The organism is Variovorax sp. TLI9-5A (assembly GCF_056867935.1).
Genome location: NZ_CP200310.1, coordinates 946,199 through 1,001,454 on the forward strand (window position 1 = coordinate 946,199; position 55,256 = coordinate 1,001,454).

The 55,256-nt window shown below is 68.1% G+C and carries 52 protein-coding genes (2 of these 52 running past the window's edge); 34 read left to right on the forward strand and 18 right to left on the reverse strand.

Going from position 1 to position 55,256, the window contains the following annotated elements; genetic code table 11:
• The 14 genes from AC1VNX_RS04655 to AC1VNX_RS04720 all read left to right on the forward strand — a co-directional run.
• A protein-coding gene (locus AC1VNX_RS04655) for a Glu/Leu/Phe/Val family dehydrogenase (RefSeq protein WP_483155670.1) crosses the window boundary here: on the forward strand, positions 1–807 show its 3' portion. The gene continues 468 nt to the left of window position 1, outside the view; the window shows 807 of its 1,275 coding nt (coding positions 469–1,275); the start codon falls outside the window, past its left edge; the stop codon is at positions 805–807.
• Positions 808–843: 36 nt separating this feature from the next.
• Positions 844–1,506, forward strand: a complete 663-nt coding sequence (locus tag AC1VNX_RS04660; RefSeq protein ID WP_483155671.1) for a nucleoside/nucleotide kinase family protein — start codon at positions 844–846, stop codon at positions 1,504–1,506.
• A 95-nt stretch (positions 1,507–1,601) separates the two neighbouring features.
• Positions 1,602–2,330 carry a DUF2242 domain-containing protein gene (locus tag AC1VNX_RS04665; protein ID WP_483155672.1) on the forward strand — a complete coding sequence of 243 codons (729 nt, stop codon included), beginning with the start codon at positions 1,602–1,604 and terminating at the stop codon, positions 2,328–2,330.
• Positions 2,331–2,373: 43 nt separating this feature from the next.
• Positions 2,374–2,844, forward strand: a complete 471-nt coding sequence (locus tag AC1VNX_RS04670) for a MarR family winged helix-turn-helix transcriptional regulator (RefSeq protein ID WP_483155673.1) — start codon at positions 2,374–2,376, stop codon at positions 2,842–2,844.
• A complete protein-coding gene (locus AC1VNX_RS04675) occupies positions 2,841–3,842 on the forward strand; it encodes an FUSC family protein (RefSeq protein ID WP_483155674.1) in 1,002 nt (333 codons plus the stop codon). The genes AC1VNX_RS04670 and AC1VNX_RS04675 overlap by 4 nt, the downstream gene beginning before the upstream one ends.
• A 72-nt stretch (positions 3,843–3,914) precedes the next feature.
• Positions 3,915–4,433, forward strand: coding sequence for an RDD family protein (locus AC1VNX_RS04680; RefSeq protein WP_483155675.1), 519 nt, complete (start codon positions 3,915–3,917; stop codon positions 4,431–4,433).
• A 16-nt stretch (positions 4,434–4,449) separates the two neighbouring features.
• A complete protein-coding gene (locus AC1VNX_RS04685; protein ID WP_301507924.1) occupies positions 4,450–5,181 on the forward strand; it encodes an RDD family protein in 732 nt (243 codons plus the stop codon).
• Positions 5,178–6,167, forward strand: a complete 990-nt coding sequence (locus AC1VNX_RS04690) for a stage II sporulation protein M (RefSeq protein WP_483155676.1) — start codon at positions 5,178–5,180, stop codon at positions 6,165–6,167. The genes AC1VNX_RS04685 and AC1VNX_RS04690 overlap by 4 nt, the downstream gene beginning before the upstream one ends.
• Positions 6,157–6,888: a hypothetical protein gene (locus AC1VNX_RS04695; protein WP_483155677.1), complete on the forward strand. Its 732-nt coding sequence runs from the start codon at positions 6,157–6,159 to the stop codon at positions 6,886–6,888. The genes AC1VNX_RS04690 and AC1VNX_RS04695 overlap by 11 nt, the downstream gene beginning before the upstream one ends.
• Positions 6,875–7,669 carry a DUF4129 domain-containing protein gene (locus AC1VNX_RS04700; protein WP_483155678.1) on the forward strand — a complete coding sequence of 265 codons (795 nt, stop codon included), beginning with the start codon at positions 6,875–6,877 and terminating at the stop codon, positions 7,667–7,669. The genes AC1VNX_RS04695 and AC1VNX_RS04700 overlap by 14 nt, the downstream gene beginning before the upstream one ends.
• Complete coding sequence (locus AC1VNX_RS04705) at positions 7,666–8,925, forward strand: DUF4350 domain-containing protein (protein ID WP_483155679.1); 1,260 nt, start codon at positions 7,666–7,668, stop codon at positions 8,923–8,925. Before AC1VNX_RS04700 ends, AC1VNX_RS04705 begins: the two co-directional genes overlap by 4 nt.
• 14 nt (positions 8,926–8,939) lie before the next feature.
• Complete coding sequence (locus tag AC1VNX_RS04710) at positions 8,940–9,935, forward strand: AAA family ATPase (protein ID WP_483155680.1); 996 nt, start codon at positions 8,940–8,942, stop codon at positions 9,933–9,935.
• 11 nt (positions 9,936–9,946) lie between these two features.
• Complete coding sequence (locus AC1VNX_RS04715; protein WP_483155681.1) at positions 9,947–11,317, forward strand: DUF58 domain-containing protein; 1,371 nt, start codon at positions 9,947–9,949, stop codon at positions 11,315–11,317.
• Positions 11,318–11,367: 50 nt separating this feature from the next.
• On the forward strand, positions 11,368–11,931 hold the full coding sequence (locus tag AC1VNX_RS04720; protein WP_126025798.1) for a DUF805 domain-containing protein: 564 nt from the start codon (positions 11,368–11,370) through the stop codon (positions 11,929–11,931).
• Positions 11,932–12,061: 130 nt separating this feature from the next.
• On the opposite strand, the gene rocF is transcribed toward AC1VNX_RS04720, so the two are convergent.
• Both rocF and AC1VNX_RS04730 read right to left on the reverse strand, forming a co-directional pair.
• The gene (gene rocF, locus AC1VNX_RS04725; RefSeq protein ID WP_483155682.1) at positions 12,062–12,982 is read right to left on the reverse strand and encodes an arginase; all 921 of its coding nucleotides are present in this window, start codon (positions 12,980–12,982) and stop codon (positions 12,062–12,064) included.
• 1 nt (position 12,983) lies between these two features.
• Positions 12,984–15,053 carry a prolyl oligopeptidase family serine peptidase gene (locus AC1VNX_RS04730; protein ID WP_483155683.1) on the reverse strand — a complete coding sequence of 690 codons (2,070 nt, stop codon included), beginning with the start codon at positions 15,051–15,053 and terminating at the stop codon, positions 12,984–12,986.
• 225 nt (positions 15,054–15,278) lie between these two features.
• Between AC1VNX_RS04730 and AC1VNX_RS04735 the strand changes: the two genes are divergently transcribed.
• From AC1VNX_RS04735 to AC1VNX_RS04755, 5 genes are all read left to right on the forward strand, one after another.
• Positions 15,279–16,985 (forward strand): WS/DGAT/MGAT family O-acyltransferase, encoded by a 1,707-nt coding sequence (locus tag AC1VNX_RS04735; protein ID WP_483155684.1) that lies wholly within the window; start codon positions 15,279–15,281, stop codon positions 16,983–16,985.
• A gap of 165 nt (positions 16,986–17,150) precedes the next feature.
• On the forward strand, positions 17,151–17,708 hold the full coding sequence (locus AC1VNX_RS04740; protein WP_483155685.1) for a hypothetical protein: 558 nt from the start codon (positions 17,151–17,153) through the stop codon (positions 17,706–17,708).
• A gap of 153 nt (positions 17,709–17,861) precedes the next feature.
• Positions 17,862–18,200 carry a phasin family protein gene (locus tag AC1VNX_RS04745; RefSeq protein ID WP_483155686.1) on the forward strand — a complete coding sequence of 113 codons (339 nt, stop codon included), beginning with the start codon at positions 17,862–17,864 and terminating at the stop codon, positions 18,198–18,200.
• Positions 18,201–18,229: 29 nt separating this feature from the next.
• A complete protein-coding gene (locus AC1VNX_RS04750) occupies positions 18,230–18,865 on the forward strand; it encodes a TetR/AcrR family transcriptional regulator (protein ID WP_483155687.1) in 636 nt (211 codons plus the stop codon).
• A gap of 88 nt (positions 18,866–18,953) precedes the next feature.
• The gene (locus AC1VNX_RS04755) at positions 18,954–19,733 is read left to right on the forward strand and encodes an esterase/lipase family protein (protein ID WP_483155688.1); all 780 of its coding nucleotides are present in this window, start codon (positions 18,954–18,956) and stop codon (positions 19,731–19,733) included.
• Between the two features lie 32 nt (positions 19,734–19,765).
• Here AC1VNX_RS04755 and AC1VNX_RS04760 read toward each other — a convergent pair whose 3' ends face one another.
• The 5 genes from AC1VNX_RS04760 to AC1VNX_RS04780 are packed head-to-tail and all read right to left on the reverse strand — an operon-like array spanning position 19,766 to position 25,346.
• Positions 19,766–20,296 (reverse strand): pentapeptide repeat-containing protein, encoded by a 531-nt coding sequence (locus AC1VNX_RS04760; protein WP_483155689.1) that lies wholly within the window; start codon positions 20,294–20,296, stop codon positions 19,766–19,768.
• Between the two features lie 2 nt (positions 20,297–20,298).
• Positions 20,299–21,543, reverse strand: coding sequence for a hypothetical protein (locus AC1VNX_RS04765; protein ID WP_483155690.1), 1,245 nt, complete (start codon positions 21,541–21,543; stop codon positions 20,299–20,301).
• On the reverse strand, positions 21,543–21,890 hold the full coding sequence (locus AC1VNX_RS04770) for a PAAR-like domain-containing protein (protein ID WP_301507907.1): 348 nt from the start codon (positions 21,888–21,890) through the stop codon (positions 21,543–21,545). Before AC1VNX_RS04770 ends, AC1VNX_RS04765 begins: the two co-directional genes overlap by 1 nt.
• Positions 21,887–23,059, reverse strand: a complete 1,173-nt coding sequence (locus tag AC1VNX_RS04775; protein ID WP_483155691.1) for a DUF2169 family type VI secretion system accessory protein — start codon at positions 23,057–23,059, stop codon at positions 21,887–21,889. Before AC1VNX_RS04775 ends, AC1VNX_RS04770 begins: the two co-directional genes overlap by 4 nt.
• The gene (locus AC1VNX_RS04780; RefSeq protein ID WP_483155692.1) at positions 23,052–25,346 is read right to left on the reverse strand and encodes a type VI secretion system Vgr family protein; all 2,295 of its coding nucleotides are present in this window, start codon (positions 25,344–25,346) and stop codon (positions 23,052–23,054) included. The genes AC1VNX_RS04775 and AC1VNX_RS04780 overlap by 8 nt, the downstream gene beginning before the upstream one ends.
• A 189-nt stretch (positions 25,347–25,535) precedes the next feature.
• On the opposite strand from AC1VNX_RS04780, the gene AC1VNX_RS04785 reads away from it, so the two are divergent.
• Positions 25,536–26,180, forward strand: coding sequence for a DUF1444 domain-containing protein (locus tag AC1VNX_RS04785; RefSeq protein WP_483155693.1), 645 nt, complete (start codon positions 25,536–25,538; stop codon positions 26,178–26,180).
• Between the two features lie 15 nt (positions 26,181–26,195).
• Here AC1VNX_RS04785 and AC1VNX_RS04790 read toward each other — a convergent pair whose 3' ends face one another.
• The 5 genes from AC1VNX_RS04790 to AC1VNX_RS04810 all read right to left on the reverse strand — a co-directional run bounded on the left by AC1VNX_RS04790 (position 26,196) and on the right by AC1VNX_RS04810 (position 33,352).
• Entirely contained in the window at positions 26,196–29,414 is a 3,219-nt protein-coding gene (locus AC1VNX_RS04790; protein WP_483155694.1) for a bifunctional cytochrome P450/NADPH--P450 reductase, read from the reverse strand.
• 130 nt (positions 29,415–29,544) lie between these two features.
• Positions 29,545–30,210, reverse strand: a complete 666-nt coding sequence (locus tag AC1VNX_RS04795; protein ID WP_483155695.1) for a DUF4276 family protein — start codon at positions 30,208–30,210, stop codon at positions 29,545–29,547.
• Positions 30,210–31,361 (reverse strand): AAA family ATPase, encoded by a 1,152-nt coding sequence (locus AC1VNX_RS04800; RefSeq protein WP_483155696.1) that lies wholly within the window; start codon positions 31,359–31,361, stop codon positions 30,210–30,212. Before AC1VNX_RS04800 ends, AC1VNX_RS04795 begins: the two co-directional genes overlap by 1 nt.
• 3 nt (positions 31,362–31,364) lie before the next feature.
• Positions 31,365–32,621 carry a branched-chain amino acid ABC transporter substrate-binding protein gene (locus AC1VNX_RS04805; RefSeq protein ID WP_483155697.1) on the reverse strand — a complete coding sequence of 419 codons (1,257 nt, stop codon included), beginning with the start codon at positions 32,619–32,621 and terminating at the stop codon, positions 31,365–31,367.
• A 35-nt stretch (positions 32,622–32,656) separates the two neighbouring features.
• Entirely contained in the window at positions 32,657–33,352 is a 696-nt protein-coding gene (locus AC1VNX_RS04810) for a TetR/AcrR family transcriptional regulator (protein ID WP_483155698.1), read from the reverse strand.
• 85 nt (positions 33,353–33,437) lie between these two features.
• On the opposite strand from AC1VNX_RS04810, the gene AC1VNX_RS04815 reads away from it, so the two are divergent.
• The 4 genes from AC1VNX_RS04815 (at position 33,438) to AC1VNX_RS04830 (ending at position 40,284) form a co-directional block, all read left to right on the forward strand.
• Entirely contained in the window at positions 33,438–35,051 is a 1,614-nt protein-coding gene (locus AC1VNX_RS04815; protein ID WP_483155699.1) for an AMP-binding protein, read from the forward strand.
• 13 nt (positions 35,052–35,064) lie between these two features.
• Complete coding sequence (locus AC1VNX_RS04820; RefSeq protein ID WP_483161876.1) at positions 35,065–38,361, forward strand: carboxyl transferase domain-containing protein; 3,297 nt, start codon at positions 35,065–35,067, stop codon at positions 38,359–38,361.
• A gap of 65 nt (positions 38,362–38,426) precedes the next feature.
• Complete coding sequence (locus AC1VNX_RS04825) at positions 38,427–39,746, forward strand: GDSL-type esterase/lipase family protein (RefSeq protein ID WP_483155700.1); 1,320 nt, start codon at positions 38,427–38,429, stop codon at positions 39,744–39,746.
• 163 nt (positions 39,747–39,909) lie between these two features.
• Positions 39,910–40,284 carry a YXWGXW repeat-containing protein gene (locus tag AC1VNX_RS04830; protein ID WP_483155701.1) on the forward strand — a complete coding sequence of 125 codons (375 nt, stop codon included), beginning with the start codon at positions 39,910–39,912 and terminating at the stop codon, positions 40,282–40,284.
• Positions 40,285–40,353: 69 nt separating this feature from the next.
• Here the strand turns inward: AC1VNX_RS04830 and purU are convergent, their stop codons facing one another.
• Positions 40,354–41,220, reverse strand: a complete 867-nt coding sequence (purU, locus tag AC1VNX_RS04835; protein WP_301507895.1) for a formyltetrahydrofolate deformylase — start codon at positions 41,218–41,220, stop codon at positions 40,354–40,356.
• Positions 41,221–41,293: 73 nt separating this feature from the next.
• Here purU and aptA point away from each other — a divergent pair, with 73 nt between their 5' ends.
• From aptA to AC1VNX_RS04850, 3 genes are all read left to right on the forward strand, one after another.
• Positions 41,294–42,628 carry an omega-aminotransferase AptA gene (gene aptA / locus AC1VNX_RS04840; protein WP_483155702.1) on the forward strand — a complete coding sequence of 445 codons (1,335 nt, stop codon included), beginning with the start codon at positions 41,294–41,296 and terminating at the stop codon, positions 42,626–42,628.
• A gap of 126 nt (positions 42,629–42,754) precedes the next feature.
• Positions 42,755–42,964, forward strand: a complete 210-nt coding sequence (locus AC1VNX_RS04845) for a hypothetical protein (protein ID WP_483162064.1) — start codon at positions 42,755–42,757, stop codon at positions 42,962–42,964.
• Positions 42,891–43,226 carry a hypothetical protein gene (locus AC1VNX_RS04850; RefSeq protein ID WP_483161877.1) on the forward strand — a complete coding sequence of 112 codons (336 nt, stop codon included), beginning with the start codon at positions 42,891–42,893 and terminating at the stop codon, positions 43,224–43,226. Before AC1VNX_RS04845 ends, AC1VNX_RS04850 begins: the two co-directional genes overlap by 74 nt.
• On the opposite strand, the gene AC1VNX_RS04855 is transcribed toward AC1VNX_RS04850, so the two are convergent.
• Positions 43,174–44,070: a ChaN family lipoprotein gene (locus AC1VNX_RS04855; RefSeq protein ID WP_483155703.1), complete on the reverse strand. Its 897-nt coding sequence runs from the start codon at positions 44,068–44,070 to the stop codon at positions 43,174–43,176. The two genes, AC1VNX_RS04850 and AC1VNX_RS04855, sit on opposite strands and share 53 nt — an antisense overlap.
• Positions 44,071–44,148: 78 nt before the next feature.
• Between AC1VNX_RS04855 and AC1VNX_RS04860 the strand changes: the two genes are divergently transcribed.
• The gene (locus AC1VNX_RS04860) at positions 44,149–45,231 is read left to right on the forward strand and encodes an AbrB family transcriptional regulator (RefSeq protein ID WP_483155704.1); all 1,083 of its coding nucleotides are present in this window, start codon (positions 44,149–44,151) and stop codon (positions 45,229–45,231) included.
• A gap of 63 nt (positions 45,232–45,294) precedes the next feature.
• Here the strand turns inward: AC1VNX_RS04860 and AC1VNX_RS04865 are convergent, their stop codons facing one another.
• Together AC1VNX_RS04865 and AC1VNX_RS04870 are read right to left on the reverse strand one after the other, a co-directional pair.
• A complete protein-coding gene (locus AC1VNX_RS04865; RefSeq protein ID WP_301507889.1) occupies positions 45,295–45,606 on the reverse strand; it encodes a BTH_I0359 family protein in 312 nt (103 codons plus the stop codon).
• Between the two features lie 114 nt (positions 45,607–45,720).
• On the reverse strand, positions 45,721–46,911 hold the full coding sequence (locus tag AC1VNX_RS04870) for a DUF3108 domain-containing protein (RefSeq protein WP_483155705.1): 1,191 nt from the start codon (positions 46,909–46,911) through the stop codon (positions 45,721–45,723).
• A gap of 140 nt (positions 46,912–47,051) precedes the next feature.
• On the opposite strand from AC1VNX_RS04870, the gene AC1VNX_RS04875 reads away from it, so the two are divergent.
• The 3 genes from AC1VNX_RS04875 (at position 47,052) to AC1VNX_RS04885 (ending at position 50,142) form a co-directional block, all read left to right on the forward strand.
• Positions 47,052–48,155: a fumarylacetoacetate hydrolase family protein gene (locus tag AC1VNX_RS04875; protein WP_483155706.1), complete on the forward strand. Its 1,104-nt coding sequence runs from the start codon at positions 47,052–47,054 to the stop codon at positions 48,153–48,155.
• A gap of 275 nt (positions 48,156–48,430) precedes the next feature.
• The gene (locus AC1VNX_RS04880; protein WP_483155707.1) at positions 48,431–49,090 is read left to right on the forward strand and encodes a DUF6088 family protein; all 660 of its coding nucleotides are present in this window, start codon (positions 48,431–48,433) and stop codon (positions 49,088–49,090) included.
• A complete protein-coding gene (locus tag AC1VNX_RS04885) occupies positions 49,087–50,142 on the forward strand; it encodes a nucleotidyl transferase AbiEii/AbiGii toxin family protein (RefSeq protein WP_483155708.1) in 1,056 nt (351 codons plus the stop codon). The genes AC1VNX_RS04880 and AC1VNX_RS04885 overlap by 4 nt, the downstream gene beginning before the upstream one ends.
• 78 nt (positions 50,143–50,220) lie before the next feature.
• Here the strand turns inward: AC1VNX_RS04885 and AC1VNX_RS04890 are convergent, their stop codons facing one another.
• A complete protein-coding gene (locus AC1VNX_RS04890; protein WP_483155709.1) occupies positions 50,221–51,003 on the reverse strand; it encodes a helix-turn-helix transcriptional regulator in 783 nt (260 codons plus the stop codon).
• A gap of 98 nt (positions 51,004–51,101) precedes the next feature.
• Here AC1VNX_RS04890 and AC1VNX_RS04895 point away from each other — a divergent pair, with 98 nt between their 5' ends.
• The 3 genes from AC1VNX_RS04895 to AC1VNX_RS04905 are packed head-to-tail and all read left to right on the forward strand — an operon-like array spanning position 51,102 to position 54,092.
• Positions 51,102–52,853: an FAD-dependent monooxygenase gene (locus AC1VNX_RS04895; protein WP_483155710.1), complete on the forward strand. Its 1,752-nt coding sequence runs from the start codon at positions 51,102–51,104 to the stop codon at positions 52,851–52,853.
• Positions 52,850–53,071 (forward strand): hypothetical protein, encoded by a 222-nt coding sequence (locus tag AC1VNX_RS04900; RefSeq protein WP_483155711.1) that lies wholly within the window; start codon positions 52,850–52,852, stop codon positions 53,069–53,071. The genes AC1VNX_RS04895 and AC1VNX_RS04900 overlap by 4 nt, the downstream gene beginning before the upstream one ends.
• 46 nt (positions 53,072–53,117) lie before the next feature.
• Positions 53,118–54,092: a Bug family tripartite tricarboxylate transporter substrate binding protein gene (locus AC1VNX_RS04905; RefSeq protein ID WP_483155712.1), complete on the forward strand. Its 975-nt coding sequence runs from the start codon at positions 53,118–53,120 to the stop codon at positions 54,090–54,092.
• Between the two features lie 118 nt (positions 54,093–54,210).
• Here the strand turns inward: AC1VNX_RS04905 and AC1VNX_RS04910 are convergent, their stop codons facing one another.
• On the reverse strand, positions 54,211–55,256 hold the 3' portion of the coding sequence (locus tag AC1VNX_RS04910) for a toxin-antitoxin system YwqK family antitoxin (protein WP_483155713.1). It continues 127 nt past the right edge of the window; only the last 1,046 of its 1,173 coding nucleotides appear in the window; its start codon lies beyond the right edge, outside the window — the gene reads right to left on this strand; its stop codon occupies positions 54,211–54,213.

A 55,256-nucleotide genomic window follows, 5' to 3' on the forward strand; every position in this document is an offset into this window, starting at 1 on the left:
ACCAACGCGCAGATCATGGCGTGGATGATGGACACCTACTCGATGAACGTCGGCGGCACCGCCACCGGCGTCGTCACCGGCAAGCCCCTGCACCTGGGCGGCTCGCTGGGCCGCGTGAAGGCCACCGGCCGGGGCGTGTTCGTCACCGGCCGCGAAGCCGCGCGCCGCCTCGGCATGGACCTGCGCGGCGCGCGCATCGCCGTGCAGGGCTTCGGCAACGTGGGCTCCGTCGCTGCCGAACTCTTTGCCGAAGCCGGCGCCAAGATCGTCGCCGTGCAGGACCACACCGGCACCATCGTCAACAGCAACGGCCTCGACCTCGCCAAGCTCGTGCCCATCTCGCGCACCGACGGCGTCATCGGCTTCAAGGCCGGCGGCGACATCGTGCCGAACGAGGACTTCTGGAACACGCCCTGCGACATCCTGATCCCGGCCGCCCTCGAAGGCCAGCTCACCGCCGAGCGCGCGCAGAAGACCACCGCCAAGCTGGTGCTCGAAGGCGCCAACGGCCCCACCGTGCCGCAGGCCGACGACATCCTCGCCGAGCGCGGCGTGCTGGTGGTGCCCGACGTGATCTGCAACGCCGGCGGCGTGACGGTCAGCTACTTCGAATGGGTGCAGGACTTCTCGTCCTTCTTCTGGGACGAGGACGAGATCAACGTGCGCCTCGACCGCATCATGATGAACGCGCTCAACCACATCTGGGACACGGCCGACAAGCACAAGATTCCGCTGCGCACGGCAACGTACGCGGTGGCCTGCGAGCGCATCCTGATGGCCCGCCAGGAACGCGGTCTGTATCCCTGATGCTTTTTTGACGGAAGGAAAAGCTACGCTCGGGGGATGACCACCACCCCCGCGCAGAACCTTCCCCCGCTTCCAGCACTTCCCCCCGAAAGCGCCGCCCGCCTGCAGGCCCTGATGGCCAGCGGGCAGCGACGGCTGCTGGGGCTCGTCGGCGCGCCCGGCGCGGGCAAGTCGACGCTCGCGGCGGCGCTCTTGCAGGCGGTGGGCGCGGAGCGTGCCCAGGTCGTTCCGATGGACGGCTTCCACCTTGCCAACGTCGAGCTGCAACGGCTCGGCCGTGCCGGCCGCAAGGGGGCGCCCGACACCTTCGACAGCGCCGGTTATGTCGCGCTGCTGCAGCGGCTGCGCGAGCAGCGGCCCGATGGCGGCATCGTCTATGCGCCCGAGTTCCGCCGCGAGATCGAGGAGCCGATCGCCGGCGCGATCGCGGTGCTGCCGTCGACGCAGCTCGTCATCACCGAGGGCAACTACCTGCTGCACGACGTCGGTCCGTGGGCCGGCGCGGCGGCGATGCTCGACGAGGTCTGGTACGTGGACATCGACGACGCGGTGCGCGAGGAGCGGCTGGTGCGGCGCCACCAGCAGTTCGGCCGCAGCGCCGAAGAAGCGCGTGCCTGGGTGGCGAGCACCGACGCGCCGAATGCGCGGCTGATCGCGGCGACGCGGGTGCGTGCCCATCACCTGCTGCCCTGGTCCTGAAAATTTCGGCATTGCGGCGGGAACGCGCTTGCACGGGCGCGCTCGAAGGCTTGCCGGCAAGGCCGCCGGTTAGCATTCGCCGCTTCATGCCGTCCATGCACTCCAATTCCCTGTTCGCCGTCCGTGCCCCGGTCCGTAAACCGGTTCTCGCCCTGGGCCTGCTCTGCGCCGTTCTCGTGCTCGCCGGTTGCGGCAGTACTTCCCGCCGGGTCAACTACGAACCCGAGGCCTTCGGCTCCACCACCACCCACACCCGCGACTACGAGGCCACCGAGGCCCAGACCTGCGAGGCCGCGCGCCGTGCGCTGCTGAGCCAGGGCTACATGATCACGGCCGCCAACTCCGACCTCGTGACCGGGCGCAAGAGCTTCCAGCCGGCGTCCGAGGTGCATGTGGAGGTCGAGTTCCGCGTGGTCTGCGCGCGCGAGAGCACCCGGGGCGGCAAGGCGAGCAGGAGCACCGTGGCCTTCGCCACTGCGCTGCAGGATCGCTACGGACTCAAGAAGGTCAACAACTCGGCGAGCCTCGGCGTGGGCGCGATCGGCTCGCTCTCGCTGCCGTTCTCGGGCAGCGACGACGCGATGGTGAAGGTGGCGAGCGAGACGCTGACCGACGAGCGCTTCTACGACCGCTTCTTCGCGCTGCTCGATCGCTTCCTGGAAGGGCCGGAAGCCGAGGACGAAGCAGCGACCAAGCCCGAGGAAACACCGGTCGCATCGCCGGCCCCGGCGCCCGCGCCTGCGCCTGCGCCCGCCGCTGCACCGGCCTCCGATCCGGCGCCAGCCGTCACCTACCCTGTGACTTCATCGCCCAACCGGGGCTGACGCCGGAAGCGCCAGATACCAAGATGCGTCTTACAATCTGGGCATGGCTTCCACCATCCTGGACACGGCGCAATGCGCCGCTCGCCTTCGCAGCTCGGTATCGCTGCTCTCCCGCCAGCTGCGCAGCGGCAGTGCCACGCCGGAGGGCCCGAGCGTGGCCAAGCTCAGCGTGCTGGGCCAGCTCCACCGGCACGGGCCGTGCACGCCCACGGCACTGGCGGGGTTCGAGCGCGTCAAGCTCCAGTCGCTGACCCGGCTGCTGGCCGAGCTGGAAGCCGAGGGCTGGATCGGCCGCGCGCCGCATCCGGCCGACGGTCGCCAGTGGCTGCTGTCGCTCACCCCCGAGGGCACGCGCCGGCTGAAGGCGATCATGCGCACGCGCGAGGCGGCGCTGGCCGAGGCGATCGGCGCGATGCTCGATGAAGACCAGCGCGCGTTGCTGCTAGAAGCCTGCGGGCTGATCGACGGCATCGCGGCCGCGCTCGACGGCGGCGCGAAACTCCCCAAGCCATGAACGGCACGCGCGCGCTGCAACGCCTCGCCGACCCCTGGCGCGACGGCCGCTGGCGTCCCGGCGTGCAGCTCGCGGCGGCGGTGGCCATCGCCTGGTGCGTCGCCACCGCGCTGCATCTGCCCGAGAGCTTCTGGGCCGTGATGAGCGTGCTGATCGTCATGCGCCCGAGCGCCGGTTCCACGCTGGACGCCGGCTGGGACCGCGTGCGCGGCACCGCGGCCGGCGCGCTGGTCGGCATGGCAGGCGTCTACCTGCACCACCACGGCGCGCCGGGGCTCGCGACCACGCTGGCCATCGTCATGCTGCTGGCCTTCGCGGGCGCCTCCGTGCCGGGGCTGCGCAGCGCGCCGGTGGCGGCGTTGATCATCCTGTCGGCCGGCGGCATTCCCGGCCATTCGCCGCTGCAGGTGGCTCTGCTGCGCATGGTGCAGATCGGCATCGGCGTAGGCGTTGCGCTGGCGGTCTCGACGGTGATGTCGGAGTACCACGCGGGCGCGCGTTTCGACGAGGGCTGTGCGGCGCTGCTGCGTGGCATCGCAAAGCGCTTGTCCGCTTCGCGGCGGCCCACCGATGCCGGAGAGATCGAACGCATCCAGGCCGGTACGCGCGCCGCGCTGGGCCGCCTGAGTGTGCTGGCCGGCAGCGCCGACCTGGAAGCCCGATGGTGGCGCCGGGGCAGCACGAGCGGCGGCTATCGCAACAAGGCTCGGCTGGCGGCGCGCATCTTCCAGGACGCCACGGTGCTCGACCGCGTGTTTCGCCTGGCGCCCGGCACGCAGGCCGAAGCCGCGCAGGCGGCCAGCGCGGCCATTGCCGGCATGGCCGACGCGCTCGAGGGCAAGTCCGTGCCGCCCGATCTGGTCGAACTGGCTCGCTGCGCAGCACAGGCTTCGTCGCAGGACGGTGCATCGAACGCGCTGCTGGCCGCGCCGCTGAACCTGCTGCTCGACGACCTGCGGCGCCTGCAAGCCACGCTCGCCGCGCGCCCGCCGGCGTAGTCCAGGGGCGGGGCGGACATCGAACCGCCCTAGAATCTTCCGAAAATTCATTCGTTTCGGAGAGGGACGGGCATGGAAGACCAGTCGCAGGACGCGCGCTACGCGCCTCCGCAATCCCATGTGGAAGACGTGGTGCAGCCGGGCGGGGGCCAGTCGGGCGAACTGGCATCGCGCGGCACGCGCTTCCTGGCTGCGATGCTCGACGCGGGCATCTCCATCGTGGTGATCTGGCTCCTCGCGAAGTTCACGCCCATCAACCTCTGGGAAGACGACGGCCTCGGCATGTGGGAGCCCCGCATCTCCAGCGCGGCCTCCGGCGTCGTTCTCTATCTCGTGCTGCACGGCTACCTGCTGGCCACCCGCGGCCAGACCATCGGCAAGGCGCTGTTCAAGATCCGCATCGCGCGGCCCGACGGCTCGCAGGCGCAGATCGGCCGCATCCTCGCGCTGCGCGACGGCCCGATGTTCTTCACCAGCATCTGGCCGCTGCTCGGGCCGATCTACGTGCTGATCGACTGCCTGTTCATCTTCCGCGCGTCGCGCCGCTGCCTGCACGACCAGATCGCCGACACCGTCGTGCTGCAAGCCTGAGCCGGGCGCGACGCCAGTGCGCCTCGACACGCTCTACACCGCCGAGACCCCGGAAGGCATCGCGCTCTCGCTGCGCCCGGCCGGGCTGGTCGCACGCGGGCTTGCCTACCTCATCGACTTCGCGATCCGGCTCGGCATCTTCGTCGCCATCTCCATCGGCGTCGGCATGCTGGGGAAGATGGGCGTCGGTGTCCTGCTCATCGCCTATTTCTGCCTCGAGTGGTTCTACCCGGTGGTCTTCGAGCTCACGCGCGCCGCGGCCACGCCCGGCAAGCGCGTGATGGGCCTGCGCGTGGTGATGGACTCGGGCCTGCCCGTCACGCCCGCCGCCGCGCTCACGCGCAACCTGCTGCGCGCGGCCGACTTCGTTCCTTCCTTCTACGGCGCGGGCATCGTGTCGATGCTGTGGCGGCACGACAGCAAGCGCCTGGGCGACCTCGCCGCTGGCACGCTGGTGGTGTTCAGCGACCAGGTGAGCCTGCACGGCAGCCTGCCCGTGGCCGAGCCGCAGGCGCCTGCGCGGCCGCTGTCGGCGCGCGAGCAGATGGCCATCGTCTCGTGGGCCGGGCGCGCCACGCGCCTCACGCCGGAGCGCTTCGACGAACTCGCCCGCATTGCGGAGCCGGTGCTGGGCCCCGACACCACCGGCGCTTCGGCCTCGCAGCGCCTGCTCGGCGTGGCGCAGTGGGTGCTGGGCCGGCGCAACGGCGGCGATGCGCGTGCGGCGAGCCAAGGAGGCGGTCGATGACGCCGCTCGATTTCGAAGCCGCCTATGCGCCCCTGTGGGCCGAGCTCGAAGCCGTCATCCGCACGGCCGAGACCAGGCGCAAGTTCGACGGCGCCCGGCTCGCCACGCTGTACCGCCGCGTGTGCGAGCACCTCGCGCTGGCGCAGGCGCGCGCCTATCCGATACATCTCACACAGCGCCTCGAAGGCCTCACGCAGAGCGCGCACCGGCTGATCTACCGCCGCCACGACTACGGCCTCGCGCGCTTCGCGCGGCTGGCGCTGGTCGACTTTCCCGAGGCGGTGCGCGCGCACCGCGCCTACCTGCTGGTGTCGACACTGATGTTCATGCTGCCGCTGCTGATGGCGGGCTGGGCGGCCTGGCGCGATCCGGGCTTCATCCTGCACCTGCTGGACGCCAGCTCGGTGCAGGAGTTCGATTCCATGTACGGCGACGGTGCCGAGCCCCTGCGCAGCACGCGCAGCGCGGGCGACGACTGGCAGATGTTCGGCTTCTACATCATGAACAACATCGGCATCGGGTTCCGCTGCTTCGCCGCCGGCATCTTCGCCGGCGTGGGCAGCGCGGCGGTGGTGGTGTTCAACGGCGTGCAGATCGGGGCCGTGGGCGGCTATCTCATCGCGGCGGGGCATGCCCAGAACTTCCTTTCCTTCGTCGTCACGCACTCGGCCTTCGAGCTCACCGCCATCGTGCTGGCCGGCGCGGCGGGCCTGCGGCTGGGTTTTTCCTGGGTGGCGCCCGGGCGCCACACGCGGCTCGAGGCGCTGCGGCTGGCCGCGCGGCATGCGGTGGTGATCGTCTACGGCGTCATCGGGCTGCTGCTGATCGCCGCCGCCGTCGAGGCTTTCTGGTCGTCGGCGCGCTGGATCGCGCCTGCCGTGAAGTACGGCGTGGGCGGCGCCTGCTGGGTGCTGGTGCTGGCCTACCTGGGCTGGCAGGGACGCCCGCGCGCGGCCGCCAAGGCGGGAGACGAGCATGCAGGTTGACGGCCTCGCCATCGCACTGCGGCCAAGGCCCATGGCCGAGGCCGCCGACCTGGGCGCGCAGCTGGTGCGCAACCACGCGGGCTCGGTGTGGCGCACCTTCCTGCCGGTCTACATCGTCACGGTGCTGCTGGCCCTCAGCACGGTGGAGATCGCCGGCTGGCTGCCCAGCCTGCTGATCTTCTGGCTCAAGCCTTGGCTGGACCGCAGCCTGCTCTTCGTCCATTCGCGCGCCGTGTTCGGGCAGGAGACGCGCTGGTCCGACCTCTGGGCCAACCGCCGCGCCGTGTGGGGCGGGCAGCTGCTGCGCACGTTGCTGTGGCGGCGCTTCTCGCCCTGGCGCTCGTTCACCCAGGCCATCGACCAGCTCGAAGGCCAGCGCGGCAGCGCCCGGCGCAAGCGGCGCACGCAGCTGCTGCGCGGACGGCGTGGCGCGGCCACCGGCATGCAGCTGGTGTTCGCCAATGTCGAGATGGCGCTCGACATCTGCCTGTTGTCGCTGCTGTTCTGGTTCGCGCCCGAAGGCAGCTCCCGCGATCTCTTCAACTGGCTCACGCAGTCGGATTCGATGGTGCAGAGCCTGCTGACTGCCGGTGCGTACGCACTGGTCGTCGGCGTGCTGGAGCCGTTCTACGTGGCGGCGGGTTTCGCGATGTACCTGAACCGGCGTGTGGAGCTGGAGGCCTGGGACATCGAACAGGAGTTCCGCCGTGGATTCCGTTGATATCCGCAAGCTTCGCATCGCGGTAACGGTGTTGGCCGTGTGGGCTGCCAGCCTGATGCTGCCGGCGATCTCCACCGCAGCCGAGACAGTGCCGACGCGCGAGCAGGTGCGGGCCGCCGCCGACAAGGTACGCGCCGACCCGAACATGCCCGGCACCAAGACCGAGAAGAAGCTGCGCTTCAAGGAGCGCGACGAAGAAGAGGAAGAGCCCGAGAAGAAGACCGACAGCCTCGACTGGCTGCGCGACTTCGTGCGGGCGGTGGCCGAAGGCGCGCGCTGGCTGATCTGGGGGCTGGCCGCATTGGCGCTGGCCTGGCTCGTGGTTCGCCTGCATCGGTGGATCAGGGTGCGCGCCGGCGACGCGCGGCCCGGAAAGGCGCAGCTGCCAAGCCACGTCGGCAGCCTCGACATCCGGCCCGAGAGCCTGCCCGACGACATCGGCAATGCCGCTGCCGGCCTCTGGCAGCGCGGCCAGCATCGGCCCGCGCTGTCGCTGCTGTACCGCGGCGCCTTGTCGCGGCTGGTGCACGCGCACGCGGTGCCGGTTCGCGCCGCGAGCACCGAGGGTGAGTGCGTGGCGCTCGCCGCCACCCGGCTGTCGCCGCACGCGCAGGCCTTCTTCGTGCGGCTGGTCGATGCGTGGCAACTGGCGGCGTACGGCGGCCGGCTGCCTTCCACCGCGCAGGTGCTGGCGGTCTGCGGCGAGTTCGACCTGTACCTGCCCGCCAAGCCGGCCGCTGCCGAGCCTGACGACAGCGTGATGAAGGGCGCGGCCGCATGAACGCATGGGTGGTCCGCATCGTCTCGGTGCTCGTGCTGGCGCTGGTCGGCTTCTGGCTGGTCACCGCCACCGAATGGGCCGACACCGAGGTGTCGACGCCCGCGAGCGGCGAGGCGAAGAAGAACCGCTTCTACGGCGCGCAGGCGATGCTTCGCGAGCTCGGCATGACGGTGGTCAAGCGCGACAGCCTCGACGTCATGCCGCCCGCCCAGGCGCGGCTGGTGCTCGGCTCCAGCCACTGGGACATGTTCCCCGAGCGCGGCCAGCGCCTGCGCCAGTGGGTGGAGCAGGGCGGGCACCTCGTGGTGCCGGGCTACCTCGTCGGCGGCGATCAGCTCGAAGACTGGCTTCCGCTGGTCCGCGAAAAGCCGCCCGCTTCGGAAGAGAAGAAGGAAACGCCCGAGCCCAAGAAGAAAAAGAGATCGAGCGTCCCGCGTCTTCCCGACCCGTCCGCCAAGGACGCGGACTGCCACATGGTGAACGAGCCCGAAACCGTACCCGCGAGCTTCGCGGGCGGGCGCGGCTACCGGGTCTGCACATGGTGGTCGCCCTCGCGCTACCGGCCCGCCGACAAGCAGCCGCCCGCGCTGTGGACGGCGACCGGCTCGCGCGGCACCGAGGCGATCCGCGTGGGCGTCGGCCGTGGCACCGTCACCGTGATGCCCTGGGGCCTGTGGCACAACGACAGCCTGCTGCGCGGCGACAACGCGCTGTTCGCCGCCGCCGCGGTGCAGGCGCGCGGCGGCGGCGAGATCTGGTTCGTCGCCGAAGAGGCGCGCGAGCCCTTCATGCTGTGGCTCTGGCAAAGGGGTTGGGTGGCGCTGGTCGTCGGCATGCTGGCGCTGGCCGTCGCGCTCTGGCGCGCGGCCGTGCGCTTCGGGCCGCTGGCGCCCTCGGCCGGCACGCACCGGCGCTCCATGGCCGAGCAGGTGCGTGGCACCGCCGGCTTCCTGCATGCGCACGGCGCCAACGCGCTGCACGTGGCGCAGCTGCGCGCACTGAACGAATCCGCTCGCAGGCAGCTGCGCGGCTATGCACTCGGCGACGCCGCGGCGCGCGCTGCCGCCATCGCACAGGCCACCGGGCTGGAGCCGGCAATGCTCGCGCGCGCGATGGACGAGGCACGAGCCCGTCATGCCGGCGCGATGGCGATCGACCTGGAAGTGCTCGAAACCGCGCGCCGCCGGCTCGATGCGCACGGACCGTTCATGCCCCGGTCCTCTTCCTCTTCTTCACCTTCTTCCTCCTCATCCTGAACCGAGAGACGCCCATGCAAGCCATCCAACCCGAAGAACTGACGCGTGCGGCCCAATGGCTGCAGACGCTGCGCGCCGAGGTCGGCCAGGCCGTGGTCGGCCAGCTCGAGGCAGTCGACCAGACGCTGGTCGCGCTGGTGGCATCGGGCCATGTGCTGATCGAGGGCGTGCCGGGGCTCGGCAAGACCCTGCTCGCCCGCGCGCTCGCGCAGGCCATGACGCTGCGCTACTCGCGCGTGCAGTTCACGCCCGACCTGATGCCCTCGGACGTCACCGGCCACGCGGTGCTCGACATCGCCTCGCGCGGCGACGGCAGCCTCGGCACCCTGCGCGTGCACCAGGGCCCGGTGTTCACCAATCTGCTGCTGGCCGACGAAATCAACCGCGCGCCGGCCAAGACCCAGAGCGCGCTGCTCGAAGTCATGCAGGAGTACCAGGTCACGCTCGAAGGCAAGGCCATGGCACTGCCGCGCCCCTTCATGGTGATGGCCACGCAGAACCCGATCGACACCGAGGGCACCTATCCGCTGCCCGAGGCGCAGCTCGACCGCTTCCTGCTGAAGATCGACATCGGCTTTCCGAGCCACAGCGAGGAGAACGCCATCGTGCAGCTCACCACGCGGCAGCGCGCGGGCAACCAGTTTCCGCTGGAGGCCGTGCGCCCCTGCCTCGACGAGGCGCAGGTGCTCGAACTGCAGCGGCTGGCCTGCCTGGTGCAAGCCGACGAACGGGTGATCGACTATGCGGTACGCATCGCGCGCGCCACCCGCGACTGGCCGGGCCTGTCGTCGGGCGCGGGGCCGCGCGGCACCATGGCGCTGGTGCGCGCCGCCCGCGCCGCCGCGCTGATGGGGGGGCGCGACTTCATCACGCCCGACGACGTCGCGCGCCAGGCGCTGTCGGCGCTGCGGCACCGCGTGATGATCTCGCCCGATGCGCAGCTCGAAGGTCTGAGCGTCGACACCCTGCTGCGCGCCGCGCGCGACAGCGTCGAAGCCCCGAGGCTGTAGGCCCCGCGCGGATGCGAGCTGCCATTCCGATTCCCGCGCGCGCGCCCGTGCTGGCGCTGGCCGGCCTCGGCGTCGCCGCTACCGTGGCGCTGCTGCTTGGCGTGCCGGTGGACTACGTCGCCGTCGTGGCGGGCGTGCTTCTGGCGCTGGGCCTCGTGCTGGCGGGCGTCGATCTCTGGCAGAGCCTGCGGCTGTGGCGCGCCGCGCCGCTGCGCATCGAGCGCAACCTGCCCGGCGCGTTTTCGCTGGGCGTGCCCACGGTGCTCACGCTCACGCTGGTGAACGAGGGCGCGCAGGCCTGGCGGGTGTCGGTGTTCGACGAGGTCGACACGCACTTCGCCTTCGAGGGGCTGCCGCAGGAGCATGCGGTGCCGGCGCTCTCGCGCGTCGCGATCCGCTACACCGCCACCGCCACGCAGCGCGGCGTGGCGCAGTTCGGCGCCACCCAGATGCGCTGGCGCACCCGCTTCGGCTGCTTCGAGGTGCGGCAGACATTGGGCGAGCCGCGCCGGCTGCGCGTGTACCCCAACTTCGCGGCGCTCGCGCGCTACGCGTGGCTCTCGGGCGACCGACGGCTGGCGCAGATCGGCATCAAGACCTATGCGCAGCGCGGGCTGGGCACCGACTTCCGGCAGCTGGCCGACTACAAGACCGGCGACTCGCTGCGCCACATCGACTGGAAGGCCACGCAGCGCCAGCGTCGGCCCATCGTGCGCGAGTTCCAGGACGACCGCGACCAGTGCGTGCTGTTCCTGCTCGACTGCGGCCGCCGCATGCGCGCCGACGAAGGCGCATTGGCGCAGCAGCAGAGCAACAACAGCCACTTCGACGAGGCGCTCAACGCGCTGATGCTGCTGAGCTACGTCGCGCTGAAGGAGGGCGACGAGGTCGGCGCCATGACCTTCGGCTGTCCGCCGCAAGAGCGGCGCGACTTCGCACCGCGCAAGGGCAGCGCCACGCTCAATGCGCTGATGAACCGTCTGCACGACATCCAGCCCGGCGCCACCCATTCGGACTACCTGCTGGCCGCGCAGGAGCTGCTGCGCGTGCAGAAGCGGCGCGCGCTGGTCATCGTGCTGACCAACTTCCGCGACGAGGACGCAGCCGAACTGCGCCCCGCCATCAAGCTGCTGCGCCGCAAGCACCTGGTGCTGGTCGCGAGCCTGCGCGAACGCGTGCTCGGCCACATCGCCAGCCAGCCGCTGGTGCATGCGCGCGACGCGGTCGACGTGGCGGCGGCGCACCTGTTCGAGCAGTCGCGCCGCGACGCCTTCGCGCGCGTGGTGGGCAACGACCCGCTGTCGGTCGACGTTGAGCCGGCCGACCTCGCCGTGGCGTTGGTTAACCGTTACCACGCGGTCAAAAGGGCTGGCCTTTTGTAAAGGTCTTTGCCCACAATGGGCCCTTCATAAATCAGAGGAGAGAGAAGCACATGACGACCGATTTCACCAATCCCAATCCGTACGCCGCGCCGCGCTCGACGGTGGCGGACGTGTACGAGGGCGGCTCCGATGCCGTGCAGCCCGTGAAGCTGTGGTCCGCCAAGGGCCGCATCGGCCGGGCGCGCTTCCTGGCGTACACGCTTTTTTCGTACATCATCTTCATCATCGCGGCCGCGGTGATGGGTGGCATCCTCGGCTTCACCGGCCTTGCGCGCTCCGAAGGCGTGATCGGCGGGCTGACCTTCCTGCTGGCGATTCCGTACCTGGTCTTCTACGTGCTGACCGGCATCCAGCGCTCGCACGACATGGACTGGTCGGGCTGGATGCTGTTCCTGGCGCTGATTCCCTTCGTCGCCCTGATCTGGGTCTTCAAGTCGGGCACCAAAGGCCGCAACCGTTTCGGCGCGCCGCCGCCGCCCAACGGCATCGGCGTGCTGATCGGCGCGTGGCTGCTGCCTGTGATCACGGTGCTCGGCATCCTCGCGGCCGTCGCGCTGCCGGCCTACCAGGGCTACACCACGCGCGCCAAGGCGGCGCAGGTCGAGCGGCCCTGATTCCCTTCGACGCACCACGGCAGGGCCTGTTCGCGAGACACCGCGGAACCGGCTCTGCCGGGCCGCAGGTGTCGCCCCCGGCGAGGGGGAGGAGAAGCGACACGAAGTGCGCGAAGCCTGGGGAGTTCCCTTACCTCACCAGCGTCGATTTGCCGAACAGGCTCTCGATGAGCTCCACGGCCACCTCGGCCGTCTGGTTGCGCACGTCGAGCGCCGGGTTCAGTTCCACCACGTCCAGCGAGCCTAGCCGCCCGGTGTCGGCGATCATTTCCATGCACAGCTGCATCTCGCGGTAGGTGGGCCCGCCGCGCACGCCGGTGCCCACGCCGGGCGCGTCGGCGGGGTCGAGGCAGTCGAGGTCGAAGCTCACGTGCAGGTGGGTGTCTTCATCAACGTCCTGCAGCGCCTCGGTCATGGTGGTGCGCATGCCGTGCTCGTCGATGTGGCGCATGTCGAACACGTTCAGGCCCAGCGTGCGGATGGCTTCCTTCTCGTCGCCGTCCACGCTGCGGATGCCGATGAAGCGGATGGCCTCGTGCGCCAGCGCCGCGCGCTCGCCGCTCCAGCCCGTGAGCACCGCCGGCCCGTGGCCGAGCAGGCACGACACCGGCATGCCATGCAGGTTGCCGCTGGGGCTGGTGGTCTCGGTGTTGACGTCGGAGTGCGCATCGAGCCACAGAACGCGCAGCTTCTTGCCGCGCTTGCGCGCATGCCATGCCACCGCGCTGATCGAGCCGATGGCCAGGCAATGGTCTCCGCCCATCATCAGCGGCACGTGGCCGCCGCTCAGCGCGGCGTCGACGGCCGCGTACACCGAGCGGTTCCAGGCGATCACCTCGTCGAGGTGGCGCAGCCCGTTGGCCGGCGGCGCCCACGGCGTGGCCGGCCCCGCGAGGTTGCCCCGGTCGACGACCGCATAGCCCTGCCGCGCGAGCGCCTCCGGCAGGCCCGCCACGCGCAGCGCGTCGGGGCCCATGCCCGCGCCGCGCACGCTGGCGCCGACATCGGTGGGTGCGCCGATCAGTTCGAGGGTGACCTTGGCCTTGCTCATTTCAACTCCTCAGGTGTCGCCACAGGTAGGCATAGCCCAGTGCGTCCATGAAAGCGGACTCCTTGTTGTCCGTGGCCGCGCTGTGGCCGCCTTCCAGGTTCTCGTAGAAGCTGCTGTCGTAGCCCAGCGCGCTCATCTTCGCGTGCATCTTGCGCGCATGCACCGGGCCCACGCGGTCGTCGCGCGTGGAGGTGGTGAAGAGGGCGGGCGGATAGGCCTGGCCCGGCTTCGCGTTCTCGTAGGGCGAGAAGGTGCGGATGAATTCCCACTCCTCGGGCTGGTCGGGGTCGCCGTACTCGGCGATCCACGATGCGCCGGCCGACAGGTGCGTGTAGCGCCGCATGTCCAGCAGCGCCACCTCGCTCACGATGGCGCCGTAGAGCTGCGGGTACAGCGTGAGCATGTTGCCCATCAGCAGGCCGCCGTTGCTGCCGCCCATGGCGCCCAGGTGCGCGGGCGAGGTGATCTTGCGCGCGATGAGGTCCTCGGACACGGCCGCGAAGTCTTCGCAGGTGCGAAGCCGGTTCTCCTGCAGCGCGGCCTGGTGCCAGCGCGGGCCGTATTCGCCGCCGCCGCGGATGTTGGCGACGACGTACACGCCGCCCTTGTCCAGCCATGCGCGGCCGATGCTGCCGCTGTAGCTGGGCTGCAGCGGGATCTCGAAGCCGCCGTAGGCGTACTGCAGCGTGGGGTTGGTGCCGTCGGCCTTCAGCTCCTTCGGGGCGATCTCGAAGTAGGGCACGCGCGTACCGTCCTTCGAGGTGGCGAAGTGCTGGCTCACGCGGTGGCGCGAGGCGTCGAAGAAGGAAGGGCTGTCCTTCAGCACCTGGGGTTCGCCTTGCCCGACGGTGCCGATGTAGAGCGTGGTCGGCTGCAGGAAGCCACTCACGGTGAGGAAGTAGTCGTCGTTCTCGTCCTCGTCGATGCCGCCCGCCGCGATGGTCGAGAGCGCGGGCGCGCCGCCCAGGCTCTCGCGCTTCCACGGGCCCTTGCCATCCGCGGGCGGCGTGAGCACTTCGAGCCGGTTCACCACGTCGTGCATCACGTTGAGGATCAGGTGGTTGCGCGTCCACGAGTGGTCGTCCAGCGCTGTGGTGTCGTCGGGCTCGAACAGCACCGTGAGCTCGCGCCGGCCCGCCATGTAGTCGTCGAACTTCGCCGCCAGCAGCGAGCCCGACCTGTAGGTGGCGCCGCCCACGGTCCAGTCCTCGCGCGGCTCGATCAGCATCCACTCGCGCGTGATGTCGGTGTTGGAATCGTCGGGCACGTCGATCTTCACCAGCTTGCCTTCGGCGCCGCGCAGCCAGGTCTCGCTTTCGTAGAAGTCGATCTGGCGAGAGACGAAGTCGCGCTCGAAGCCGGGCGTGTTGTCCCGGTAGGCGCTGACGGACATGTCTTCGTGCAGGCCCTCGTACACCGTCACCGCGCTCTCGAGCGGCGTGCCGCGCCGCCACTCCTTCACGATGCGCGGGTAGCTGGAGCTGGTCATCGAGCCGGGGCCGAAGTCGGTGGCCACGTAGAGGTGGTCGATGTCTTTCCAGCCCACGTGGTTCTTGGCCTCGGGCAGCGAGAAGCCGCCTTCGACGAACTGCTTGGCTTCGAGGTCGAACTCGCGCACCACGTCGGCGTCGGCACCGCCGCGCGACAGCGAGATCAGGCAGCGCCTGTAATCGGGCTCCAGGCAGTCGGCGCCGTGCCAGACCCAGTTCTCGCCGTCGGCCGCGGCCAGCGCGTCGAGGTCGAGCACCGTCTCCCATTCGGGCCGGGGCTTGCGGTACTCGTCCAGCGTGGTGCGGCGCCAGACGCCCTTCGGGTGCTCCTTGTCGCGCCAGAAGTTGTAGAAGGAGCGCGGGCCGATCTTGCGGACCATCGGAATGCGCTCATCGGAGTCGAGCACCTCGAGGATGCCCTGCTGGAGCGCCTCGAACGCGGGCGACTGTGCGTAGGCCTGCACGGTGACGGCGTTCTGCGCGCGAGCCCAGTCGAGCTGCTTCTCGCCGTCGATGTCCTCTAGCCAGAGGTTGTCGTCTTCGTCCTGTTGCGGATGCTGCGGGGGGAGGCTGGATGTCATGACCCCAGTGTACGGAGGCGCCGTGAAAGACAGCGAGCCTTGTGAGCAGTTGTTGCGGCTTCTGCTGGCGTTCTTCTTTGGACCCGTACTTTGGGATTACTGGGGCAAACCCCTGTCGCGCCGGTGCCCGCCCTCGGTGGAAACACTGAATAAGCGAGGGCCCGGGAACGCGATGCGCACGGTATCCTGCCAAGCGGCTCATGCCCCACCAAGGAGACACTACACATGAAACACCTGAGCGGTCTTGATGCCACTTTCCTGCACCTGGAAACGCCGGAAATGCCGATGCACGTGGGTTCGCTCAATGTGCTCGACCTGCCCAAGGGCTACACGGGCGACTTCTACGAAGACGCCAAGAACTTCATGGCCAGCCGCATCCATCTGGCCGACGTGTTCACGCGCAAGCTCGCGCTGATGCCCTTCGACATGACCAACCCGGTGTGGGTGGAGGACGACGACATCGACCTCGACTACCACGTGCGTCACATCACGCTGCCCAAGCCCGGAACCAACCGGCAGTTGCAGCAATACGTGGCGCGGCTGCATTCGTCGCTGATCGACCGCAGCCGCCCGATGTGGGAGTTCTACATCATCGACGGCCTCAAGAGCGGCCAGGTGGCGCTCTACACGAAGGTGCACCACGCTGGCATCGACGGGCAGGCCGGCGTGGAAGTGGGCAAGGCCATCTTCGACCTCGAGCCCACGGGTCGCGTGGTGAAGCCGCCGCGCTCGCGTTCGCGCGGCCACAACTACCAGCTGGGCATGGCCGAGCTCGCGACCGCCGCGCTGCGCAACACCGCGCAGCAGTACGTGAAGCTGTTCAAGATGGCGCCGGCCATCGCGCGGGCCATCAGCGGACTCGCGAAGCCCGACGAGAAAGTGGCCGAGAAGGACGCGGCCGCCGCGCCGAAGAAGTTCAACCTCTTCGCGCCGCGCACCTCGCTCAACGTGTCGATCACCAACCAGCGCACCTTCGCCGGCCGCACCATCTCGCTGGCCGAGACCAAGTACATCGCCAAGCACTTCGGCGTGTCGCTCAACGACGTGGTGCTGGCCACCGTGTCGGGGGCCCTGCGCCACTACCTCGCCGACAACAACGAGCTGCCCGCCAAGCCGCTGGTGGCCGGCGTGCCGGTAAGCCTGCGCGAGGCGGGCGACGACACGGCCAACAACCAGGCCAGCATGATCCTGGTGAGCCTGGCCAGCGACATCACCGACCCGATCCAGCGGCTGAAGGCCATCAACGCCTCGTCGACCAGCTCCAAGTCGACCATGAACCGGTTCAAGGCGGTGGTCCTCGACGACTTCCCGACCTTCGCCGCGCCCTGGCTGGTGTCGGGCATCGCCTCGATGGTGGGGCGCTCGGGCATCGTCAACCTGCTGCCGCCGGCGGCCAACGTGGCGGTCTCCAACGTGGCGGGCGCGCCCTTTCCGATGTACTTCGCGGGCGCGCTGGTCACCTGCTACTACCCGGTGTCCATCGCCAGCCACGGCACGGCCCTCAACGTGACGGTGCAGAGCTACAACGGCCGCATGGACTACGGCCTGATCGCCTGCCGCCGCGCCGTGCCCGACATCACCGAGATCGGCGACTACATGCTGGCCGAGCACAAGCTGCTGATGGAGCTGACGCAGAAGCACCCGGCCGCCGCCGGCGCAGCGCCCGCGCCGGTGCCGCCGAAGACGGTGGCGGAGCCTTCGGACGATGAGGCCGAGGCGAAGTCCGCAGTCGTCGCGAAGAAGAAGCCGGCCGCCCGCAAGAAGGCCCCGGTCAAGGTCGCGGCGAAGAAGGCCCCCGTCAAAGCGGCCGCGAAGGTGGCCGCCAAGGCACCGGTCAAGGCCCCCGCCAAGAAGGCCGCGCCCAAGCCGCCGGCCCGCAAGGCCGCCGCGGCCAAGCGTTCGGGCTCCGCGCCCAGGGCTGCAGCGGCCTGATCGGCACAAGGGGCTGGCCCGGAAAGGAAAATTGGGGCAGTTGGACTAGTTTTCCGACCGTTCTAGTTTTCCAGGCCTAGGCCCGCTGGAAGAAGATAGGCCCATCGCGACTGATACAGCCCCTGTTTCCTTCGCGAGCCTTTCAACTTCAAGGAAATCTTCATCATGTCCACGCAAACCTCCATCGCCTCCGCAGCCGTTCACGTCGTCGGCCAGTACAACGACGCGGGCAAGACCCTGGTCGGCGCCTACCGCGCCGGCGTGCATCGCCTGCTGGGCGGCGCGGCCTCGCGCTACAGCGACTTCCTCGGCAGCCGCAAGCTTCCGCTGGTGAGCGAGCAGGTCAAGGCCAACCTGATCGGCGCACAGGAGAAGATCAATGGCTTCCTGGCCAACCGCGTGGACATCGACACCGGCCGCATCGTCTCGGTGATGGACCGCGTCGCCGCCGGCACCACCAGCGGTATCGAAGCCGTCGCCGGCCGCGTGGCCCGCGTCGAATCGCCGGTCGCCACCTCGGTCATCAACGCCCTCGGCGCGCTGAACCAGCCGCTGGCCACCGTCTCGGTGCAGATCGCCGACCGCATCGCCGCCGGCACCAGGCAGATCGAAGCCCGCGTGAATGGCGCTGAAGAAGCCGCCAAGCCGGTCCGCACGGTGAAGGCCAAAGCCACCGCCACCAAGAAGCCGGTTCGCCGCGCTGCCGCCCGCAAGGCGGCCTGATCCCCGGGGCGCGTTGCGTCCCTTTTTTCTTTCCGGCATCTGGAGCACCGCATGGCCACCCGTCCCGACGAAACTGCAAGGTTGAAGAAGAGGGCGGCGCCTGCGAAAAAAGCTCCGGCCGCAAGGAAGGCACCCGCGGCAAGGAAGAAGCCCGTGGAGCAGCCCGGCAAGGCCGAAGTCCTGCTGCGAGCTGGCCTCAAGGCGCTGGACAACGTGCGCAACGACGTCGCCAAGCGCCAGGCCAACGTCATCGAGGGCCTGCTCGGCATCGGGCAGGGCAAGGTCCCTAGCCTGGGCCTCGACAGCTTCGGCATCCGCAAGTTCGAGGACGTGTTCGACCAGCGCGTCGCCACCGCCATGCAGCGCCTGGGCATGCCCGACGCGGCCGAAGTGCAGGCCCTGCGCGACGAAGTGGCGCGGCTGCGCGAGCGCGTGGCGCAACTCGAAGGCACCGGTGCCGCCACTCCCCGTGGCCGGGGCACCAAACGCTGAGCGGCAGGCAACAACGCGACAAGCCGCTTGTGGCCAGCTCAAACACCACGCGCGACCGCATCCTGCAGGCCAGCCTCGCGCTGTTCAATGCGCAAGGCCTTGCGGCCGTGTCGACCCACAAGATTGCCGCCGAGCTGGGCATGAGCCCGGGCAACCTGCACTACCACTTCAAGGCCAAGCAGCTCATCGTCGAATGGCTGTTCAGGCGCTTCGAGCAGAGGCTGGAGGCGCTGAACGGTTCCTCGGCATCCATCGCCGCCATCGACGACCTCTGGCTCGCGCTGCACCTGCGCTTCGAGGCCATCGACGAATACCGCTTCATCTACCGCGACATGGCCTTCCTGGCCAGCGAGTACCCGACGCTGGGCCAGCGCGCGCAGGCCCTCACCGCGCAGAACCTGCTGGCCGCGCAGACGCTGTGCGAGGGCCTCGTGGCCTCGGGCGTCATCGAGACCAGCGCCGAGCAGGCCCGCATCCTGGCGCTGCAGATGGTCTTCACCACCACCTGCTGGCTCTCGTTCGAGCGGCTGGTGCCGGGGCGAGAAGCGCTGGCGCAGGCCGATCCCGGTTTGGCGGCTTTCTACACACTCACGCTGGTTTCCCCGTATGTTTCCAGCGAATCGAGGGCTTACCTTGATTACCTGAGGGCCAAATACCTCGGATAAATGTCGCTGCCGTCCGACGGGGCATTCACTCCGCCGGCCTCATGTTCGTCCCGAAGCAGATACAAGAACCACAAAGGAGCCATCCATCATGACAACCGCCACCTACGCCAAGGAACACGTCGCCCCGCCGTCGCGCCTGCTGCTGCTGGCCGAAGCCCGTGCGCTCTGGGAAACCGGCGCCGGCCTCGCCATGTGGCCGCTGCTGCAGCTCACGCCGCGCGGTGACGGGCATCCGGTGCTGGTGCTGCCGGGCCTCGTGGCGGGCGACGGCTCCACGCTGCTGCTGCGCCGCTACCTCTGCAGCCGCGGCTACGACGCCCACGGCTGGGGCCAGGGCCGCAACTTCGGCCCGCGCGAAGGCGTGGAGCAGGGCATGGTCGAGCTGCTGAAGAGCCTGCACGACAGCAGCGGCCAGAAGGTCAGCGTCATCGGCTGGAGCCTGGGCGGCGTGTATGCGCGGCTGCTGGCGTCTTCCTATTCGCACATGATCCGCAACGTCATCACCCTGGGCAGCCCCTTCTCCGGCAGCCCGCGCGCCACCAACGCATGGCGCGTGTACGAAGGCGTGAGCGGCCAGAGTTCGCACGACCCGCGCCGCATGAAGTTCGTGCAGCCCACGCCGCCCGTGCCCACCACCTCCATCTTCAGCCGCACCGACGGCGTCGTCGCATGGCGCTGCAGCATCGAGAAGACCGGCCCGCAGTCGGAGAACATCGAAGTCATCGCCAGCCACCTGGGGCTGGGCGCGCACCCGGCGGTGCTCTATGCGGTGGCGGACCGGCTGGCGCAGCCGGAAGGCGAGTGGAAGCCGTTCAATCGCGGGGTGCTGGGGCCGCTGGTGTATCCGGATCCGGATCGGGAGGCGTGATCACTGCAGCTGCAGGTTCAGCGAGCTGGACTTCAGGCGAGAGTGTCACTGACTGTCCAGCCTGCCGGTGGTGAAGAAAGAGGATTGCCGTCGGGCCCGAACTCGAAGTCGCCGACGCCGGAAACCACAAGATCGTCCGCCAGCCGTACGTTGGTGAAGCTGCACTGGTTGAAGCGGGTCCGGATCATGGCTGCCTGCGAAAAATCGATGTCGATGAGATGGCACGTGGAAAACGCCGTGCCCGAGAGATCGACCCTGAACAGACGAGGCGATTGAAGGAAGCAGCTCTCGAACTCGCAGTCCAGCAATTCAGCCTTCGCCAAGTCGACGGACTCGAAGCGGCAGTTTTCCAGACGATTTCCGATCCAGGTGCAACCATTCAGCGCCTGGGGCGCTGCAAAGCGGGCGCCCCGAAACAGAGACATCGCTATGGTCGCGCCCGAGGCATCGAGACCCTCCCACGCGATGGTGGACAGATCCGAATGACTCAGATCGACTCCCTGGCCTTCCGCTTGGGCGGCCAGGTTTGCGATGACATCCGCTTGGGAGACTTTCTCTTGCATGATCAGTGGAAGATAACTCGATTGTTGAGACCTGCATTACCCACCGCCGTCTGCAGTTCGCCGATGTGCTGTGGCGACATCTTCAGCGTATCGACGATGACGTTCTCGCCGACGCCCATTTCCTTCTGGATCAGCGCCATTGCATCGGGTGTGTTGTAGCCGCGCGGCGCGTATTGGGAGTTCCAGCCCTTCACGTCCCACTTCTGGCCCGTGGAGTCGATGAACTCCGATGCTCCGGTGGGGTCGCGCGTGATGGGACCAGGCAGCTTGCCTTGCTCTTCCATTGAAAGTCCGACCTCCGCTTCCCGGCGTGTCTTGGCCGTGGCCTTGCCCCCTTGTGCGGGATCCTTGGCCAGCTCCTCGATTCTTTGTGCGCGCTCCTCGGGAGACATGGGGCGGCGCGTGACAACCGTGCCTTCGCGCGCGCTCGAGGTGTTGCGCGGCGTGGGCTCCGGCACGGGCCTGCGCGACTTGCCCTCCAGCGTTCGGCTGACCGGCTCCAGCGGCGCTCCGCGCATCGATTCGCCGGGCCGCGGGAGCGGCTCGGGCGCGCGCTTGCCACCGCCGAAGCCCACGTGCGCGGTGGCCATGTCGAACGCACTGGCGCCGAACTGATTGGCCGCGGCAACTTGCTGTTCCGATCCGCCAAGCACCCGCGTGGCTGCTCCAGGCGCACCGAAGAGGGGCCCCAGCAGGGCGATGCCCAGCGAATTGCCGAAGCGCAGGTTCTGCTCGCTCAGCCAGGCGCTCTCGGCGCCGGAAACGCTGTTCTCCCAGCGCGGCCCCGGCGTGTAGACATCCTGCAGGAAGGAGGTTCTTCTCCTGAGCTCCAGCGACTGTTCGGGCGGCAGAGGACTCTTGCCGCTGTAGTGGTCGTTCAACTGCTGGAGCTTCTCGTCCAGCGCCGACTTCGGAATCTCGTCGGGCATCTGTTCGCATGCCCGCTGGAAGGTCTTGGCCGACTGCAGTGCATCGGTCGGTTCCAGGCGCGCGTCGCGTCCGAGGCCGATCCACATCCGTTCGTACAGCGGAATCTTTTCGAACTCCGCCTTCTCCCGCTCGTACCGCTCGCTGCAGATGCCGGGCCGGCGTCGCAGCATCGGCCCCTTGGGCACTTCGAAGGTCAACACCCTGCCCAGCGTGCCGTTGCTGGTGAAGGCCGGTGTCGAGAAGGGCGACGAGGAAGAAGACGAAGACGTGGACAGCACCTGCCCCAGCGTCTTCCTGTCGTCGGGCATCGAACCCATCAGGCGGCTCCGTTCATCTCGCACAGGTCGCCGTGGCGGGCCACGGGGCGGCTCTCGACGAAGACTGTCTGCGAGCCCGAAATGATCTTCACGTTGCCCGCGCCGAGCGAGACGCCCGAGCGCACGCCGCTGCCCGCGTTGCCCGTCACGCCCTTGACGATGCTGTCGACCATCAGCACCTTCTCGCTGCGCGCGAACACCGTGTGCGAATAGGCAGCCTTCTCGGGCGGCAGGATCGACACGATGTCGAAGGGAACGACCTGCGTGCCGACGATGCAGAAGTCGGGCACGACGTTGACCACCATGAAGCCCGACTCCGCGTCGGCGATGTGCTTTTCGGCGCTCATGCGGTCGCTTCCTCCTGGTGCGTGCCGGCGTCGCTCGCCGTGGCTTCTGCAAGCTGCCGGTGGAAGAGGTCGGCCGCCACCGTGTCGAGCGCCTGGTCCAGCGTGAGGCGCCAGGTGAGGTGCACGAGCATCTCGTCGAGGTCGATGTGCACGGTGTCGAGCGTCATGGCCTCGCTGCGTTCCGTGCCGCTGCTGTCCTTGCACAGCGCTTCGATCCACAGGTGCGGCAGTTGGAACTCGACCTGCGGCGCCGAAGCGAAGAAGCCGCTCATGTGCACCGATTCATCTCCCCGCAGGCCACCGGCCACGAGCTGGTCGGCGGGCGCGTACTGGAAGAAGCGCTCATCGAAATCGTCGGCGTAGTCCATGTAGGGCTGACTGGCATGGCGTTCGCGCCAGGCCTGGTCGTAGGTGCCGGCCAGCGCGACGCGCGGCTGCCAGAAGCGCGCGACGGGCCCGAAGCCGGCGGGACGGGCGTCTTCCTGGTTGGCTTGCCGCAGGGGCGCATCGGCGTACTCGATCTGCGGGCCGGGAAACGGCTGGCCGGCGGCATGGCGCGCCGCGGGATGATCGTCGCGGCTCGCACTGCCGAACCATCCGCGGCCGCAAGGGTTGGCTGGATGGGTGCGGGGCGGCGCCGATTCGTCGTCGCCCTGGTCGAAGCCCCAGCCGCCGTAGGCGAGTTCGTAGCGCAGCGGCACGGCCAGCGCAGGCTGCGGATCGGAGAGGGTGCGCTGCGTGGCGTCCGGCTGCCAGTCCCACTGGCGCGGGCCCGTCAGGCGCAGCGCCTTGTGCAGCAACGGCTGCTGCTGCCGGTGCACCTGAAGCTGAGCTTGCCAAGCGGGCCGTGGTGTCCAGTCGAGCGCGTGCGCGGTGCCCGTCACGTAGATATCGGCGTCGGGCTTGCGCAGCAGCACGTCGGTTGCCGCGCGCAGGCTCGACAGCGTGGCGAAGGACGCGTCCCAGGGCTCATCGGCGAAGACGGGCCCACGGTGAAACGTCGCAGGCTCGAGCCGGCCGGGTGCCAGCACGAAGCTCGCGCACACCACCACCACGTCGTGGAAGCGCCGTCCCTTGCCCATCTTGTCGAACTGGAAGTGCGGAAAGGGCGTTGCGTTGCGCAACTGCGCGAGGCGCGGCGCGGGAATCGGCGGCGCGGGCTCAGCCACGGGTGTCGCCCTTGTCCGCCGCCATCTTCCCTACACCGGCGGAGACAGCCGCCGAGACGGTGCCCAGCACCTGAGTCACCTGGCCCGCCGCCCCGCCGCCACCACCGCCGCCTCCGGCCACCTGCTGCGCGATCGACGCGAGCTGCCCCGCCTTGCCGAGCAGGTCGGCGGGGTTGCCACCCATCAGCGCACCGAGGCTCGCCAGCGGGCTGCCCGGAGGCTCGGCCGGCGGCGAAGCAGGCACTGCGTTCGGCTGCAGCGCCGCGCCGCCGCCCTTGGGGTTGAGCCAGATGTGCTCGCCGTTGACGGTCACGTCATCGCCCTGCGCCGTGATGTTGATCTTCTTGCCGGTGACCGCGATGGAGCCGTCGGCCTTGAGCTGCATCACCGACGCGCCCACGCGCAGCGAGATGGTCTTGCCGTCCATCTCGATATGGCTGCCCTTGTCGCCGCCCACGGACAGCAGGTACTTCTCGCCGACCTTGGTGGTCTGCGTCTTGCCGACCATGGTGTTGTCCGTCATGCCGACCACGCTGTTGCGCAGCATGCCGACGTTGAAGGAGTAGGCCAGGCCGATGTTCACCATCTTGGCCAGGCCCACGTTGTGCATGTAGGCCATGCCGATGGTGGCCATCTGGTTGCGGCCCACCTTCTTGCTGCGGTCTTGCCCTACCGAGTGGGTCTCGTCGTGCTCGACCTCGATGTCCTGGTTGCGCTCGGCATGCAGCCACACCTGCTCCTGCCCCTTCTTGTCCTCGAAGCGAAAGGCATTGGCGTTGGCCTCGCTGCCGCCCTCGGAGCTGCGCGTGAGCAGGCCGCTCTGCGTGGCGTTGTCGGGCAGCGTCCACGGCGGCATGTTGTCGGCGTTGTAGACGCGGCCGGTCACGATGGGCCGGTCGGGGTCGCCGTTCTCGAAGTCGACGATCACCTCCTGCCCGATGCGCGGGATCTGGATGCCGCCGAAGTTGGTGCCAGCCCAGGGCGATGACACGCGCACCCAGCACGAGCTGTTCTCGTCTTTCGTGCAATAGCGGTTCCAGTGAAAACTCAGCTTCACGCGGCCGTACTCGTCGGTCCATATCTCGCGGCCGGCCGGACCGGTGACGATGGCGGTCTGCGGGCCCGTGGTGCGCGGCCTGGGCACCGGCGGCACCGGCGCGCGAAAGACCTTGCTCGACGGAATCACGTCGAAGTCGACGCGGCACTCGAATTCCTGCTGCGAACTCGCATCGCCCACATCCTGCAGTTCCAGATGCGCATGCGTGACAAGGTACTGCCGGTTCGATTCGTTCTGCGGATGGCGCTCCAGCGTCACCATGCAACCCGGCACCACCGCGCGCAGGTTGCCCGAGCCGCTGGCGAGCTCGCCCTGGCTGCCCGTCTCTTCCATGCGCGTGCGCACCAGTTGCTCGCCTTCGGACTCGACGACATAGTCGCCCGGCCAGCCGTAGCGCTCCCAGGTGTTCTGCGCGGTCTTGCGCGGCATGGCGCTGATCTGCTGCAGCTCGGCCTTGGGGCGCCTGAAGTCGAAGTCGTCAGTCACCCAGCGGCCGCTTTGCAGTTCCTCGCAGGCGTTGAAGCGGTCACAGTGCTCCTCGCGCACCGTCGCGTCCGCCGGATGGAACGGAATCGTCCGGTAGCCCTCGTGGGCGAAGGGCTGGTGCGAGGCCATGTCATCCACGATGACCAGCTTGTGGCTGTTCTCCTCGTGCTCGAAGTAGAAGTACAGGCCCCATTCGTGCAGCAGCCGCGCGACGAAATCGTGGTCGCTCTCGCCGTACTGCACCTGGAACTCGCGCGGCGGATAGCTCCTCGTAGCCCGGATTTCGAAGGGCAGGCCGTACTTGCCGAGCACCGCCTTGACGATGTCCAGCACGTTCTGGTTTTGGAAGATGCGGTAGTCGCTCGTGCGTGTCGCGAGCGTGAGCCACGGCTCGATCACGGCCTCGTAGAGCGCGCGCCGGTTCTCCAGCCGCAGGAAGCGCACGCGCGTGACCAGCCCCGAGATGTGGCGCTGCTGCGGCCCCGAACCCGGACGGCCGTCGAGCACGATGTGCGCGGCCAGCATTTCGCCCACCAGCTGCTTGATGGCGACGTTGGCTGCCTGCCGCTCGTTGTAGCCCTGCTGCTCGGGCGTGGCAAGCGTCAGCGTGTAGCGAAACAGGCTGCTGAGGCCCTCGTCGCCCACGATGGCAATGGGTTCCAGCGCCGGCGAATTGCCGAGCGTGGGCATGGCGGATGAGGAGGCGGTAAGGACACGCGCGAGCTGCGCTGCGCCGACAGACATGAAATCTCCCTGATGTTCTTGGCTGACGAAGCAAATCGTAGCAATTCGAGCCCGAAACACCAGTAAGACGATAGATTGCTGCAGATCGGATATTTCCGACGTTCCCGCGTTCGCGTACGCAAGATTGCGGCGAGCCATGACTTCCGTCACTTGTGGCGCCGCTGGTCCGCCCAAAACAATGGCTGCACCATGCACAGCCTCCCGCCCGTCTACCCCCGCATCAGGCATGCCGGCTTTCTGGAGCAGGCGATGCGGCCGGTGCTGGACCTGATCGAGGCGCTCGGAGGCAGCCGCGAGGCGCACGAGGCCGTGGCTTTTCCACTCGCCGTGGACTCCGACCTGCTTGTGAGCTTCGTGGTCGACACCTCGGCGCGGTTCGTCACGCTGACCCGCGAAGGGCTGCAGGAAACGGGACTCGACACGCAGTCGATGTACGAGCTGGCCATCGACAACATGCTGCGGCTCGTGGCGCCCAATGCCGGCACGCGGGACTTCGGCTGCTACAGGGCGCTCGTCGCGGGCGATGGCTTCGAGGCCTGCATGCTGCTTTTGCCGGACCTCTGGGAGCAGTTCGCGCAGGAGTTCGAGGGCGAGCTGATCGCGGTGGTACCGCGCAGCGACGTCGTCTACTTCACCGACAGCCGGGGGAGCTTCGAGTCGCGCGGCGAGGCCGTCACCGCCGCCGATGCGCTGGGCCGCATGTGTTCGGCCGCTGCCAGGATCAAGGCAGCGGCGGGAGCCGAGGGTCTTTCCGACAGGGTGATGGCGCTGACCCCGGACGGCTGGTGTGTTCGCGGCACGCTGGACGCCTTCGCGCCTGCGATGGAGGCCTGAGCCTCCACCTCCGCTTCAGTTGCCCGCCCACACGTCCAGCACGTAGCGCTGGTCGGCAATCATCTTGTCCATCCACGCGGTGCTGTCGTGCCCGTGCTCGCGTGCGAGGTCGCTGAGCGTGCGCCGCACGTCGGGCTCCATGCGCGAGCCGTCGCCGCACACGTAGACCACCGCGCCGGCTTCCAGCAGCTTCCATACATGGGCGGCCTGCTCGCGGATCAGGTCCTGCACGTAGACCTTGCGCTCGCCGGCGCGCGAGAAGGCGGTGTGCAGTTTCATCAGGCCGCGATGCGCCCAGGCCTGCAGTTCGTCGGCGTAGATGAAGTCCTGCTCGGGGTGGCGGCAGCCGAAGAAGAGCAGCGCCTCGCCGAGCGCGGCGCCCGCTTCGGCCTGCGCCGCGCGCTCCTGCAGGAAGCCCCGGAAGGGCGCGAGCCCGGTGCCGGGGCCGACCATGATGAGCGGCCGGCTCGCATCCTCCGGCAGCCTGAAGCCTTCGGCCGTGGTTTCGCGCACCACGCCGTGCACGGTGTCCCCGGCCTCGGCCCGCGCGAGGAAGTTGGAGCACACGCCTTCGAAGGTGCCGATGCCCGACTTGGCCAGTCCGCTCACCACGCCCACGGTCACGCTGCACTTGCCCGGCGTCATCGTGGGCGACGAAGAGATCGAGTAGTAGCGCGGCGAGAGCGGCGACAGCATTTCCAGGAACACGGCAAACGGCACCTGGCAGGCCGGAAACTCCTGCAGCAGGTCGAGCACCGACTTGCGCTTGTGCAGCACCTCGGCCTTGTAGTTCGCCTGCGAGGCGTCGTCGCTGCCCGACAGCGCTGCCAGCTTGGGCTTGCTGAAGGGGCATTCGGTGTATGCCGCGAGCGTGGCGATCTGCTTGCGCGTGGCCACGTCCTGCAGCTCGACATAGTCGCCCAGCAGGCGGTCGACCGCGATCACCTGCTCCACCGGCAGCGCCGCCTTGCGGCCCGTGGCCGCGTGCAGCCGCACATGGGCCGTGCGGTCGAAGCCGAAGCGTGCCATCGCGCGCTCGACCTGCGCAGGGCCGTTGCGAGGCACCACGCTCAGGTGGTCGCCGGCGCGATAGACAAGGCCCTCGGGCAGCATCAGCTCGACGTGGCGCGTGGAGCGGCCGGCCTCGCCGTTGCCACCGCTTTGCAGTTCGCGGTTCTCGATCACGCGCAGCGCCACCGCGCCCAGCGCATCGACGATCGCGTTCTTCTGCGGCGGCGGCAGTTCTTCCAGCGTGTAGAGCGGCTCGCTCTGCGCGGGCGTGTCGGCGCCGGTCTTGATGCCGAAGGCCTTTGCCAGTTCGGGCCAGAGGGCGTCGCTCCAGTCCTGGAAGGCGCCGTCCATGTCCTCGCGTGCATCGCCTTCGCCGCGCGCATGCATGCGCGTGGCGCCCAGTGCCTCCAGCCGCTCGTCGATGCGGCGCGGCACAGCCTGGTAGGTGGAGGCCCAGTCGGTGTTGCCGCAGCCGAAGACGCTGAAGCGCACGCCGTTGAGCGAATCGTCGGCCTTGTCGAGCCAGCGGTGGAACTCTGCCGCGTTGTCGGGCGCCGCGCCGTTGTACGAGGCGCAGACGATGGCGACCGCGCCGCTGGCCGGCAGGCGCTCGGCGTAGTCGTCGAGCGAGGCCAGCTGCGTCGAGAAGCCGCGCATCTCGCCGGCCTCGGCCAACTGGCGCGCCAGGTCTTCGGCGGTGCCGAGGTTGGAGCCCTGCAGCACCAGCAGCGAGGTGCCGTGGCGCGCCGCCTGCGGCTTGCGCTCTGCCTGCTGCACGGGCTGAACCGGTGCGGCGGCCGCGTCGCTCATGTTGCCGCGCGGGCGCGTGGCCGGGTCGCGCGGCAGCGCCTTGATCCTGAAGTTCTCGGGCTTGATCGTCAGCGCTTCCTTGATCTTCAGCTTGTAGCCGGTGTGGTCCACCAGGTTGAAGCGCTGCAGGATCATGCCCAGCGTGAGCACCGCCTCCTGCAGCGCGAACTGTCGCCCGATGCAGGCGCGCTGGCCGTTGCCGAAGGGCTTGAAGGCGTTCACCGGCCGCTCGCGCTCGGCCTCGCGGCTGAAGTGGTCGGGGTTGAACTGGTCGGCGTCCTCGCCCCAGATGCCCTTGTCGCGATGCAGCGCCAGCGCGTGCATGATGACCATGTTGTTCTTCTTGATCGTGTACTGCCCGCCGATCTTCGTTTCTTCCTTCGCGCGCATCGAGATCGCGGGCGCGGTGGGGTACAGGCGCAGCGATTCCTTCAGCACCTGCATCACGTACTGCAGGCGGTTGACCTGCGCGTAGGTGGGCTTCTGCGTGGTGTCGGGGCCGAACACGTTGTCGACCTCGGCCTGTGCCTTGGCCATGGCCTCGGGGTTGTTCAGCAGGAAGTAGATGGCGAAGGAAAGCAGGCCGCTGGTGGTCTCGTGCCCCGCGATGAGGAATTCGATGCACTCGTCGCGGATCATCTTGTCGGTGAGCTTCTCGCCGCTCTTCTTGTCCACGCCCGCGATCATGTAGCTCAGCAGGTCGGGCTTGGTGGCGATGTCGGCCCCGCTCGCGCGCCGCTCCTCGATGATGTCTTCCACCATCTTGTGCATGTAGCGGATGTCCTTGCGCTGCTGGGCGAGCTCCTTCTTCAGCATCAGCTCCTCCAGCGGCAGGCCGCGGCGGTTCTGCACCGTCTCCAGCGTACGCACCATCGCATCGACGAAGGGATGGAAGCCCTCGCGGTAGAAGGAGTTGAAGCGGTAGCCGAAGCCGCACAGGCCGATGGTGTCGAGCGTGAGCGCGGTCATGTCGCGCACCACGTCCACCTCCTCGTCGAAGTTCAGTCGCTCCCACTTGGTGACCAGCTGCCCGGCGATGTCCAGCATCATCGGGTGATAGGCCTGCATCGCGCGCTGGCTGAAGTTGGCCAGCAGGATGTTGTGCGGCTTCGACCAGGTCTCCTCGTGCGTGTCGGAGGTGAAGAGGCCGTGCGAGGCGGCGCGCAGCCGGCGCAGCGCGCCGCGCGTGCTCTTGTCGAAGCGTTCTTCCTCGCAGAGTTCGTCCACCAGCGCGGGCGACGACACCACGATCACCGGCATGCCCGGCATGTCCAGCCAGTAGATGCCGCCCAGGTCCTGCGCGATCTTCCACATGTCGAGCACGGGAGAGTCGGAGCCGATCGACAGCAGGTTGCCAACGAAGGGTTTCTTCGCCGGATGCGGGATCGGGTAGAGCGAGTTTTTGCCTGCCATGGTCTTGTTATGCCTTCGGTATGGACCCGCCTCTGAGATCCGGGGTTTGACATCTGGAGTATCTCGACGGCACAGGCGGCAGGCAGGACGGGGTTTCCCTTAGCAGGCGGAAGTGTCGATGTAGATAGCCTTAGTTGCCGAAAGCTTCGATATCCGCCAGCCATTGAGCGAAATGCGGGCACTCTTGGCGGATTCGCTCAATGCCGATCCGCTGGGCAGCATTCGGCCCGTGAAGTGTTTTGCGATAGGCGGGGAACAGCGCTTCGATTCGTTTCGATGGTGCCGATTGAGGGCTATCGTTGATTTCTTCTGGTGTCTGTACACCGGCGCGGATCGCGGCAAATGCTGCACCGCGCTCAGGTGTCGCCATGACGTCGGGCAATATCTCCGTGTCGGCAAACAGAAACGTTTCAAACTCGTGAAGAGTCAGGAAGGTTCTCAAGTTGCCCGGATTTCCGAAATGCTGATCGATCGCTTGTTCGACATGACGTGCTCGCTCTCTGGCCGAGCCGAACGTCGCCCTTGTCGGCATGCCGGGGAAGTCCGTGGGCAATGCGTAGTAATCGAGCATAGTGGTTATCAACGCCCCGGAGTCGGGCAGCAACTTGGTCAGGTCGTTCTTGAACTTCGCGAAATTGGTGACTCCACCCTTAAAGTTGGCCCCGTCTTTGACTCGCTTGGTCACGAGGACGACGGGCGTCAAGTACAGCTCGGAGGACTCGAAGAAAGGAGCCAACACGCGTTTGACGAACGCTTCTTCCGTCCATCCCTCGACGAGCACCAGCACACGTTTCATCAGGGACGCGCGCCCAGGAGGTTTTTTTCCCACAACTCCCCGAGGGAATAGTCGTCAAGCCATATCTTCATGTCGACGCTGTTCAGGTGTTTGAACACGGTCTGACGGCCTTCCCGGTCGACGGTCCAAACGTCTTCGGGGCCGAATTGATTGACGAGGGTAACGGACTGTGTGGCGACGAGCACTTGCGACCGCGTGGATACCGAAGAAAGAAGGCCGGCGAGTAGGGATACTGCTGCGGGGTGGAGGCCTAGCTCAGGCTCGTCCAGCAGGAGAACCGTGGGAGGCTTGGGCTGGAGCATCAGCGTGGCAAGACAAATGAAACGCAGCGTACCGTCCGAAAGAGCATGGGCGTTGAAGTAGGCATCGCTGCCCTTCTCTCGCCATTCGAGCCGAATTCGAGACTCGTTGAGTCGGGACGGGGCCAGCCGAAAATCATCGAAGAAAGGCGCGATCTGGCGAACGGTATCCACGACGTTGCGATAGTGGCTCGGACTCTTCTCCTGCATCCAGTACAGGAATGCCGCCAGATTTTCTGCTTGTGGTTGAAGAAAACTGTTGTCGTCAATGGCTCCAGTCGACTTCATCGGCGCCGAGTCGCTGGTGTCGTGAAAGTGGTAGACGCGATAGCTTTCCAGGGCTCCCATCGCTTGCCGAGCGCACTGGTGCGTGTGCTCGCGCAACTTTGACTCTCTTGTATTTGTCGCGACAAGAATGTCAAAGGGCTTTTGGGGGTGCGTTTTCCTGTTTTGATACGTAGCCTGTTCAAGACCCACGATAAAAGCATCGTCGTCAGTTGGCAGTAGCCGAACCCTGTATCCGTTCGCTTCGTCTCCCTCCGCAAACTCCAAGGCAAAGGACATGGATTTCGAAGTTTTTCGCCCGAAGTGCAACAGTGCTTCAGCGCCGCCTTTTATTGCGGTGTAGCCGGCGAGGTTCTGTGTAACGACCTCGCGAAGAAATCGGAACACCGAGATGAGGTTTGATTTTCCGACGCCGTTGCCGCCAATGAACAGGTTCAATTGGCCGAGCGCGAGCGTCTGGTCGTGAATCGACTTGTAGTTCTTGATCGAGAGTTTTTCCAGCCGGCGCATAACCTGCATATTGCCACGCCGGTGATCCATTTTCAGAACTTGGGCTAGAAGGCTCACCTTTCAGGGCCTGACCATCTTGCACTCCGTGCCCTGCGCCAACTCGTTCCCGGTATAGACCGCATCGGTACGGAAGCCATAGTTCGTGCCCTCCCAGCCCGTCTTCACCGTCTTGCCGTCCACCGGCACGATGGTGTTGACCACCTGCGGCAGCAGCAGCTGGTGGTCTTCGGCGCGCATGCGCACCGGGCCCACCACCGAGTCGAAGCTCAGGTCCTCGAGGGCATGCGCGACCTTCACCGTGTCGGTGGATCCGGCCTTGTTGATGGCCGCGGCCAGCAGGCGCGGCGTCATGTCGATGCGCGGCGCGAGGAAGTCCTTGCCGGTCTTGGCCTTGTAGGCCTTGGCCAGCGCGTCCACCTTGGGCGTGTCGGCCTCGCCTGGATGCCATTCGGCCACCCAGGTCAGCTGGCCCAGCTTCGCCTGCGACACCGCGGTGACCGTGCCCGGCACCGAGCCCGCGCTGTGGTTGAAGTAGCGCAGGTTGTAGCCCGCGTCGCCGGCGGCCTTCAGCAGCAGCGTCATGTCCTGGCCCCAGTTGCCGGTGATGACGGAGTCGGCGCCGCTTTGCTTCACGTTGGCGATGTAGGGCGCGAAGTCCTTCACGCGGCCGATGGGGTGCAGCGTCTCGCCGACGAACTGGATGTCGGGCCGCGCCAGGCCCACCATCTGGCGGCCATAGCTGGCCCACTGCTTGCCGTGCGCGTAGTCCTGGTTCAGCAGGTAGACCTTCTTCACCTCGGGCGTCTTCTTGATGTAGTTGGCCAGCGCCTTCATCTTCATCGCGGTGTTGGCCTCGGTCTGGAAGTGCCAGAAGCTGCAGCCCTTGCCCGTCATCTCGGGGTCGATGGAGGAGTGGTTCAGCACGATCAGCTCCTTGCCCGGGTTGCGCTGGTTCCAGCGCGCCACCGACTGCACCAGCGCCGTGACCACCGAGGAGCCCGAGCCGCCCGTCACGATGGCCTTCGCTCCCTGGTCGATGGCCGCCTGCAGCGCGCTCTGGCTTTCCTGCGCCGAGAGCTTGCTGTCGAACTGCAGCAACTGCAGCTTCGTGCCGCCGAGCACGCCGCCCCTGGCGTTGATGTCCTCGATGGCGTACTGCGTGTGCATCAGCATCAGCTCGCCCACATTGGCGAAGGGGCCCGAGAGCGGGTCGATGTAAGCGATCTTGTAGGTCACCTGCTGGGCATTTGCTGCACCGGCTGTGGCAATCAGACAGGCAAGGGCGATCCGCGCCAGTGGCGCCTTCTTTGGCTTCATGGTGACTTGTCTCCGGAGGGTGTGGTTGTGTGTTGTCAGCTCTTCACGCGCAGCCCGATCACGCGGCTGGCCAGCTTCGTGAGCTCGGCCACCACCTCGTCGGGCGAGAGGCGCCCGCCCGGGCGATACCAGCTGTAGAGGAAGCCCGGCAGGCTGCAGGCCGCGAGCGCGGTGATCTTGGTTTCGCTGAAGTCGAGGTCGCCGTCGGCGCGCGCTTGCTCGAGCAGCGGGCACAACAGGTCGTAGAAGTGGTGCGCCAGTTTCTTCTGCGCGGCGAGGTACTCGGGCCGGTACACCTGCGGCTCGCGGTACGGGAAGAAGGCCACGGGGTGGTGCGAGATGGTCGCGCGAATGAGCCGCTCGATGCCTTCGAGCACCTTCTCGCTCGCGCGGCGCGGATCGGTGGCCGCGAAGTCGAGCGCGGTGAAGCAGTCGACCGCGGGGCGCCACGAGAGCGTCTCGAAGATCTCCTGCTTGTCGCGGAAGTAGTAGTACACGAAGGGCTTGGTCATGCCCAGATCGCGCACGATCTGCGCCATGGTGGTGTTGGCGTAGCCCTGGGCCGCGAAGAGCTGCGCGGCCGCCTGCAGGATGCGCTCGCGCTGCTGGTCGGTGCCCTGCGTGGCCGCGCGCTGCCGGCCCGTGCCCTGGGGCAGGTGCGGCTGCGCCGTGACGTTGCTCTGGTCTGCGGAGCCAGAGGGTTTTTGCCGTGTCGCGGAAGTTATACCCATGGGTAGGATTGTTCGTGCACCATGCACCATTGGCAAGCGCCAGCCCCTTGCGGGCTGCTATCGATAACCCTGAGAAAGTGACGCCATGGAGACATTGCCCGACCGCCCGCAGCAGCCCCTGCACGAGTACCTGCGCACCCACGCGCGCGAGCGTGGCGGCAGCCCCGCCTGCATCTGGTACGGCAACACCACGAGCTGGAGCGAGCTCGACCGCGCCAGCGACGCCTTCGCCGCGCGCCTGCAGGCCCTGGGCGTCGGCAAGGGCGAACCGGTGGTGCTCTTTCTCAACAACTGCCCGCAGTACCTGGTCGCGCACTTCGGCATCCAGAAGATCGGCGCCATCGTCTGCCCGAGCGGGCCGCTCAACAAGGAGCACGAGCTGGCCTACCAGGTCAACGACCTGAGAGCGCGCGTGATCGTCGCAGCCGCGCCGCTGCTGCCAGTTGTGCGCAAGGTGCAGCCCGAGAGTTCGCTTGAGCACGTGTTCGTGGTGCATTACGCCGACCTGCTGCCGGCCGAGCCCGCGCTCGACCTGCCGGCCGAACTCTGCGCCGAGCGCGAGGCGGAGCGCAGGGTGCCCGAAGGCTGCGAAGACTTCCTCGCCGTGATGCGCTCCGGCGCGAAGCCGCAGCCAGTGGCCATCGGCATGGACGACGTGGCGCTCATGACCTACACCTCGGGCACCACCGGCCTGCCCAAGGGCGCGATGCTGAGCTACGGCAACGCGCTCTTCAAGACGCGCGCGGCGGCCGACTGCAACGGCGTGGGCCCCGCCGACGTGCTGCTCTCGATCGCGCCGCTGTATCACATCGCCGGCATGCTGATGGGCGTCAACGTGCCGGTGCTCACCGGCGCGGCCTCGGTGCTGCTGCACCGCTTCGATCCGCGCGCGGCGCTGCAGGCCATCGCCGCATACAAGGTGAGCTGGTGGTACAGCATCGCGCCGATGAACGTGGCCTGCATGCAGGTGCCGGACATCGCCAGCTTCGACCTGCGCAGCCTGAAGATGAACCCGGTGACCAGCTTCGGCATCGCCTTCACCGAGCCGCTGGCGCTGCAGTGGCGCTCGCACGCGCCGAACTGCACCTCGTTCGAGGCCGCCTACGGCCTGAGCGAGACCCACACCTGCGACACCTACACGCCGCACCATGCGCCGCGCTGGGGCACGCAGGGCGTGCCGGTGCCGGGCGTGACCATCCGCATCGTCGATGCCGACACGCAGGCCGACCTGCCGGCGGGCGAGGTCGGCGAGATCGTGCTCACCAGCCCCGGCACCTTCAGGGGCTACTGGAACAAGCCCGAGGCCACGGCCGCCACGCTGCGCAACGGATGGGTGCACACGGGCGACATGGGAAAGATCGACGCCGACGGCTACCTGACCTTCATCGGCCGCTTCAAGGAAATGATCAAGGTCTCGGGCTACAGCGTGTTCCCGGAGGAGGTCGAGACCATCCTCATCAAGCATCCGGCGGTGGCGCAGGCGGCCGTCGTCGCGCAGCCCGACGCCGAAAAGGGCGAGGTGGTGAAAGCCTTCATCGTACGCAAGCCCGGCGCCACGCTGGAGGCCGATGCGCTCGTGGCCTGGGCGCGCGACAACATGGCGAGCTACAAGGCGCCGCGCGCGGTGAGCTTCATCGACGCGCTGCCCACCACCGGCGCCGGCAAGGTGCTGCGCCGTCTGCTCAAAGACAAAAGCTGAGAGGTTCCGTTTGCTGTTCTCCAAAGTTCTGATTGCCAACCGCGGCGAGATCGCGGTGCGCCTGGTGCGCGCGCTGCGCGACCTGGGCATCGCCAGCGTGGCGGTGCATGCCAGAGACGATGCCGCCGCACTGCATGCGCAACTGGCCGACACGGCGGTGGCGCTCGACGCGACCGGCCCTTCCGCATACCTCGATGCCGCCGCGCTGATCGCCGTGGCGAAGGCGCAGGGCTGCGACGCGGTGCATCCCGGCTATGGCTTCCTCAGCGAGCGCGCCGACTTCGCGCAGGCCTGCGCGGATGCGGGCCTGGTCTTCATCGGCCCCACGCCGGAGCAGCTCGGCCTGTTCGGCGACAAGGCGCGCGCGCGCGAACTCGCTACGCAATGCGACGTGCCCGTGATGCCCGGCAGCCCCGGCGCTGTGACGCTCGCGCAGGCGCAGGCCTTCTTCGCACAGCAGCACGCGCAGGGCGCGGGCGTGATGGTCAAGGCCATCGGCGGCGGCGGCGGACGCGGCATGCGCGCGGTGCTGGATGCGCAGGAGTTGCCCGAGGCGCATGCGCGCTGCATGTCCGAAGCCAAGGCGGCCTTCGGCATCGAGGGCGTCTATGTCGAGCGTCTGATGCTCAACGCGCGGCACATCGAGGTGCAGGTGATCGGCGACGGCAAGGCCGTGGCAAGCCTAGGCGAGCGCGAGTGCACGCTGCAGCGGCGCTTCCAGAAGCTGGTGGAAATCGCGCCCAGCCCTTCGCTGCCCGAGGCATTGCGCGCGCAGGTCACGCAGGCCGCGCTGCGCATGGCGAAGGCGGTGGGCTATCGCGGGCTCGGCACCTTCGAGTTCCTGGTCGATGCAGCATCGGCGACGCTGCCCTTCGTGTTCATCGAGGCCAACCCGCGCCTGCAGGTCGAGCACACGGTGACCGAGGCGGTGACGGGGCTGGACCTCGTGCAGCTGCAGATCGCCGTCGCCGCCGGCCAGCCGCTGGCCGAGCTCGGCGTGGAGGCCGACCGCACGGCGCCGCAGCGCGGCTTCGCGGTGCAGTGGCGCATCAACGCCGAGACGCTCGACGCACAGGGCAACGCACGGCCTTCGGGCGGCACGCTCGCGCGCTTCGACCTGCCGGCCGGCCCCGGCGTGCGTGTGGACACGCACGGCTATGCGGGCCTCGCGCCTTCGCCGCACTACGACACGCTGCTCGCCAAGCTCATCGTGCATTCGCCGTCGGCGCGTTTCGAGGATGCGCTGCGCCGCTCGCTGCGCGCGCTCGACGAGTGCCACATCGACGGCATCGCCACCAACCTCGCGCTGCTGTGTGCCATCGCGGCGCGGCCCGAGTTCGAGACGCAGGCGGTGCACACGCGCTTCGTGGAGGCGCATCTGGGCGATCTGCTCGCCGCCGCTTCGGCGCTGGAGAAGCAGGTGCGAAAGACGGTGGCCGCTCCGGTTGGGCAGATGCCCGTTGCTGCCGATGACGATTCGGACGAGCTCACCGTCAAGGCCCCGATGCCCGCGCGCCTCGTGCAGTTCGAGGTCGAGGTGGGCGACGTGCTGCCGGTCGGCGCGCAGCTCGGCGTGCTGGAAGCCATGAAGATGGAGCATCTGCTGCACGCGCCCGTGGCCGGCCGCGTGGTGGCGTTGCTGGCCGCGCCGGGCGACTACCTCGTCGAGGGGCAGTCGCTGGTGCAGCTCGAAGCCGTCGATACGCTGGCCGTGCAGGCCGAGGCGCGCGCCGAGCACGATCTCGACGCGATCCGCCCCGACCTGCAAAAAGTGATCGACCGCCATGCCTACACGCTCGACGCCAACCGCAAGGCTGCCGTCGACAAGCGCCATGCGCAGGGCGGGCGCACCGCGCGCGAGAACATCGCGGACCTGTGCGACACAGTTTCCGACCCTGCCAACTTCATCGAGTACGGCGCGCTCGCCATTGCCGCGCAGACGCGTCGCCGCACGCTGGAAGATCTTGTCGTCAACACGCCCGCCGATGGCATGGTCACGGGGCTGGGCAGCGTCAACGCGAAGCAGTTCGGCCCCGAGGCCTCGCGCTGCGCGGTGCTGGCCTACGACTACACGGTGCTGGCCGGCACGCAGGGCATGCGCAACCACCACAAGACCGACCGGCTGCTCGCGGTGGCGCATCAGCTGAAGCTACCGGTGGTGCTCTTCGCGGAAGGCGGCGGCGGGCGGCCAGGCGATACCGACATGCCCATCGTGGCCGGCCTCAACAACCACACCTTCAGCCAGTTCGCGGCGCTCTCGGGCAAGGTGCCGGTGGTGGGCATCGTGCACGGCCGCTGCTTCGCGGGCAATGCGGCGCTGCTGGGCTGCGCCGACGTGATCATCGCCACCAAGGGCAGCAACATCGGCATGAGCGGCCCCGCGATGATCGAGGGCGGCGGGCTCGGTACTTTCGCGCCGGAGCAGATCGGGCCGAGCGGGGTGCAGTCGCGCAACGGCGTGATCGACATCCTGGTGGAAGACGAGGCCGCGGCAGTGGCCGCCGCGAAGCAGTACCTCTCGTACTTCCAGGGCGCGACTACCGACTGGCAGTGCGCCGACCCGCGCACGCTGCGCCACGTGGTGCCCGAGAACCGCCTTCGCGTGTACGACGTGCGCGCCGCGATGCGCGGCGTGGCCGACACCGGCTCGCTGCTCGAGCTGCGCGCGGGCTTCGGCGCGGGCATCGTCACCGCGCTCGCGCGTATCGAGGGCAGGCCGGTCGGGCTGATGGCCAACAACCCGCATCACCTGGGCGGCGCCATCGACGTGGAGGCGGCCGACAAGTCCGCGCGATTCATGCAGCTGTGCAATGCGCACGGCCTTCCAATTGTTTCGTTGTGCGACACGCCCGGCTTCATGGTCGGGCCCGAGATCGAGGCGCAGGCGCAGGTGCGGCATGTGTGCCGCATGTTCATGGTGGCTTCGCATCTGCGCGTGCCCTTCTTTGCCGTGGTGCTGCGCAAGGGCTATGGTCTGGGCGCGCAGGCGATGACGGCCGGTGGCTTCGATGCACCCGTATTTACCGTGGCATGGCCTACGGGTGAATTCGGCGCTATGGGGCTGGAAGGTGCAGTGCGGCTGGGTTTTCGCAAGGAGCTGGCCGCCGCGCCCGAAGGTGCCGAGCGCGATGCGTTGTTCAAGAAGCTGGTCGCGCAGCAATACGAGAACGGCGAGGCCATCCACATGGCGCAGACGCTGGAGATCGACGCGGTCATCGACCCGGCCGAGACGCGCACCTGGCTGGTGCGCGGCCTGTCTTCCGCGACGAAGGCGCAAGGGGCGGCTGTTGCATACGTAGACACCTGGTAACCGGGCTTTAGACCTCGTCACGCGCGGGGGAACAGTGGCTCCGTACACTGGGCCGCTTTGCGTGCATGAACCTGGTTTCCCGATGGGCAGCCCGCCTTCGCGACGTGGCCGTCGCTCACTGGGTGGCTGCCTTCCTCCTTGCCCTGCTGGCCATCGGTGTGCAAGCCGTCACGCCCGATGGGCGTGCGCGCCAGCCCGCCGAGGCGCACTGGGTCGCGAGCTGGGCGGTGGCGCCCGTCGACTTCGCCGAGATGGCCGCGAGCCCCGGCGGCGGCAGCTACTCGTCGCCCGCGGGCAATGACCTGCGCGGACAGACGCTCCGCCAGAAGGTGGAGCTGTCGCTCGACGGAGAGCGCATCCGCATCCGCTTTTCCAATCGTTTCGGCAAGACGCCGCTGCGCATCGCCGCGGCGAGCGTGGCGCGCGGCACCGGTGCCGAGGCGTTCTCGCCGGCCACGCTGCGCGTGCTGCATTTCGGCGGCCGCAGCAGCCTCACCATCGCCCCGGGCGCGGAGGCCTGGAGCGACGGCATCGATTTGCCGGTGCAGGCGGGCCAGACCGTGGTGGTGAGCGCCTTCTTCGATCGCGCCACGCCCTTCTCCACGGTATCGATGCTGGAGTCGGGCACGACATGGGTGACGGCCGGCAATGCGGTGATGACGCCGAAGCTCAGGAATTCGTCGACGCTGGTGCTCAACCAGATCGTGACCGGGCTCGACGTGCTCACCACCAAGTCCATTCGCACCGTCGTGGCCTTCGGCGATTCGATCACGGCGGGTACCACGGAGGCCACCACCGGCGCCTACCCCGACATGCTGGCCACGCGCCTGCGCGATACCCAACCCGGCGGGCAGGACGTCGCGGTGCTCAACGTGGGCATCGGCGGCAACCGCCTGCTGGCCGACGGCATCGGCCCCAGCGGTCTTTCGCGCTTCGAGCTCGACGTGCTGAAGCAGAGCAGCGCGACCCACGCGATCATCCTGCTGGGCACCAACGACATCGGCCGCACACTGTTCGCCAAGGTGCCTGGCGCGGAGCTCAAGCCGCGCGACATGCCGACGGCCGAACGCATCACCGAAGGGCTGCAGCAGCTCGTGAAGCAGGCGCGCGCCAAGGGCGTGAAGGTGCTGATCGGCACCGTGCCGCCGTTCAGGAACACGCCCTACTGGAGCGAAGCGAGCGAGGCCATGCGCGAGGCCGTGAACCGCTGGATCCGCGGCAAGCAGGACGTCGACGGCGTGATCGATTTCGACGCCGCGCTGCGCGACCCGGCCGATCCGCAGGCGCTGAACCCGCTGTTCGACTCGGGCGACCACCTGCATCCCAACAAGGCTGGCCATGCGGCGATGGCCGCGGCCATCGACCTGCGCGAACTGCAGGAATGAGCCTTTCATGGGCTTCCTGCGCGAGTGAGTGAGCGCTAGCAAGAGCCAGAAAGACCCCAAAGGCGCGTCACAGCTTTACACAAGACTTCGTGCACGGCTTACAGGAGGTTCACAAGGGCTGGGCAGCATGAAGGCTCCTCCAACAACTCATGAGGAGTTCTTCATGAAAAAACTCGCATTGGCTCTTTCCGTCGGCGCTGCATCGCTTCTGTCGGTGGGCGCGCTGACCGTTCCGACGGCCGCGCAGGCGCAACCCGTGGTCACCATCCAGGTGCCGCCGCCTCCGCCGCGCTATGAACGCGTTCCGCCGCCGCGCCGCGGCTACGTGTGGGCGCCGGGGCACTACGAGTGGCGCGGCGGCCGCCACGTGTGGATCGGCGGCGGCTGGGTCCGTGCCCGCCCGGGCTACGCCTACCGCGCGCCGGAGTGGCGCCAGGACGGCGACCGCTGGGTCTACGACAGGGGCCGCTGGGACCGTGACGGCGACGGCGTGCCGAACCGCTATGACCGTCGGCCGAACAATCCGTATCGCAACTGACGGCGTTGCCTAAGCAAACATGCCCCCTGAAGAGGGGGCATGTTTATTTGAGGGCTTGCTGCTGGAAGTTCAGCGGAACACCACCGTGCGGTGCCCGTTCAGCAGCACCCGGTGCTCGCTGTGCCACTTCACCGCGCGCGCCAGCACCTGGCTCTCGGTGTCGCGGCCTCGGGCCGTGAGGTCTTCCACCGTGTCGGTGTGGTCGGCGCGGGCCACGTCCTGCTCGATGATCGGGCCTTCGTCGAGGTCGGCGGTCACGTAGTGGGCGGTGGCGCCGATCAGCTTCACGCCGCGGTCGTGAGCCTGGTAGTAGGGCTTGGCGCCCTTGAAGCTCGGCAGGAACGAGTGGTGGATGTTGATGGCGCGGCCCGACAGGCTGCGGCAGAGGTTGTCGCTCAGGATCTGCATGTAGCGCGCGAGCACCACGAGTTCGGCGCCCTCGGCCTCGATGATCTCGAGCTGCCTGGCCTCGGCCTGCGCCTTGGTCGCGCCCGTCACCGGGATGTGGTGGAAGGGCACGTTGTAGCTGGCGGCCAGCTGGTAGAAGTCGCGGTGGTTCGAGATGATGGCGCGCACGTCGATGGCGAGCAGGCCGCTCTTCCAGCGGAACAGCAGGTCGTTGAGGCAGTGGCCTTCCTTGCTGACCATGATGACGGTCTTCATCGGCTCGGCGGCCGCGTGCAGCTGCAGCGTCATGCCGAAGCCGGTGGCGAAGGCCTTCAGCTCCTCGCGCAGCACGGCTTCGCTGTGGGCGCCGCAGGCGAAGCGCACGCGCATGAAGAAAAGACCCGTGTCATGGTCGTTGTACTGGGCCGCCTCCTCGATGTTGGCGCCGTGCTCGAGCAGGAAGCCCGAAACGGCGTGCACGATGCCCGTCCGGTCGGGGCAGTAGAGGTTCAGGATGTAGGCAGGCGAGGTGGGCGTAGAGGTCGTCATCAGGATGGGATTGTCGCAGGGTGCCAGAATCGCGATTTTCCCCTCCCAGATAACCCAACCGCAGGAGCGAGACATGGCCTACCAGGACTTCAACATGGACAACCAGTGGTTGCCCTTCACCCCCAACCGTCATTTCCGCAAGGACCCGCGCGTGTTCGTGGCGGCCGACGGCATGGAGTTCACCACCCACGACGGGCGCAAGGTGATCGACGGCATCTCGTCGCTGTGGTGCGTGGGTGCGGGCCATAACCGCAAGCCGATCAACGAGGCGATCAAGCAGCAGCTCGACACGCTGGACTACGCCACCGCCTTCCAGGTCAGCAACGACAAGGCCTTCAAGGCGGCCGAGATGATCGCCTCGCTGGCCCCGGGCGACCTGAACAAGGTGCTGTTCTGCAACTCGGGCTCGGAAGCGGCCGACACCTCGATGAAGGTGGCGCTGGCCTATCACCGCGCGCGCGGCGAGGGCCACCGCAACGTGTTCATCGGCCGCGAGAAGGGTTATCACGGCGTGGGATTCGGCGGCATGTCGGTGGGCGGCATCCCGGGCAACCGCAAGGTGTTCGGCTCGGCCTTCCTGCCGCGCGTGGACCACATGCGCTTCATCCACGATCCGGTGAACCACGCCTACATCCACAACGAGGAGCCGGTGTGGGCCGAGGACCCGCTGGTCGAGCTCGAGACGCGCATCCTGCCGTTGCACGACCCGAGCAACGTGGCCGCGATCATCGTGGAGCCGGTGGCCGGTTCGGCCGGCTGGTACCTGCCGCCCAAGGGCTACCTGAAGCGGCTGCGCGAGATCTGCGACAAGCACGGCATCCTGCTGATCTTCGACGAGGTCATCACCGGCTTCGGCCGCATGGGCACCAACTTCGCGTCCGACTACTTCGGTGTGGTCCCCGACATGCTGAACTTCGCCAAGTGCGTGACCAACGGCGTCATCCCGCTGGGCGGCGTGATCTGCCGCGACAAGCTCTACGACGCGATGATGAAGACCGACGCACCCGAGCACGTGGTCGAGTTCTTCCACGGCTACACCTACTCGGGCCACCCGGTGGCCTGCGCGGCCGCCATCGCCACGCTCGATCTCTTCAAGCAGGAGAACCTCTTCACGCGCGCAGGCGAAATGGGCAAGGTGCTGGGCGATGCCTTCCACAGCACGCTGAAGGGCCTGCCCAACGTCATCAGCATCCGCAGCCTCGGCCTCGCCGCGGCGGTGGAGCTCGCACCCATCGCGGGCACGCCGGGCAAGCGCGCCTACGAGATCTTCCTCGACTGCTTCCACAAGGGCGCGCTGGTGCGGCCCGCGGGCGACGTGCTGGTGATCGCGCCGCCGTACATCGTCGAGAAGTCGCACATCGACACGCTGGTGAACACGCTGGCCGATTCGATCAAGGCGCACGCCTGAGAGGGAGCACGGTACCGGCGGCCAGCCGGAGATCGATGTCCGGATACGGCCGGTGGAGGCGGCAGGGAACGCGCAGCATGTGAATGTTCGCGGCCCCGCTGCCTTTTCTTTTCCGAGGACACGATCATGCTGAAGCTGCAACTGAGCCGCATCGAGTCGCCACTGGGTGGGCTCCTTCTCGTCGTCGACGACGCCGGCACGATTCATGCGCTGGACTACGCGGACCATCGCGCCCGTCAGCATCGTCGTTCCCTGCCATCGCGTGATCGGCAAGAACGGCGAGCTCAAGGGCTATGCGGGCGGTGTCATTCGCAAACAGCGGCTGCTGGAGCATGAAGGCGCATTGCCTGCCGCCGATGCGAAGCCTGCAAGCGCAAATGCAACCGCGGTGCAGGAGACGATGCAGCTCGCGTTCGGAGCCTGCCGCTTCCCGCTTTCCATTTCTACCGGTTCCCGGGATACCGGTCACCGCATCCGGTGCCTAGCATCCCTCGCGAAACGTAGCACTCGTGGATCCGTCGGGTGCGTTTTCAAAAGAGGAATCGTCATTCAACGCGTATTTCTTTGGTCTTGGGCTGCGGCCTGGCCTGTCGCTTGAACTCGGCGCAGTAGTCTTTCTCGGGCAGGGGCGGCGTGCGCCAGATGCGGTCGTAGTCGCCGGTCTCGGGGCCGGCCGCGGAAGCCGGTGCGGCCATCAGCCGTACGGCGGCGATCTTCACGTCGTCGGGCAGGTGCTGCGGAACGCCAAGCGCGCGCACCACGTGACCGGCGCCGGCGATCAGCAGCACGGTCTGGCCCGGCCGCTTCGCCTTGACGATGGCCTGCGCCATCGCGCGGTCGCGGCCCACCTGGATGCGCGTCATGGGGACGATCTGCGATTCGGGGAGCATCCGGCAGTGACCTTCGCGCACGGCGTCCTGCTGGGCGGTAAAGGCCTCGCCGTTGAGCTGCACGTCGAGCGAGACGTCGGCCATCGCGTCCTTCATGCGGGCGCGCGGCAGGTTGGCGCCGACCACCGGCACGCCGGCGCGCACGGCGGCCATCACGGCGGGGCCGTAGCTGGCCCAGGGCCAGGCCTTGTCGCTCCAGTCGAGCGCGGCCTGCACCTGCGCCTCGGTGGCGGTGGGGGCGAACTGCGCGGTGCTGCGGCCTTCCTCGGCCATCTCCAGTGCCAGCGCTGCGAGATGGCCGCGCGCGGCCAGCGCCTCGACCGTCTCGCGCTCGATGACGTGGTGCTCGGGCGCGTCGTGCTGCTCGCCTAGCAGCAGGGCATCGACCGGCTGCAGTGCCGCGACGCGGCGCGCGACGGGAGCGTCCGGCGCATCGGCGCCCGATGCCGAAAGGGACGAGAACGCCGAGCAGCCCGCTAGCGCGGCCGCGGCGAACAGGGGGAACAGCAGCGGGAGACGGGAAGCCCGAGCGGGCCGGTGAGGAAGAGGCATCGCGCCATACTATGCCCTCGGCGCGCGCACGCGGTGCCGTCCGCCGCCGCTTTTCCCTGTCGTCCCTTCTTCCGGTCCGTGTCTTCCCGATATCCCGTTCGCGTGCTGGCCACGCTGCTGCTGGCGCTCGCTGCCGCGTGTGCGTGCCTGGCGCTGCATACGCCGCTGCCCTGGATGATCGGCCCGCTGCTCGCGGTGTCGCTGGCCTCGATCGCGGGCGCCCCCACCGCGAGCTACACGCCGCTGCGCAACGCGGGGCAGTGGACCATCGGCACGGCGCTGGGGCTGTATTTCACGCCGCACGTGGTGGGGCTGGTCGCCAGCGTCTGGTGGGCGATCGTGCTGGCCATCGCCTGGGCACTGCTGCTGGGCGTGGGCTTCGGCCGCTGGCTGCACGCGATGCACGCGGCGCGCATGCCGCAGGTGCCGGCGAAGTCCATGAGAGCCACGACTTACTTCTCGGGCGCCATCGGCGGCGCGTCGGAGATGACGCTGATGGCCGAGTCGGCCGGCGCGCGCACCGACCTCGTGGCCGCGGCGCACAGCCTGCGGCTGGTGGTGGTGACGGTGACCATCCCCTTCGCGATGCAGTGGAGCGGGCTGCACGGCCTGGAGATCAACCCGCCGGGCGTGCGCGAAGTGAACCCTGTTGGCCTCGCGCTGCTGGCGGTGGCGACCGGCATCGGCGCGCTCGCGATGCGCGCGCTGAAGCGCACCAACCCGTGGTTCATCGGGCCGCTGCTGGTGGCGATGGGCTTCACCATCGCGGGCCAGTCGCTGTCGGCCGTGCCTGCGTGGATGTCGAACACGGCGCAGCTGGTGATCGCCGTGAGCCTGGGCGTGCGCTTCAGCCGCGAGTTCTTGCACACGGCGCCGCGCTGGCTGGGCTCGGTGGTGCTGGGCACCTTCGGCATGCTGGTGCTCTGCGCCGCGGTGGCGTGGCTGCTGGCGTGGGCGACCGGGCTGCATCCGGCCACGATGATCCTTGGCACCTCGCCGGGCGGCATCGCCGAGATGTCGATCACCGCCAAGGTGCTGCAGCTGGGCGTGCCGGTGGTCACGGCCTTCCAGGTCTGCCGGCTGGTGGCGGTGCTGCTGATCGTGGGGCCGATGTTCCGGTGGATCTACCGCCGTGAGTCAGCGAAGCCGGTGCGGCCATGAAAAAAGCGCCCGAGGGGGCGCTTTCTGATCGCTCCGAGGGAGCGCGGTGGGCCGGATGCGGCTTCAGTGCACCAGAACGGGCGTGTGGGCCAGCTCTGCGTAGCCTTCGAGCGTGTCCTCGACCTCTTCCTGCGTGGGGGTGTTGAGCTGCCAAGCGGCGATCTGTTGCTGGAACAGTTCGGCCCAGGAGCCGTCGAGGTACACCTCCTTGCCCGAACGCTTGTCCACGATCTCGAAGCCATGGCGCTCGAGGACCGGCATGTTCGGCTGCGCGGACTCCTCGCCTTCATTGGGCTGCACGTGGACGACGACGAAAGACTCCGAGTCATAAAGCATGTTCATGGCGGGCCCTGTGAGGATGTCGATGGCGTTCATGGGGGTTAGATAGCAATCAACGCGCCAGTTTCAAGATAGGTTGTCTATCTGTAAAACCAACTGGCTAATTGGCATATCCCTGACTCCTTTCGCTTCGTTGTTGTGACTTTCTCCTCAATTGGGCGGACCGGGAGGCAGGGGTTTGCGCAACTGCGCGTCAGCGAAGTCCCCGTTGGCCTCGGTTTGCCTGATCCGCACGGGTAGATACCCGTATTCCGGGGCGAGCCAGAGTTCCAGTTTCCTGTCGAAGGCCTTGCGCGGGTCGCGGGTGAGCTTGCGCGCGGTGAATTCGCCGGCCGGCAGGCTGAGTTTTTCCTCGTCGCCGACCACGAAGACCCAGACCTCGGCGTCCCGGGGGCCAACGGTCTGCACCGAAATCTTGGTGCCTGCCGGGTAGCGCTGCGGGCTGGCCGCCAGAAGGCCGCCGAGCTGCATCATGACGCTCATGCGGTCCTGCGCGCCAGGCAGCAGGGGCACGGGCGGCGTGTTGCTGCTGAACACGATCTGGTTCTGGTCGCGCACGAAATGCGAAGCCACTTCCGATTTGCGGCTCTCGGAATACCGCTCCGGCTCCAGGCCCGAGGGACCGATGCGCCCGGTGCTGTGCCAGTTGAGCAGCGTGAAGAACACCGCCTTGAGCGTCAGCCGGCCGTCGTAGCGGGTGCCGTCCTGCAGCCAGACCAGTTCGCCGAACACGCCGCGCTGCGGCGAGGCGCCGGACTGGCCGGTGGCTTCGAAGTCCAGCGTGACCGAGCCCGGGATCTTCATCGCCTGCGTGCCGGCGATGGTGCCCGAGGTCTCGCCGCCGGCCGTCGCGGCGGTGCCGGTTCCGCCGGAGGGCGATGTCGCGCCCGCCGGAGCGCTGGCCGCCGCTTCGGGCGGTGTTGCTCCTGAATCGGTAGCGGCCTGGGCTGTCAGGTCGGGCGTTTCCGGTGCGGGCGTCGCAACTGTCTCAGGTTCTGGCGACGGTTCGGCGGGGGCGGGCTTCGGTGCCGGCTTCGGCCTGGGCACCGAGGCTTCGCGCGGCCGCTTGGGCTTCGGTGGCGGTGCGGGCCTCGCTTCGGCGGGCGCGGCTGCCGGTGCGGGCGCCTCGGCGGCGGGAGGCGCGATCACGATGGTGCGCGTGCTGAACTTGCTCGCCAGCGGCGAGGGCTCCGGCCCCATGGCCATCGGTGCCAGCCCGAGCAGCAGAACGTGGACCAGCCCCACCAGCAGCGTCAGCCCGACCAGCGCGCGCCACGACGGACGCCCGGGCAGGCCGGGAGGCAGCAGTGCAGAAGAGGGCGGGGCGACGAGCGTCGGCATCGGTATGTGGAGTGAGGCGCCGGCCAGGAGGTTCACCAAAGACCACCTCGGTAAACTGCCGCCCGTTCAACCAGTTTAAGTGGGAGCGGCGACGGGTCCATGCCGGCGCCCCGCTCCCGTTCTCACGCACGCACCGCATCATGAAACTCGCCACCCTGAAGGACGGCTCGCGCGACGGCCAGCTCGTCGTCGTATCGCGCGACCTCACGCTCGCCCACTACGCCACCGGCATCGCCAACCGGCTGCAGCAGGTGCTGGACGATTGGGGCTTCATGAGCCCGCAGCTGCAGGACCTGTACGCCAGCCTCAACGCCGGCCGCGCGCGCCACGCCTTTCCCTTCGACCCCTCGATGTGCATGGCCCCGCTGCCGCGGGCCTACCAATGGGCCGACGGCTCGGCCTACCTGAACCACGTCGAGCTGGTGCGCAAGGCGCGCAACGCCGAGGTGCCCGAGAGCTTCTACACCGACCCGCTGATGTACCAGGGCGGCAGCGACGACTTCCTCGGCCCCACCGACGACGTGATCGTGCCCAGCGAAGCCATGGGCATCGACTTCGAGGCCGAAATCGCGGTCATCACCGGCGACGTGCGCATGGGCGCCACGCCCGACCAGGCGCTGGATGGCATCCGCCTCGTGATGCTGGCCAACGACGTGAGCCTGCGCAACCTCATCCCGGCCGAGCTGGCCAAGGGCTTCGGCTTCTTCCAGAGCAAGCCCGCCACCGCCTTCAGCCCCGTGGCCGTCACCCTCGACGAACTCGGCGAGGCCTGGCAGCACGGCCGCGTGCACCTGGCGCTGCAAAGCAGCTGGAACGGCCGCAAGGTCGGCATGTGCGACGCCGGCCCGGAGATGACCTTCCACTTCGGCCAGCTCATCGCCCACATCGCCAAGACCCGCAACGTGCGCGCCGGCAGCATCGTCGGCAGCGGCACCGTGAGCAACAAGGGCGTCGAGAAGAAGGACGGCCAGATGGACTGGCCCAAGGGCTACTCGTGCATCGCCGAGAAGCGCTGCATCGAGACCATCCAGACCGGCCAGCCCTACACCGACTTCATGAAGTTCGGCGACACCATCCGCATCGAGATGAAGGGGCTGGACGGGCGCTCGCTCTTCGGCGCGATCGACCAGGAGATCGTGTCGACGGCCGGGCGGCCGAAGGAGGCGCCGGTGTCGCTGGTGAAGCCGCAGCAGGGCGGGGGCGAGCCGTCTGACGAGGAGCTTCAAGATACCCCCGAGAACTGACGATCCGACCCATGATCGCCTGTGCCGGTGAATCGAGACATTCCGGTTCGGCGGCGTCGCCAATGCGCGCGCCAGCCGGAGCCTATTCCAGCGAGTACATGGCCGACATGCCCTCCCAAAGCCTAAAGAGTCACTGCAACTGTTGACCATATTGCATGGCAGGTGAATTCAGGAAGAAATCACAGATTTCTGAATATTTACGGGGACTTTGCCCAGAAACTTGTCCTCTATTTGGCTGAAAAAGATGGTATTTTTCGGACAAATAGAAGTTGCTCATGCCACGCGCACCATCTGTCAACAGCATCGACACCCAATTGTCTCGCCGGGTGCAACGAGCCACGCGCGGCACTGTATTCACGCCAGCCAGCTTCGCGAGTCTTGGCAGCCGTGCCGCGATCGACAAGGCGCTGCAGCGGCTCGTGGCATCGGGCAATCTGCGCCGGCTGTCGCGCGGCCTCTACGACAAGCCTAGGCAGGACGAACTGCTCGGCACGCTCTGGCCGAGCGTCGATGCCGTCGTGCGTGCCCTGGCGGGAAAGGACCGCATCCGTACGCAGCCGACCGGCGCCTATGCCGCCAATCTGCTGGGCCTGTCGGAGCAAGTGCCCGCCAAGGTGGTGCTCTTGACCGATGGCACCGCGCGCTCGGTACAGGCGGGCCCGCTCCAGATCACCCTCAAGCGCACGACGCCGCGTGAGATGGCCGCTGCAGGCCGGCTTAGCGGACTGGTGATTCAGGCGTTCAAGGCTTTGGGCGCCAAGAACATCACTCCAGAGCGGATTCGCCGGTTGCGGCAGACCCTTCCCGCGACCGAGCGGGCCAAGCTCATTCAAGACATTGCGCTGGCGCCGGGCTGGATGCAGCCTTTCTTGCGCGAACTGGCCCGTGAGGGCGGTGAGAGTGCGCCGGCCTCACAAGCAACTTCATCACCATGAGCGAGACACCCGTGCTGGCAGGTCGATTCCTGTCGTTGCCACCCGAACGTCGTGCCCTTGCATTCGAGCAGGCAGCCGCCGGGCGCGCGGGTCAGCAGGTCATGCTGGAGAAGGATTTCTGGGTCAGTTGGCTCCTGGGCCAACTGTTCTTGCTACCTGATGTTGCGCCGCATCTCGTTTTCAAGGGTGGTACGTCGTTGTCGAAGGTCTACGGCGTCATCGATCGCTTTTCGGAGGACATCGACCTGTGCCTTGCGCCTGCCTTCGTCGGCGCCGATGCCGAGAGCTTTGACGCGCTGGAGAGTCGGACGCAGCGCGATGCGGCGGTGCTGGAGATGCAGCGCCTGTGCGGCCTCAAGGTCAGAGAAGTGATGCAGCCGTTGCTGGAGTCCCTCATTCGCGAGGCACTGGGTGCTCCAGAAGGCGCCGATACCTGGCTGCGCTACGAAGACGACGAGGCGGCGCGTTCCCCCGTCCTGTATTTTCGATACCCGACTCAGCAGGGCACGGGCTTCGCCTATATCCGGCGTGAGGTCAAGCTGGAGCTTGGCACGCTCACCGATCAGCAACCCACGGAGCGCCATCCGATCCGGCCGCTCGTCAGCGATGTGTTTCCCTCGATTTTCGAGGACTGGCACTGCGAAGTCACCGCACTGGCGCTCGAGCGAACGTTCTGGGAAAAGGCGACGATCCTGCACGCGGAATTCCACCGGCCGGATGAGCAGGGTCTGCCCGATCGCTACGCGCGGCACTATTCGGACATGGCGCGCCTGCTCGCGCACCAGGACTCCGATCGTTTCCTGGCCGACGCAACCCTGTGCGCGCATGTGGTGGACTGGAAGAGCCGCGTGTTCGCGCGCGGATGGGCGCGATACGACCTTGCGCGAGCCGGTACTTTTCGTCTCGTGCCACCTGCGTCGCGGCAGATGGCGCTCGCCCAGGATTACGCAGTCATGCAGCAGATGTTCGCCAGCGCACCGCCCGCCTTCGATGAAGTGCTGGCGAGTTTGGCGAAAGCCGAGGCACAGATCAACGCGGGCAAGGCGGAATGATGCGGGCAGCCTGCCTGAGCATGTTTTGCCGTTCACCGATATGCATGTGCGGGACCGCGGAAATAGTGTGAACAGGCCCTAAACCCCTTGTGTTCCGCGCAGCAGCTCCTTCTGCGACCGTATCCCCAGCCGCCGGAACGCCCGGTACTGGTGGGTGCGCACCGTAGTCAGTTCCACGCCGATCTCGCGCGCGGCCTCCTTGGCCGTCCGGCCCGCCATCAGGTGGCCGATGACTTCGCGCTCGCGCAGGCTCAGCCTCAGCAGCCGCTCGGCGAGGGCGGGCTCCACCGCCTTGCGCGCGGCCATGGCGCTGCGGCCGTGCGCGGCGGTGGCGTCGGCCAGCAGCGTGGCGTGGGCCTCGATGAGCGCGAAGTCGGCCGCGCCGAACTCCGGCTGCGCGAGGCTGCGGTAGAAGCTCACGGCCACGCGCTGGCCGGTGGGCTGCAGCAACAGCACCGAAGCGCGCTCGCGGATGCCCACGTCGCCGTAGCAGGCGGCGCGGTACACCGGGTCGGCCACCTCGTCGGCGCGCTGGTGGCCCATCCAGAGCTGCGCGCGCCTGGGCAGCTTGCGCGCGGCGAGCCAGGCCATGTTCGGATCGAGCAGGTCGAAGCGCTGCGCCACGTAGCGCTCGGATGTGCGCTCGGCCGTGCTCCCGTAGCTGCTGGCGGCCGACACCAGCTCGATGCGCCCGGCGGCATCGACCACGAACACGGTGCAGAAGGTGACCGGCATCACGCGCTGCATGGCCCTGAGGTAGCTGGTCGCCAGCAGCGGGGTGCCCACGCCGGAGAGCACATCGCCGACCACGGCCGCGGCCAGCGCGGCGTCTTCTGAAGGGTGGATGCGCCAGCGTCTCATGGCTGGGAAAGGAAGGAGAAAAGGGCGCGCATGCGGGTAAACACCTCGTACGAAGTTATGACATTGCCGCCCCTTGCGCATCGGGACAATCCCGCCGGATGACGAACTCCCCCGCTGCCACCCTCGGCGATGCCGCCAGCGGCCCCGTGCCGCCGAAGCCCGGCGCCGACGCCGGACTGCCGCCCTCGGTCGGCGCTTTCCACTACACGCGCTACGAACCCCGCACGCCCGAACTAGGCCCCGACAGGGTCGAAGCAGCCAGCCACCCGATGGTGATCGCGGGCGGCGGCCCGGTCGGCATGGCGCTCGCACTGGGGCTCGCGAACCACGGCGTGCGCAGCGTGATCCTCGAAGCCGACGACACCGTGTGCGTGGGCAGCCGCGCGGCCTGCATCTCGCGCCGCAGCCTGGAGATCATGGAGCGGCTCGGCGTGCTCGGCGCCTTCATGGACAAGGGCCTGCCCTGGACCGGCGGGCGCAGTTTCTACAAGACGGCCGAGGTCTTCCGCTTCGAGATGCCGAACGACGAGCGGCAGAAGCTGCCGCCGATGATCAACCTCGAGCAGTACTACGCCGAGCACTACCTGCTCGCGGAGATCCTGCGCCGCAACGAGCGCACGCCGGGACTCGTCGACATCCGCTGGGGCACCGAGCTCACCGGCCTTTCGCAGGACGACGAAGGCGTGACGCTCGACGTGCGCAACGCCGAAGGCGCCTACCGCCTGCGCGGCCAGTGGCTGGCGGCCTGCGACGGCGGCCAGAGCTTCGTGCGCAAGACCATGGGGCTCGCGCTCGAAGGCACGGGCTACGAAGGCCGCTACGTGATCATCGACATCGAGCTCAAGAGCGGCCACCCGACCGAGCGCCGCGCCTGGTTCGACCCGCCGTGGAACCCCGGCTCGACCGTGCTGATGCACCGCCAGCCCGACGACATCTGGCGCATCGACTACCAGCTGCGCCCCGGCCAGAGCACCGAGGAGGCGCTGCAGCCGGCGGCCGTTGCCGAGTTCGTGCAGCGCCACCTCGACGCCATCGGCGAAGGCCATCTGCCGTGGAAGACGGTGTGGACCTCGGTCTACCGTGCCGGCGCGATGACGCTGGAGAGCTACCGCCACGGCCGCGTCGTGTTCGCGGGCAATGCCGCGCACGCCATGCCGATCTTCGGCGTGCGCGGGCTCAACTCCGGTTTCGACGACGCGGACAACCTCGCGTGGAAGCTGGCCTTCGTCGCACGGGGCCTGTCGGACGCGGCGCTGCTCGACTCCTACTCGCAGGAGCGCATCGAGGCCTTCCATGTGAACGCCGAGAACGCGATGCGCAGCACCGAGTTCATGTCGCCGCCCTCTCGCGGCTTCGACCTGCTGCGCGAGGCGGCGCTGTCGCTGTCGGAAGAGCACCGCGGCATCGCGCAGCTCATCAACCCGCGCCAGACGCAGGCGGTGCGCTATGCCGGCTCACCGCTGTCCAGCGAAGGCGACGAACTGCCCGCCGGCCCGCTGCCGGGCGAGGCGATGCCCGAGCAGCAGCTCGAGCGCGGCCATCTCACCGACTGGATCGCGCCCAGCTTCACGCTGCTGGTGCTGCGGCCCGACCTCGTCACGCTGCCGTCCGACGACATCGAGCGTGCACGCAAGGGCGCGCTGCCCTTCGTGGTTCGCGGCGTCGCGAGCCCAGGCACCGATGGTGCCGATACGCACGCCTCGCCCGCCGTGTTCGAAGCGCTCGGCGCGAAGGACGGCGCGGTCTACCTGCTGCGCCCCGACGGCCACGTGGCCGCGCGCTGGCATCGACTGCCGCCCGGCGCCCTGCAACCTGCTCTGGCCCGCGCGGCCCGGGAGCTTTCCGCATGACCGACACCTACACGACCCAGCTCCAGCCCGACGCCCGCGACCGCCTCTATGCCGAGTGCGCGCGCGCCATCACCGAAGCCGGCGCGGAGCGCGAATCGCTGTTCCTCGCGCGGCTCGCGCTGCTGCTGTTCGAGCAGGTCGGCGACGAGGGACGCTGCCGCGCCGCACTGGCCGACGCGCTGCGGGCTCTGCCCGTACCATCGCTGTCCGCTTCCTGATTTCCGGAACGACATACATACAACCAGCAGATTGGAGACTGATTCCATGGATCGCCGCACCCTTCTCGCCACGCTCGCCTCCGGCGCCGCAATGGCCGCATCGCCCTTCGCCCGCGCGCAGGAGTACCCCGCGCAGCTCATCAAGTGGGTCGTGCCCTATCCGGCGGGCGGCGGCACCGACGTGATCGCGCGCGTGCTGGCCGAATCGATGCGCCAGACGCTGGGCCAGCAGATCGTGGTGGACAACCGCCCCGGCGCCTCGACCAACATCGGTGCCGACATCGTCGCCAAGAGCAAGCCCGACGGCTACACGATTCTCTCGGCCGACAACGCGGTGCTGGCCTTCAACGAGCACCTGTTCAGCAAGCTGCCCTTCAGCCCCGAGAAAGACTTCACCTACATCGGCGCCATCGGCAAGTTCCCGCTGGCCCTGGTGGTGCACCCCGACTTCCCGGCGAAGAATTTCAAGGAGTTCCTGGCCTACGTGAAGGCCAACCCCGGCAAGGTCAACTACGCCTCGCCCGGCAATGGCTCGCCGCACCACCTGGCAATGGAAATGTTCAAGGTGCGCACCGGCACCTTCATCACCCACATTCCATACCGCGGCGCCGCGCCGGCCATGGCCGACGTGATGGGCGGCCAAGTGCCCTGCATGTTCCTCGACCTTGCCTCGGGCCTGCCGATCATGCAGAGCAACAAGGTACGCGTGCTGGCCATCGGCTCGGGCGCGCGCAGCAAGCCGCTGCCCAACGTGCCGACGCTGGCCGAGGTGGGCGTGCCCAACACGGAGGTGTTCGCGTTCCAGGGCATCCTGGGCCCGGCCAACCTGCCGGCGGCGGTCGTGAACAAGCTCAACGGCGACCTGAACAAGGCTTTCAGCACGCCCGCCGTGCAGAAGCGCTTCGACGACTTCGGCATGGAAGCGATGCCGGGTACGCCGGCGCAGTTCGCGGCGCTGTCGCGCGCCGAGTCGAAGCGCTGGGGCCCGATCATCAAGCAGGCCGGAATCAAGCTGGACTAACCCCCAGGCTGCGCGCACTTCGTGTCGCTTCGCCAACCCCCTTGCAGGGGGCAATGCCTGCGGCCCGGCAAAGCCGGTTCCGCGGCATTCCGCGAATGGGCCGCCTTCTAGTTAGTCGCTATTTGCTATATGCCTTGCGCGAGCCGTCCTCGAAGACTTCGTCGTCGCGCTGCAGCTCGCCGTTCTCGTCCCAGGCACGCTCGCGGGTCACGCGGCCCTTGGCGTCGAAGTTCGACTCGGCCAGCAGCGTGCCCTTCTCGCTGAAGCGCTGGTGCGTGCCGACCGGGATCTGCCGGTTGCGGCCCTGTATCTCGTAGCGGCCCTGCGCCGCGCGCTGGCCGCTGTCGTAGAACTCGGTGACTTCGACGGTGCGCGCCTCGCCGCTGCCGCTGTAGGCCGACTTGCTGCGCGGCTGGCCGTTGAGGTAGTAGGCGTCGTCGACGATGGGCTCGCCCGCGCTGTTCCAGCGCTGGTCGCGCACCAGCGTGCCCTTCTCGGAGAAGGCCTGCTCGCGCACGCGGATGCTCGCGCGCTCCACCAGCAGGAAGGCCGTCTCGCGGCGTTTGACGCCTTCCGATGAAAAGCTCTGCTCGGTGCGCTGGTTGCCCACGGTCTCGTCGAGCGACGAGGTCTTGCCGTTGTCGTAGAAGCTCTGCGCCCGCACCCGCTTGCCCGACACGTACGCGAGCCGCGAGCGCAGCGTGCCGCGCGCGTCGAACAGGTCGACCTGCGACGGGCCCGTGCCCGAGAAGCCGCAGAGCTTGGCGTCGTCGACCACCGGCGCAAGCACGGGCGCGTCGGCGCAGCGCAGGGCCGAGAGCTGGCCGTGCTCGGTGAACTCGACCGAGGCGCGCTCGTTGCCGCCGCCGGCGTCGGAGTTGGGATAGAAGATGGCGCGGCGCAGCTTGCCGTCGGGGTAGAAGCTGCGCACCAGGCCGCGCTCCTGGCCGTCGTCGTAGGTGGCGTCGCGCAGCACGCGGCCGGTGGGCGAGAACTCGCGGGCGCGGCCCTGCAGGTTGCCCTTGGCGTTGATGCTCTGCTCCTTGGCGAGCTTGCCCTTCTCGTAGATGCGCACGAGGCCCATCGACACGCCGTTCTGTATCTGCTCCTCGCGCTGCAGCTCGCCGGTCGCGCGGTCCTTGCAGCGCAGCAGGCCGGTCTTGC

Excerpts from the sequence above, each read along its gene's own strand:
- AC1VNX_RS04675 (WP_483155674.1), top strand. The coding sequence starts at position 2,841 with ATGAACGGCACGCGCGCGCTGCAACGCCTCGCCGACCCCTGGCGCGAC.
- AC1VNX_RS04780 (WP_483155692.1), bottom strand. The coding sequence starts at position 25,346 with ATGTCTGTCGGCGCAGCGCAGCTCGCGCGTGTCCTTACCGCCTCCTCA.
- AC1VNX_RS04695 (WP_483155677.1), top strand. The coding sequence starts at position 6,157 with ATGCAGGTTGACGGCCTCGCCATCGCACTGCGGCCAAGGCCCATGGCC.
- AC1VNX_RS04865 (WP_301507889.1), bottom strand. The coding sequence starts at position 45,606 with ATGAACGCCATCGACATCCTCACAGGGCCCGCCATGAACATGCTTTAT.
- AC1VNX_RS04830 (WP_483155701.1), top strand. The coding sequence starts at position 39,910 with ATGAAAAAACTCGCATTGGCTCTTTCCGTCGGCGCTGCATCGCTTCTG.
- AC1VNX_RS04900 (WP_483155711.1), top strand. The coding sequence starts at position 52,850 with ATGACCGACACCTACACGACCCAGCTCCAGCCCGACGCCCGCGACCGC.
- AC1VNX_RS04795 (WP_483155695.1), bottom strand. The coding sequence starts at position 30,210 with ATGAAACGTGTGCTGGTGCTCGTCGAGGGATGGACGGAAGAAGCGTTC.
- AC1VNX_RS04680 (WP_483155675.1), top strand. The coding sequence starts at position 3,915 with ATGGAAGACCAGTCGCAGGACGCGCGCTACGCGCCTCCGCAATCCCAT.
- AC1VNX_RS04660 (WP_483155671.1), top strand. The coding sequence starts at position 844 with ATGACCACCACCCCCGCGCAGAACCTTCCCCCGCTTCCAGCACTTCCC.
- AC1VNX_RS04845 (WP_483162064.1), top strand. The coding sequence starts at position 42,755 with ATGCTGAAGCTGCAACTGAGCCGCATCGAGTCGCCACTGGGTGGGCTC.
- rocF (WP_483155682.1), bottom strand. The coding sequence starts at position 12,982 with ATGAGCAAGGCCAAGGTCACCCTCGAACTGATCGGCGCACCCACCGAT.
- AC1VNX_RS04710 (WP_483155680.1), top strand. The coding sequence starts at position 8,940 with ATGCAAGCCATCCAACCCGAAGAACTGACGCGTGCGGCCCAATGGCTG.
- AC1VNX_RS04885 (WP_483155708.1), top strand. The coding sequence starts at position 49,087 with ATGAGCGAGACACCCGTGCTGGCAGGTCGATTCCTGTCGTTGCCACCC.
- AC1VNX_RS04880 (WP_483155707.1), top strand. The coding sequence starts at position 48,431 with ATGCCACGCGCACCATCTGTCAACAGCATCGACACCCAATTGTCTCGC.
- AC1VNX_RS04670 (WP_483155673.1), top strand. The coding sequence starts at position 2,374 with ATGGCTTCCACCATCCTGGACACGGCGCAATGCGCCGCTCGCCTTCGC.
- AC1VNX_RS04755 (WP_483155688.1), top strand. The coding sequence starts at position 18,954 with ATGACAACCGCCACCTACGCCAAGGAACACGTCGCCCCGCCGTCGCGC.
- AC1VNX_RS04740 (WP_483155685.1), top strand. The coding sequence starts at position 17,151 with ATGTCCACGCAAACCTCCATCGCCTCCGCAGCCGTTCACGTCGTCGGC.
- AC1VNX_RS04855 (WP_483155703.1), bottom strand. The coding sequence starts at position 44,070 with ATGCCTCTTCCTCACCGGCCCGCTCGGGCTTCCCGTCTCCCGCTGCTG.
- AC1VNX_RS04690 (WP_483155676.1), top strand. The coding sequence starts at position 5,178 with ATGACGCCGCTCGATTTCGAAGCCGCCTATGCGCCCCTGTGGGCCGAG.
- AC1VNX_RS04770 (WP_301507907.1), bottom strand. The coding sequence starts at position 21,890 with ATGAGCGCCGAAAAGCACATCGCCGACGCGGAGTCGGGCTTCATGGTG.
- AC1VNX_RS04665 (WP_483155672.1), top strand. The coding sequence starts at position 1,602 with ATGCACTCCAATTCCCTGTTCGCCGTCCGTGCCCCGGTCCGTAAACCG.
- purU (WP_301507895.1), bottom strand. The coding sequence starts at position 41,220 with ATGACGACCTCTACGCCCACCTCGCCTGCCTACATCCTGAACCTCTAC.
- AC1VNX_RS04895 (WP_483155710.1), top strand. The coding sequence starts at position 51,102 with ATGACGAACTCCCCCGCTGCCACCCTCGGCGATGCCGCCAGCGGCCCC.
- AC1VNX_RS04735 (WP_483155684.1), top strand. The coding sequence starts at position 15,279 with ATGAAACACCTGAGCGGTCTTGATGCCACTTTCCTGCACCTGGAAACG.
- AC1VNX_RS04705 (WP_483155679.1), top strand. The coding sequence starts at position 7,666 with ATGAACGCATGGGTGGTCCGCATCGTCTCGGTGCTCGTGCTGGCGCTG.
- AC1VNX_RS04720 (WP_126025798.1), top strand. The coding sequence starts at position 11,368 with ATGACGACCGATTTCACCAATCCCAATCCGTACGCCGCGCCGCGCTCG.
- AC1VNX_RS04805 (WP_483155697.1), bottom strand. The coding sequence starts at position 32,621 with ATGAAGCCAAAGAAGGCGCCACTGGCGCGGATCGCCCTTGCCTGTCTG.
- AC1VNX_RS04875 (WP_483155706.1), top strand. The coding sequence starts at position 47,052 with ATGAAACTCGCCACCCTGAAGGACGGCTCGCGCGACGGCCAGCTCGTC.
- aptA (WP_483155702.1), top strand. The coding sequence starts at position 41,294 with ATGGCCTACCAGGACTTCAACATGGACAACCAGTGGTTGCCCTTCACC.
- AC1VNX_RS04810 (WP_483155698.1), bottom strand. The coding sequence starts at position 33,352 with ATGGGTATAACTTCCGCGACACGGCAAAAACCCTCTGGCTCCGCAGAC.
- AC1VNX_RS04870 (WP_483155705.1), bottom strand. The coding sequence starts at position 46,911 with ATGCCGACGCTCGTCGCCCCGCCCTCTTCTGCACTGCTGCCTCCCGGC.
- AC1VNX_RS04905 (WP_483155712.1), top strand. The coding sequence starts at position 53,118 with ATGGATCGCCGCACCCTTCTCGCCACGCTCGCCTCCGGCGCCGCAATG.
- AC1VNX_RS04825 (WP_483155700.1), top strand. The coding sequence starts at position 38,427 with ATGAACCTGGTTTCCCGATGGGCAGCCCGCCTTCGCGACGTGGCCGTC.
- AC1VNX_RS04815 (WP_483155699.1), top strand. The coding sequence starts at position 33,438 with ATGGAGACATTGCCCGACCGCCCGCAGCAGCCCCTGCACGAGTACCTG.
- AC1VNX_RS04730 (WP_483155683.1), bottom strand. The coding sequence starts at position 15,053 with ATGACATCCAGCCTCCCCCCGCAGCATCCGCAACAGGACGAAGACGAC.
- AC1VNX_RS04760 (WP_483155689.1), bottom strand. The coding sequence starts at position 20,296 with ATGCAAGAGAAAGTCTCCCAAGCGGATGTCATCGCAAACCTGGCCGCC.
- AC1VNX_RS04890 (WP_483155709.1), bottom strand. The coding sequence starts at position 51,003 with ATGAGACGCTGGCGCATCCACCCTTCAGAAGACGCCGCGCTGGCCGCG.
- AC1VNX_RS04765 (WP_483155690.1), bottom strand. The coding sequence starts at position 21,543 with ATGGGTTCGATGCCCGACGACAGGAAGACGCTGGGGCAGGTGCTGTCC.
- AC1VNX_RS04715 (WP_483155681.1), top strand. The coding sequence starts at position 9,947 with ATGCGAGCTGCCATTCCGATTCCCGCGCGCGCGCCCGTGCTGGCGCTG.
- AC1VNX_RS04790 (WP_483155694.1), bottom strand. The coding sequence starts at position 29,414 with ATGGCAGGCAAAAACTCGCTCTACCCGATCCCGCATCCGGCGAAGAAA.
- AC1VNX_RS04785 (WP_483155693.1), top strand. The coding sequence starts at position 25,536 with ATGCACAGCCTCCCGCCCGTCTACCCCCGCATCAGGCATGCCGGCTTT.